The organism is Arthrobacter sp. 01T425 (assembly GCF_056398725.1).
Genome location: NZ_JBFTPY010000001.1, coordinates 224,680 through 280,996, shown reverse-complemented (window position 1 = coordinate 280,996; position 56,317 = coordinate 224,680). Strand labels below are relative to the sequence as shown.

53 protein-coding genes (2 of these 53 running past the window's edge) are annotated in these 56,317 nt (G+C 67.4%); 24 read left to right on the top strand and 29 right to left on the bottom strand.

The window, feature by feature from the left end; genetic code table 11:
* Positions 1 to 609, top strand: the 3' end of a protein-coding gene (locus AC1DNG_RS01365) for a DUF349 domain-containing protein (protein WP_476886457.1). It extends 1,068 nt beyond the left edge of the window; 609 of the gene's 1,677 nt are visible here — the last part of the coding sequence; the start codon falls outside the window, past its left edge; its stop codon occupies positions 607 to 609.
* 116 nt (positions 610 to 725) lie between these two features.
* Positions 726 to 1,418, top strand: coding sequence for a hypothetical protein (locus AC1DNG_RS01360; RefSeq protein ID WP_476886456.1), 693 nt, complete (start codon positions 726 to 728; stop codon positions 1,416 to 1,418).
* Positions 1,419 to 1,445: 27 nt separating this feature from the next.
* Here the strand turns inward: AC1DNG_RS01360 and AC1DNG_RS01355 are convergent, their stop codons facing one another.
* From AC1DNG_RS01355 to pdxT, 9 genes are all read right to left on the bottom strand, one after another.
* Entirely contained in the window at positions 1,446 to 3,764 is a 2,319-nt protein-coding gene (locus AC1DNG_RS01355) for a RelA/SpoT family protein (protein WP_476849343.1), read from the bottom strand.
* A 215-nt stretch (positions 3,765 to 3,979) separates the two neighbouring features.
* On the bottom strand, positions 3,980 to 4,999 hold the full coding sequence (secF, locus tag AC1DNG_RS01350; protein WP_476886455.1) for a protein translocase subunit SecF: 1,020 nt from the start codon (positions 4,997 to 4,999) through the stop codon (positions 3,980 to 3,982).
* Positions 5,000 to 6,775 carry a protein translocase subunit SecD gene (gene secD / locus AC1DNG_RS01345; protein ID WP_476849316.1) on the bottom strand — a complete coding sequence of 592 codons (1,776 nt, stop codon included), beginning with the start codon at positions 6,773 to 6,775 and terminating at the stop codon, positions 5,000 to 5,002. It abuts the gene before it with no gap.
* Between the two features lie 104 nt (positions 6,776 to 6,879).
* Positions 6,880 to 7,302: a preprotein translocase subunit YajC gene (gene yajC, locus AC1DNG_RS01340; protein WP_476849317.1), complete on the bottom strand. Its 423-nt coding sequence runs from the start codon at positions 7,300 to 7,302 to the stop codon at positions 6,880 to 6,882.
* 214 nt (positions 7,303 to 7,516) lie between these two features.
* The gene (ruvB, locus tag AC1DNG_RS01335) at positions 7,517 to 8,641 is read right to left on the bottom strand and encodes a Holliday junction branch migration DNA helicase RuvB (RefSeq protein ID WP_476849318.1); all 1,125 of its coding nucleotides are present in this window, start codon (positions 8,639 to 8,641) and stop codon (positions 7,517 to 7,519) included.
* A complete protein-coding gene (gene ruvA / locus AC1DNG_RS01330) occupies positions 8,634 to 9,278 on the bottom strand; it encodes a Holliday junction branch migration protein RuvA (protein ID WP_018773177.1) in 645 nt (214 codons plus the stop codon). The genes ruvB and ruvA overlap by 8 nt, the downstream gene beginning before the upstream one ends.
* A 125-nt stretch (positions 9,279 to 9,403) precedes the next feature.
* Positions 9,404 to 9,982, bottom strand: coding sequence for a crossover junction endodeoxyribonuclease RuvC (ruvC, locus tag AC1DNG_RS01325; RefSeq protein ID WP_079554348.1), 579 nt, complete (start codon positions 9,980 to 9,982; stop codon positions 9,404 to 9,406).
* Positions 9,983 to 10,031: 49 nt separating this feature from the next.
* Entirely contained in the window at positions 10,032 to 10,787 is a 756-nt protein-coding gene (locus AC1DNG_RS01320) for a YebC/PmpR family DNA-binding transcriptional regulator (RefSeq protein WP_223916716.1), read from the bottom strand.
* A 3-nt stretch (positions 10,788 to 10,790) separates the two neighbouring features.
* Positions 10,791 to 11,492 (bottom strand): pyridoxal 5'-phosphate synthase glutaminase subunit PdxT, encoded by a 702-nt coding sequence (pdxT, locus tag AC1DNG_RS01315; RefSeq protein WP_476856804.1) that lies wholly within the window; start codon positions 11,490 to 11,492, stop codon positions 10,791 to 10,793.
* Between the two features lie 103 nt (positions 11,493 to 11,595).
* Here pdxT and AC1DNG_RS01310 point away from each other — a divergent pair, with 103 nt between their 5' ends.
* From AC1DNG_RS01310 to AC1DNG_RS01300, 3 genes are read left to right on the top strand one after another with little or no spacing between them, the layout of a single operon-like run.
* The gene (locus AC1DNG_RS01310) at positions 11,596 to 12,885 is read left to right on the top strand and encodes a MurT ligase domain-containing protein (protein WP_476856805.1); all 1,290 of its coding nucleotides are present in this window, start codon (positions 11,596 to 11,598) and stop codon (positions 12,883 to 12,885) included.
* Positions 12,882 to 13,688: a type 1 glutamine amidotransferase gene (locus AC1DNG_RS01305; RefSeq protein WP_476858407.1), complete on the top strand. Its 807-nt coding sequence runs from the start codon at positions 12,882 to 12,884 to the stop codon at positions 13,686 to 13,688. The genes AC1DNG_RS01310 and AC1DNG_RS01305 overlap by 4 nt, the downstream gene beginning before the upstream one ends.
* 5 nt (positions 13,689 to 13,693) lie before the next feature.
* Positions 13,694 to 14,182, top strand: a complete 489-nt coding sequence (locus AC1DNG_RS01300; protein WP_476871607.1) for a GNAT family N-acetyltransferase — start codon at positions 13,694 to 13,696, stop codon at positions 14,180 to 14,182.
* 34 nt (positions 14,183 to 14,216) lie between these two features.
* Here AC1DNG_RS01300 and AC1DNG_RS01295 read toward each other — a convergent pair whose 3' ends face one another.
* Genes AC1DNG_RS01295 through AC1DNG_RS01285 form a run of 3 tightly spaced genes read right to left on the bottom strand, consistent with a single transcriptional unit; the run spans position 14,217 to position 17,230 of the window.
* Entirely contained in the window at positions 14,217 to 15,053 is an 837-nt protein-coding gene (locus tag AC1DNG_RS01295; RefSeq protein WP_476886454.1) for an alpha/beta fold hydrolase, read from the bottom strand.
* Positions 15,054 to 15,062: 9 nt separating this feature from the next.
* The gene (locus AC1DNG_RS01290) at positions 15,063 to 15,926 is read right to left on the bottom strand and encodes an alpha/beta fold hydrolase (RefSeq protein WP_476874405.1); all 864 of its coding nucleotides are present in this window, start codon (positions 15,924 to 15,926) and stop codon (positions 15,063 to 15,065) included.
* Between the two features lie 11 nt (positions 15,927 to 15,937).
* Positions 15,938 to 17,230: a CapA family protein gene (locus AC1DNG_RS01285; RefSeq protein WP_476886453.1), complete on the bottom strand. Its 1,293-nt coding sequence runs from the start codon at positions 17,228 to 17,230 to the stop codon at positions 15,938 to 15,940.
* Positions 17,231 to 17,312: 82 nt separating this feature from the next.
* On the opposite strand from AC1DNG_RS01285, the gene AC1DNG_RS01280 reads away from it, so the two are divergent.
* Positions 17,313 to 19,325, top strand: coding sequence for a M3 family metallopeptidase (locus tag AC1DNG_RS01280; RefSeq protein ID WP_476886452.1), 2,013 nt, complete (start codon positions 17,313 to 17,315; stop codon positions 19,323 to 19,325).
* 213 nt (positions 19,326 to 19,538) lie between these two features.
* Here the strand turns inward: AC1DNG_RS01280 and pdxS are convergent, their stop codons facing one another.
* From pdxS to AC1DNG_RS01250, 6 genes are all read right to left on the bottom strand, one after another.
* Positions 19,539 to 20,465, bottom strand: coding sequence for a pyridoxal 5'-phosphate synthase lyase subunit PdxS (pdxS, locus tag AC1DNG_RS01275; protein ID WP_026266390.1), 927 nt, complete (start codon positions 20,463 to 20,465; stop codon positions 19,539 to 19,541).
* Between the two features lie 208 nt (positions 20,466 to 20,673).
* Positions 20,674 to 21,312 carry a phosphatidylinositol phosphate synthase gene (pgsA, locus tag AC1DNG_RS01270; RefSeq protein WP_223916731.1) on the bottom strand — a complete coding sequence of 213 codons (639 nt, stop codon included), beginning with the start codon at positions 21,310 to 21,312 and terminating at the stop codon, positions 20,674 to 20,676.
* The gene (locus tag AC1DNG_RS01265; RefSeq protein WP_476849327.1) at positions 21,305 to 21,925 is read right to left on the bottom strand and encodes an HIT family protein; all 621 of its coding nucleotides are present in this window, start codon (positions 21,923 to 21,925) and stop codon (positions 21,305 to 21,307) included. The genes pgsA and AC1DNG_RS01265 overlap by 8 nt, the downstream gene beginning before the upstream one ends.
* Positions 21,926 to 21,944: 19 nt before the next feature.
* On the bottom strand, positions 21,945 to 23,954 hold the full coding sequence (gene thrS, locus AC1DNG_RS01260) for a threonine--tRNA ligase (RefSeq protein ID WP_476871611.1): 2,010 nt from the start codon (positions 23,952 to 23,954) through the stop codon (positions 21,945 to 21,947).
* Between the two features lie 129 nt (positions 23,955 to 24,083).
* Positions 24,084 to 27,596 (bottom strand): DNA polymerase III subunit alpha, encoded by a 3,513-nt coding sequence (locus AC1DNG_RS01255; RefSeq protein WP_476886451.1) that lies wholly within the window; start codon positions 27,594 to 27,596, stop codon positions 24,084 to 24,086.
* Positions 27,593 to 27,928, bottom strand: a complete 336-nt coding sequence (locus tag AC1DNG_RS01250; RefSeq protein WP_476886450.1) for a DUF6504 family protein — start codon at positions 27,926 to 27,928, stop codon at positions 27,593 to 27,595. The genes AC1DNG_RS01255 and AC1DNG_RS01250 overlap by 4 nt, the downstream gene beginning before the upstream one ends.
* A gap of 202 nt (positions 27,929 to 28,130) precedes the next feature.
* Here AC1DNG_RS01250 and AC1DNG_RS01245 point away from each other — a divergent pair, with 202 nt between their 5' ends.
* Entirely contained in the window at positions 28,131 to 28,517 is a 387-nt protein-coding gene (locus tag AC1DNG_RS01245; protein WP_476849331.1) for a hypothetical protein, read from the top strand.
* A 7-nt stretch (positions 28,518 to 28,524) separates the two neighbouring features.
* Here the strand turns inward: AC1DNG_RS01245 and AC1DNG_RS01240 are convergent, their stop codons facing one another.
* Entirely contained in the window at positions 28,525 to 28,851 is a 327-nt protein-coding gene (locus AC1DNG_RS01240) for a chorismate mutase (RefSeq protein WP_028277548.1), read from the bottom strand.
* A 14-nt stretch (positions 28,852 to 28,865) separates the two neighbouring features.
* On the opposite strand from AC1DNG_RS01240, the gene AC1DNG_RS01235 reads away from it, so the two are divergent.
* Positions 28,866 to 29,288, top strand: coding sequence for a VOC family protein (locus tag AC1DNG_RS01235; protein ID WP_476871613.1), 423 nt, complete (start codon positions 28,866 to 28,868; stop codon positions 29,286 to 29,288).
* Positions 29,289 to 29,345: 57 nt separating this feature from the next.
* Here the strand turns inward: AC1DNG_RS01235 and AC1DNG_RS01230 are convergent, their stop codons facing one another.
* Complete coding sequence (locus AC1DNG_RS01230) at positions 29,346 to 30,092, bottom strand: SOS response-associated peptidase (protein WP_476849333.1); 747 nt, start codon at positions 30,090 to 30,092, stop codon at positions 29,346 to 29,348.
* Positions 30,093 to 30,352: 260 nt separating this feature from the next.
* On the opposite strand from AC1DNG_RS01230, the gene AC1DNG_RS01225 reads away from it, so the two are divergent.
* The 4 genes from AC1DNG_RS01225 (at position 30,353) to AC1DNG_RS01210 (ending at position 33,055) form a co-directional block, all read left to right on the top strand.
* On the top strand, positions 30,353 to 30,610 hold the full coding sequence (locus AC1DNG_RS01225) for a mycoredoxin (protein ID WP_011692168.1): 258 nt from the start codon (positions 30,353 to 30,355) through the stop codon (positions 30,608 to 30,610).
* A gap of 132 nt (positions 30,611 to 30,742) precedes the next feature.
* Positions 30,743 to 31,828, top strand: coding sequence for an S-(hydroxymethyl)mycothiol dehydrogenase (locus AC1DNG_RS01220; protein ID WP_476849334.1), 1,086 nt, complete (start codon positions 30,743 to 30,745; stop codon positions 31,826 to 31,828).
* Positions 31,829 to 31,839: 11 nt separating this feature from the next.
* Positions 31,840 to 32,487, top strand: a complete 648-nt coding sequence (locus AC1DNG_RS01215; RefSeq protein WP_476886449.1) for an MBL fold metallo-hydrolase — start codon at positions 31,840 to 31,842, stop codon at positions 32,485 to 32,487.
* Between the two features lie 67 nt (positions 32,488 to 32,554).
* Positions 32,555 to 33,055 carry a DinB family protein gene (locus AC1DNG_RS01210; RefSeq protein ID WP_476886448.1) on the top strand — a complete coding sequence of 167 codons (501 nt, stop codon included), beginning with the start codon at positions 32,555 to 32,557 and terminating at the stop codon, positions 33,053 to 33,055.
* Positions 33,056 to 33,539: 484 nt separating this feature from the next.
* Here the strand turns inward: AC1DNG_RS01210 and AC1DNG_RS01205 are convergent, their stop codons facing one another.
* Complete coding sequence (locus AC1DNG_RS01205) at positions 33,540 to 33,872, bottom strand: hypothetical protein (RefSeq protein WP_476873890.1); 333 nt, start codon at positions 33,870 to 33,872, stop codon at positions 33,540 to 33,542.
* 205 nt (positions 33,873 to 34,077) lie between these two features.
* Between AC1DNG_RS01205 and AC1DNG_RS01200 the strand changes: the two genes are divergently transcribed.
* Together AC1DNG_RS01200 and AC1DNG_RS01195 are read left to right on the top strand one after the other, a co-directional pair.
* A complete protein-coding gene (locus AC1DNG_RS01200) occupies positions 34,078 to 34,836 on the top strand; it encodes a VOC family protein (protein WP_476873891.1) in 759 nt (252 codons plus the stop codon).
* A gap of 56 nt (positions 34,837 to 34,892) precedes the next feature.
* Entirely contained in the window at positions 34,893 to 36,305 is a 1,413-nt protein-coding gene (locus AC1DNG_RS01195) for an AAA family ATPase (protein ID WP_476886447.1), read from the top strand.
* 58 nt (positions 36,306 to 36,363) lie between these two features.
* On the opposite strand, the gene AC1DNG_RS01190 is transcribed toward AC1DNG_RS01195, so the two are convergent.
* On the bottom strand, positions 36,364 to 37,152 hold the full coding sequence (locus tag AC1DNG_RS01190) for a GNAT family N-acetyltransferase (RefSeq protein ID WP_476886446.1): 789 nt from the start codon (positions 37,150 to 37,152) through the stop codon (positions 36,364 to 36,366).
* 291 nt (positions 37,153 to 37,443) lie between these two features.
* Here AC1DNG_RS01190 and AC1DNG_RS01185 point away from each other — a divergent pair, with 291 nt between their 5' ends.
* On the top strand, positions 37,444 to 39,075 hold the full coding sequence (locus AC1DNG_RS01185; RefSeq protein ID WP_476886445.1) for an FAD-dependent oxidoreductase: 1,632 nt from the start codon (positions 37,444 to 37,446) through the stop codon (positions 39,073 to 39,075).
* A 54-nt stretch (positions 39,076 to 39,129) separates the two neighbouring features.
* Entirely contained in the window at positions 39,130 to 40,419 is a 1,290-nt protein-coding gene (locus AC1DNG_RS01180; RefSeq protein WP_476886444.1) for a cytochrome P450, read from the top strand.
* Here the strand turns inward: AC1DNG_RS01180 and AC1DNG_RS01175 are convergent.
* Positions 40,409 to 40,897 (bottom strand): hypothetical protein, encoded by a 489-nt coding sequence (locus AC1DNG_RS01175; protein ID WP_476886443.1) that lies wholly within the window; start codon positions 40,895 to 40,897, stop codon positions 40,409 to 40,411. The genes AC1DNG_RS01180 and AC1DNG_RS01175 overlap by 11 nt on opposite strands.
* A 32-nt stretch (positions 40,898 to 40,929) precedes the next feature.
* Entirely contained in the window at positions 40,930 to 43,488 is a 2,559-nt protein-coding gene (locus tag AC1DNG_RS01170; RefSeq protein WP_476886442.1) for an AMP-binding protein, read from the bottom strand.
* A 224-nt stretch (positions 43,489 to 43,712) separates the two neighbouring features.
* Here AC1DNG_RS01170 and efeO point away from each other — a divergent pair, with 224 nt between their 5' ends.
* Together efeO and efeB are read left to right on the top strand one after the other, a co-directional pair.
* Positions 43,713 to 44,633 carry an iron uptake system protein EfeO gene (efeO, locus tag AC1DNG_RS01165; protein WP_476850017.1) on the top strand — a complete coding sequence of 307 codons (921 nt, stop codon included), beginning with the start codon at positions 43,713 to 43,715 and terminating at the stop codon, positions 44,631 to 44,633.
* Positions 44,630 to 46,042, top strand: a complete 1,413-nt coding sequence (gene efeB / locus AC1DNG_RS01160; protein ID WP_476886441.1) for an iron uptake transporter deferrochelatase/peroxidase subunit — start codon at positions 44,630 to 44,632, stop codon at positions 46,040 to 46,042. The genes efeO and efeB overlap by 4 nt, the downstream gene beginning before the upstream one ends.
* Before the next feature lie 45 nt (positions 46,043 to 46,087).
* Here the strand turns inward: efeB and AC1DNG_RS01155 are convergent, their stop codons facing one another.
* Entirely contained in the window at positions 46,088 to 46,639 is a 552-nt protein-coding gene (locus AC1DNG_RS01155; RefSeq protein ID WP_476850019.1) for an N-acetyltransferase family protein, read from the bottom strand.
* 109 nt (positions 46,640 to 46,748) lie between these two features.
* A complete protein-coding gene (locus AC1DNG_RS01150) occupies positions 46,749 to 47,648 on the bottom strand; it encodes a GNAT family N-acetyltransferase (RefSeq protein ID WP_476886440.1) in 900 nt (299 codons plus the stop codon).
* 234 nt (positions 47,649 to 47,882) lie between these two features.
* Between AC1DNG_RS01150 and AC1DNG_RS01145 the strand changes: the two genes are divergently transcribed.
* The 3 genes from AC1DNG_RS01145 to AC1DNG_RS01135 all read left to right on the top strand — a co-directional run bounded on the left by AC1DNG_RS01145 (position 47,883) and on the right by AC1DNG_RS01135 (position 49,488).
* Entirely contained in the window at positions 47,883 to 48,140 is a 258-nt protein-coding gene (locus tag AC1DNG_RS01145; protein ID WP_476886439.1) for a hypothetical protein, read from the top strand.
* Between the two features lie 155 nt (positions 48,141 to 48,295).
* Entirely contained in the window at positions 48,296 to 48,829 is a 534-nt protein-coding gene (locus AC1DNG_RS01140) for an N-acetyltransferase family protein (protein WP_476886438.1), read from the top strand.
* Positions 48,830 to 49,008: 179 nt separating this feature from the next.
* The gene (locus tag AC1DNG_RS01135; protein WP_476856829.1) at positions 49,009 to 49,488 is read left to right on the top strand and encodes a hypothetical protein; all 480 of its coding nucleotides are present in this window, start codon (positions 49,009 to 49,011) and stop codon (positions 49,486 to 49,488) included.
* A 28-nt stretch (positions 49,489 to 49,516) separates the two neighbouring features.
* Here AC1DNG_RS01135 and AC1DNG_RS01130 read toward each other — a convergent pair whose 3' ends face one another.
* Positions 49,517 to 50,842, bottom strand: coding sequence for a carboxylesterase family protein (locus tag AC1DNG_RS01130; protein WP_476886437.1), 1,326 nt, complete (start codon positions 50,840 to 50,842; stop codon positions 49,517 to 49,519).
* Between the two features lie 6 nt (positions 50,843 to 50,848).
* Positions 50,849 to 51,556, bottom strand: a complete 708-nt coding sequence (locus tag AC1DNG_RS01125) for a FadR/GntR family transcriptional regulator (RefSeq protein ID WP_476850025.1) — start codon at positions 51,554 to 51,556, stop codon at positions 50,849 to 50,851.
* A 123-nt stretch (positions 51,557 to 51,679) separates the two neighbouring features.
* Between AC1DNG_RS01125 and AC1DNG_RS01120 the strand changes: the two genes are divergently transcribed.
* The 3 genes from AC1DNG_RS01120 (at position 51,680) to AC1DNG_RS01110 (ending at position 56,032) form a co-directional block, all read left to right on the top strand.
* The gene (locus AC1DNG_RS01120) at positions 51,680 to 53,089 is read left to right on the top strand and encodes an SLC13 family permease (protein ID WP_476871628.1); all 1,410 of its coding nucleotides are present in this window, start codon (positions 51,680 to 51,682) and stop codon (positions 53,087 to 53,089) included.
* A gap of 82 nt (positions 53,090 to 53,171) precedes the next feature.
* Positions 53,172 to 54,425, top strand: a complete 1,254-nt coding sequence (locus AC1DNG_RS01115) for a CaiB/BaiF CoA transferase family protein (RefSeq protein ID WP_476850027.1) — start codon at positions 53,172 to 53,174, stop codon at positions 54,423 to 54,425.
* On the top strand, positions 54,419 to 56,032 hold the full coding sequence (locus AC1DNG_RS01110; protein WP_476886436.1) for a carboxyl transferase domain-containing protein: 1,614 nt from the start codon (positions 54,419 to 54,421) through the stop codon (positions 56,030 to 56,032). Before AC1DNG_RS01115 ends, AC1DNG_RS01110 begins: the two co-directional genes overlap by 7 nt.
* Here the strand turns inward: AC1DNG_RS01110 and AC1DNG_RS01105 are convergent.
* On the bottom strand, positions 55,990 to 56,317 hold the 3' end of the coding sequence (locus tag AC1DNG_RS01105; RefSeq protein ID WP_476886435.1) for a lipoate--protein ligase family protein. The gene runs 419 nt beyond the window's last position; the window shows 328 of its 747 coding nt (coding positions 420-747); its start codon lies beyond the right edge, outside the window; its stop codon occupies positions 55,990 to 55,992. The two genes, AC1DNG_RS01110 and AC1DNG_RS01105, sit on opposite strands and share 43 nt — an antisense overlap.

Below are 56,317 nucleotides of genomic sequence, written 5' to 3'. Positions count from 1 at the left end.
ACCGAGGCCGAGGCCCTTTCCTCCTCGACCGACTGGGGTTTTGCCGCCGGCGAGTACCGCCGCCTGATGGATGAGTGGAAAGCCTCACCCCGCGCCAGCCGCAAGGACGACGACGCGCTGTGGGCCCGCTTCCGCGCCGCCCAGGACGTCTTCTTCACCAACCGCCAGGCAGCCAACGACGAGATCGACCAGGAGTACGGTGCGAACCTGGTGGTAAAGGAAGCGCTCCTGGTGGAAGCCAACGAGCTCCTGCCGATCAAGGATCTCGCGGCAGCCAAGAAGTCGCTGCAGTCCATCCGGGACCGCTGGGAAGAGGCCGGCAAGGTGCCGCGCGCCGACATGGGCCGCATCGAAGCCGGTCTGCGGAAGGTGGAGGACGCTGTCCGCCACGCCGAGGACGAAAACTGGAAGCGTTCCAACCCGGAGACGAAGGCGCGCACCAACAGCGCCCTCACCCAGCTGGAGGCCGCTATTGCCGGCCTCAAGGAAGATCTGGCCAAGGCGGAGAAGGCCGGCGACGAGCGCAAGATCAGGGCCGCCCGGGAAGCCCTCGAGGCACGCCAGGCCTGGCTGGAGCAGCTCGAGCGCTCAGCGAGCGAACTCTCCTAGGCACACGGCACCCCAGTACGAAGTACACCAGCAGGTCAGTCCAGGCCCCGTTTCGGTTATCCACATGACCGGTACGGGGCCTGTTCTATGTCCGGGGAACCGGGAACGATGGCGGAATGGTAATCATGCCCCGCGCTCCCACCGCTCCGCCGGATCCGGGCCGGCACGCCCTGGTGCCGGGAGCTCCGGTGCCGGGGACTCCAAGTCCAGGTCCGGGGCCGGAACACTGCGAGCTCTACTCCCCCGGCGCGCTGTTCTCCTGGCCGGAGCTGCAGGCCATGGCCGCCGACGGCGTGCTGACGCAGCTGTATCAGCGCGGCTACCTGCCGCCCGGATCCCATGCCAGTCCCCAGCTTCGCGCGCGGGCCGCGGCCCTGGTGGTGGCGCCGGCGATCCGGCAGCGGGTCGTGGCTGGCCGGATGACCGCGGCATGGATCTATGGGTGTGCCACGGAACCGGACCGCCTGGCGCTGCTGGTTGACGCCAACCGGCGGATTTCCAGTCTGCGGTCCGTGCGCGGCTGCACCTTCCACGAAGTTCGGCTGGGGCCGTTCGACGTCGTGAGCATGGGAGGCCTGATGGTGTCCAGCCCGCTGCGCACGGCGGTGGACGTGGCGATGCACGTGGACGCGGAGCGGGCCGTGCCGGCCCTCAGGGCGCTGTTGGCTCGTGCCGAGCTGGGCGTCCGCCTGCGGCTGCTCAGGCTCGCCGTGGAGGCGAGTCCGCGCGTTCCGCATAAGCGGGCGGCCCTGGCGAAGCTCGCCGCCCTCGCGGCAGAGCCGGAGGCGCCAGAAGATCCCGTCCAGTAAGCCTGGACCGAGGCCTGAACTGCCGGGTCAGCTGCGGCGGCGGTTTCCGGTGGTGCGGTACACGTCGAAGACGCCGTCGATCCTGCGGACCGCGCTGAGCACGTGGCTAAGGTACTTCGGGTCGCCCATCTCGAAGGCAAACTTGGAGATTGCCACCCGGTCCGTGGACGTGTGCACGCTCGCCGCCAGGATGTTGACGTGGTTTTCCGAGAGCACCCGGGTGACGTCGGAGAGCAACGATTTGCGGTCCAGCGCCTCGACCTGGATCTCCACCAGGAACACGCTGGACTGTGTGGGGGCCCAGTCCACCTCCACGATCCTGTCCGGCTGGTCCATCAGGCCGCTCACGTTGGTGCAGTCGGTCCGGTGCACGGAGACCCCGGAGCCACGGGTGACGAAGCCCAGGATCGGATCCGGCGGGACCGGCGTGCAGCACCGGGCGAGCTTGACCCAGACGTCGTCCACGCCGCGGACAACGACGCCGGAATCGGAGAACCGGGCCTTGCTGACCTGGGTGGGGATGGAGACCTCGGTGAGGGCATCGTCCGGGTGCTCATTCCCGCCCAGGCTCTCCACCAGGCGTTCCATCACGGACTGGGCGGAGGTATGGCCGTCGCCCACGCCGGCGTAGAGCCCGGAGATGTCAGCGTATTTGAAGTCCTCTGCGATCGCAGCGAGGGCGTCGTGGGTCATGAGCCGCTGCAGTGGAAGGTTTTGCTTCCGCATCGCTTTGGTCAGGAGGTCCTTGCCGCGGTCAATCGCTTCCTCGCGGCGTTCCTTGCTGAACCATTGCCTGATCTTGTTCCGGGCCCGGGCACTCTTGACGAAGTGCTGCCAGTCCTGGCTGGGGCCGGCGCCTTCGGCCTTCGAGGTGAAGATCTCGACCCAGTCGCCGTGGTTCAGTTCGCTGTTGAGCGGAACGAGCTTGCCGTTGACGCGTGCGCCGATAGTCCGGTGGCCCACCTCGGTGTGCACGGCGTACGCGAAGTCGACGGGCGTGGACCCGGCGGGGAGTGCCATGACCTCGCCCTTGGGGGTGAAGACGAACACTTCCCGGGCGTTGATTTCAAAGCGCAGGGAGTCAAGGAATTCGCCGGGGTCCGACGTTTCCTGCTGCCAGTCCACGAGGGAACGCAGCCAGCCCATGTCGCCGTCGCGCGGGCTGCCGGGGCCGGCCGCCGTCCGGTTCGGCTGGTCCTTGTACTTCCAGTGCGCGGCGACGCCGTACTCGGCCCGCCGGTGCATCTCGTGGGTGCGGATCTGGATTTCCACCGGCTTGCCGCCGGGACCGATCACCGTGGTGTGCAGCGACTGGTACATGTTGAACTTGGGCATCGCGATGTAGTCCTTGAACCGCCCGGGCAGGGGGTTCCAGCGCGAGTGCATCGCGCCCAGGGCCGCGTAACAGTCCCGGACAGAATCGACCAGGACGCGCACGCCCATGAGGTCGTTGATGTCGTCGAAGTCTTTGTCGCGGACGATCATCTTCTGATAGATCGAGTAGTAGTGCTTTGGCCGCCCGGTGATCGTGGCCTTGATCTTCGCGGCCCTGAGGTCCTCGGTGATCTGGTTGCGGATGACCGCCAGGTTCTTTTCGCGTTCCGGGGTCCGGTCCCCCACCATGCGCACGATTTCCTCGTACACCTTGGGGTAGAGGGCAGCGAAGGACAGATCCTCCAGCTCCCACTTGATGGTATTCATGCCAAGCCGGTGGGCCAGCGGCGCGAAGATTTCCAGCGTTTCCCGGGCCTTGCGGGCCGAGGACTCAGCCGAGACAAAACGCCACGTGCGGGCATTGTGGAGCCGGTCGGCGAGTTTGATCATCAGGACGCGGATGTCCTTGGCCATCGCGACGACCATCTTGCGCACGGTCTCGGACTGGGCCGCCTCACCGAAGCTGACCTTGTCCAGCTTCGTGACGCCGTCCACCAGCATGGCCACTTCCGGACCGAACTCGGTCTTGAGGTCGGCGAGGGTGTAGGACGTGTCTTCGACGGTGTCGTGCAGCAGGGCCGCGGCCAGCGTGGTGCCGCTGAGGCCGAGTTCGGCGAGGATGGTGGCCACCGCGACGGGGTGGGTGATGTACGGGTCGCCGCTCTTGCGCTTCTGGCCCCGGTGGCAGCGCTCGGCGACCACGAAGGCACGCTGGATGAGATCGAAATCCTCTTTGGGGTTGTTGGCGCGCACAGTGCGCAGCAACGGCTCCAAAATCGGCGAGTAGGCCGGAGTGCCACGGCCCGTCAGCCGGGCAAGGCGGGACCTCGTGCGCTCGCGCCGGCCGGGAAAAGTGGGCCGGGCACCGGAGTTGTCCACCGGCACGGGAACATCGGGGCGTCCGGGAACCACCAGGCCAGTCTGTGAACCCTGGCCTTGGCCCTTGTCCGCAGGTGCCTCCGGCACCGGCGTCGAACGTTCTTCCAATGGAGCACCTCTCGCGACCGGTTAATTATTCAAGTGTATTCCCGCAGCAGGATACTTCGATAACCGGCGGGGATACGGCGACGGGCCGGAGGCCGTCGAAAACGACGGTCTCCGGCCCGTTTGTGGCCGCTGGGGACGGTTCAGGCCGTGGCGGGCGACGCCGGCGACTCGGCCTTGGCTGCCGCGTCAGCACGCCTCTGTTCCACCCGTTTGGCCTGCTTGACCAGGTCGGGTTCGCCCTGCCGCAGCGCGGCGTAAAGCGGAGCCGCGATGAAGATCGTGGCGGCAGTGCCCACCAGGATGCCCACGAACAGCGCCAGGGACAGGTCCCGCAGCGTTCCGGCACCGAGCAGCCCGGCCCCGATGAAGAGGATCGCACCGACCGGCAGGATGGCCACCACCATGGTGTTGATGGACCGGACCAGGGTCTGGTTGATGGCGAGGTTGACCTCTTCGGCGAAGGTCCGCCGGGTGGAGGCCTGCATGTCCGAGGTGTTCTCCCGGATCTTGTCGAACACCACCACGGTGTCGTACAGCGAGTAGCTGAGCACCGTGAGGAAGCCGATGATGGCCGACGGCGTTACTTCGAAGTCGCTGAGGCCGTAAACACCGGCGGTCACGAACATCGTGACGGCCATGCCGACAAGTGCCGAGAGCGACATCTTCCAGGTCCGGAAGTAGAGCGCCATCAGGACGGCGGCCAGGCCCACAAAGATTGCCAGGCCCATCAGCGCCTGCTTCGTGACGTCCGCACCCCAGGTGGGGCCGACGAAGGTCGAGGTGACTTCGTTATCGGTCACGCCGTAGGCCTTGGTGAGGCCTTCCTTAATCTGCAGCGTCTCGTCGTCGGAGAGCTTGTCCGTCTGGATGCGCATGGTGGTACCCGCGACGTTAGCCACGCGCGGCACGGATCCCGACACGACGTCCTTGACGGCCTTCTCGCCGAGGGAGGCCTCGGTGGTCGTGACGTTGGAGACCGTGAACTCGGAGCCGCCGCGGAACTCGATGCCGAGGTTGAACCCACCCTTGGCGACCGGGATCAGGATGGAGAGGGCGACGGCGATCCCGGCAATCAGGAACCACAGCTTCCTGTAGCCGACGAAGTCATACGAGCGCTTGCCCGTGTACAGCTCATTGCCGAATGTTGAGAAGTTGACCATTTACTTGCCCTCCTTGGACGCGCTCTTGGAGGTACCGGCGAGCTGTGCCTGTTGTGCCTGATCCTGCTTTTCGGCGAGGCGGCGTTCTGCAATGGTCATCCGGCGTTCTGCCTCGGCGGCGGCGCCGGTGTTCTTCGCGCGCACCACTGCCACGGGCTTGTCCTCCGGGGTACGGACCCGGCCGGCACCGCGGTACAGCGGGACGGCGCCGAGGCGCTTCGGGTCCAGGCCCGAGAACCGGTGGCCTTCGCCGAAGAACTTGGTCCGCGCCAGCAGCTGCAGGGTGGGGTGGGTGAACATGAAGACGACGATGAGGTCGGCGATCGCGGTGAGGCCGAGGGTGAACGCGAAGCCGCGGACGTTGCCCACTGCCACGAAGAACAGCACGACGGCGGCGAGAAGGTTCACGGCCTTGGACGCGAGGATGGTGCGCTTGGCCCGCTTCCAGCCGTTTTCGACGGCCGAGACCAGGCCGCGGCCTTCGCGGAGCTCATCGCGGATGCGTTCGAAGTAGACGATGAACGAGTCGGCTGTCTGGCCGATGGCCACGATCAGGCCCGCGACGCCGGCGAGCGAAAGCCGGTAGTTTTCGGTCCAGCCGAGGATGGCGATGGCCAGGAACGTCAGCACCCCGGCGATCACGAGGGATGCCACGGTCACGAGGCCAAGGGCCCGGTACTGGAACAGCGAGTAGACAAACACCAACAGGAGGCCGATCACGCCGGCGAGCATACCCATGCGGAGCTGCTCACCGCCGAGGGTTGCCGAGATCTGCTGTTCGCTCTGGATTTCGAAGCTGATCGGCAGGGCACCGAAGCGGAGCTGGTCGGAGAGGGCCTTGGCCGACTCCTCGGTGAATCCGCCGGTGATCTGCGGCCGGCCGTCGGTGATGACGGCGAGGGAGCGCGGGGCGGAGATGACCTGGTCGTCCAGGACGATTGCGAACTGGGATTTCGGATCCGAGCCGGTCTGGCCGCCGCCGGCGGCGTAGAACTGGTACAGGCGCTCGGTGATTTCCTTGAACTTGGTGGTGCCCGCGTCATCGAACTGGATGTTGACGGCCCATTCATTGGTCACGGCACCCTGGGCGCCGCGCTGCAGCTGGAACGAGGAGGACTTGATGTTCGAGCCCTTCACCTCCACCGGACCGAGGATGTACTTGATGGCCGGCGACTTGGCCGAGGCCGGCTCGCAGGTCACCAGCGGCTTGGTCGGGTCGGAGCGCTGCTGCTTGTCCTGGGAGGGGTTGTCGCAGTCGAGGGCCTCGAACTGCTTGTAGACCTCGGGGGTAATCCAGTTCTCGTCGCTGCTGTTGGCGGGCGCGGCTGTCGGCTTCGGCAGCTGGGCATCCGGGGTCCTGGAGGCGGCGGGGACCGCTGCGCCGGGGCCGGTCTGGATGACCGGGCGGAAGTTCATGTCGGCGGAAGCCTGGATCAGCGCACGGGTTTCCTTGGCAGGGGTTCCCGGGAGGCTGACGACGACGTTGCGGCCGGACTGCGTGCTGATTTCCGCTTCCGCGACGCCCGAGCCGTCCACGCGCTGGCGAATGATCGCCACGGCCTGGTTGAGCTGGTCTTCGGTGATACCCGAACCGCCCTCAACCTTGGGCGCCAGGATCATCTGGGTGCCACCTTCAAGGTCCAGTGCGAGCTTTGGAGCCCAGCCCGCCTGGCCGGCCATCGTGCCGCCCGCCAGGACAGCCGTCATGGCGGCGATGATTACGCCAAGCCAGACCAGCATCCTGATGGCTGAGTTTTTGGGGCCAGTTCGTGCCATTGTCGATCTTTCTATTATTTACGGCGGATCCGCCGGCGCGGGCTCTGGGCCCCGCCGACGGATGCCCGCAACCGTTGCTTCGCGGGATAGCTCAGGTAGGCAGACTAGCTGTCTTTTTTGCCTTCGTCGTTGAGGCGGCGCAGGGTTTCCTCGGGCGTTTCGGTGCGCGGCGCGTCGTGGACGGGGGCGCTGGCGTCGGTCCCCTCAGCACCCAGCTTCTCGGTGGTCAGCGAGGACGCGTCGTCGGGAACGACCGTGGGCTCCTCGGCGGCGACAACCGGCTCCACAATTTTGGTGACGGCCTGGCGGTGCACCGTGGCCGTGTTGCCCGGGGAAAGCTCAAGCGTGACCTTGTTCTCCGCTTCGTCAATGTCGACGATCCGGCCGAACAGCCCGAAACTCGTCATGACCTCGACGCCCGGGCCGAACTTCGACTGGAGCTGCGCCTGCTGCTGCTGCGTTTTCTTGTTGCGGCGGAACATCATGAAGACGAACACGCCAAGCATCACGAACAGGAGAATTGTCATTAGATCCAAGGGGAAAGTTCCGTTCTGTACTTGCATAGCTGTTTTTCAGCAACGTCCGTTTGCTCCTGACGGCGCGGGCAGGGGTCTGCGCAGCAAACTGGCCGCGAGACCGTCCCCCAGACCGCCGGCGGCTACCTGCTCTCCGCCCACGGAAACAAAACCCGGACGTGCCGAGCGTCATACCAGTCTAAAGGGAAAAGCTGAAAGAACGGTGCTAGCGGCTGTTTCGGATCCACTGAGGATCGGTTTCTTCGCCGAGATCCCCACCGGACCCGCCGATCGGGCTCTCGCCCGGCTCGTCGGCCTGGAACAGTTCCAGCGGGTCCTGGCCGAAGGCGCCGGCCGGAATGGCGAAGCCCAGGTGCGTCCATGCCGGCGCCAGGGCTATCCGGCCGCGCGGCGTCCGGCCCAGGAGTCCTTCGCGCACCAGATAGGGCTCGGCGACCGTTTCCACGGTCTCCGTTTCCTCGCCGACGGCGATCGCGAGCGTGGACAGGCCTACCGGGCCGCCGCCGAACTTGGTGATGAGGGCCTCGAGAACGGCACGGTCCAGCCGGTCCAGGCCCCGCTTGTCCACCTCATACATGTCCAGGGCCGCGGAGGCCGCCCGCGCGTCGATTTGCTCGATGCCGTGCACAAGCGCCCAGTCCCGGACCCGGCGCAGGAGCCGGTTGGCGATGCGCGGCGTGCCCCGGGACCGGCCGGCAATCTCGCTGAATCCGGCGGAGTTGACCTTCAGGTCCAGCAGGCCGGCGGAGCGGCGCAGGACCAGTTCCAGCTCCTCGACGGAGTAAAACTCGAGGTGGCCGGTGAAACCGAACCGGTCCCGCAGCGGGCCGGGAAGGAGGCCGGCCCGCGTGGTGGCGCCGACGAGCGTGAAGGGCGGCAGCTCCAGCGGAATGGCCGTGGCGCCGGCGCCCTTGCCGACGACGATATCGACGCGGAAATCTTCCATCGCCATGTACAGCATTTCCTCGGCCGGCCGGGACATGCGGTGGATTTCATCCAGGAACAGGACCTCGCCCTCAGAGAGTGAGGACAGGATGGCCGCAAGGTCGCCCGCGTGTTGGATGGCCGGGCCGCTGCTGATCCGCAGCGGAACGTTCATTTCGGCGGCGATGATCATGGACAGTGTGGTCTTGCCCAGGCCGGGAGGGCCCGAGAGCAGCACGTGGTCCGCGCTGCGCCCACGCATGCGCGAGGCCTCCAACACGAGGGAGAGCTGCTTGCGGACCCGGTGCTGGCCCACGAAGTCGTGCAGGTTCTTGGGCCGCAGGGCGGCTTCGATGACCCGCTCCTCCGGTTCCTCTCCCCCGGCGACGATCGACGGCTCAGCCACGCGCGCCTACCCGGTTCCCGGCGCGGGCGCCGTCCTGGCCCAGCCAGCGCAGCGTCGCGCGGAGAATCTCCGCCACATTGCCGTTCGCCGCGAGGTCCGGGGAATCGGCAAGGGACTTGTCGATGCTGGCCGTGGCATCCTTTTCGGACCAGCCCAGGCTGGTCATCGCGGCCACCACCTGCGGCTTCCAGACGGATTCGGCGGACACGGCCGCGACAGGCGCGCCGGCGGTGCCGTGCGGCACAAGCTTGCCGGCTAGTTCGAGCACGATCCGGCCGGCCACCTTCGGTCCGATGCCGGGGACCTTCGTGAAGGCCTTGCCGTCGCCGGAGTGGGCGGCCACCCGGATGGCTTCGGGCTCGTGGACGGCCAGCACCGCCAGTGCGAGGCGGGGACCGACTCCGCTGACGCTGAGGAGCACATCAAACACCTCGCGTTCGTCATCGCTGGCGAAGCCGAACAGGGTCAGCGAGTCTTCCCGCACGATCAGGGACGTGAATAGCTTTCCCTCCTCACCCACCCGGAGGCCGCTGAGGGTCTGCGGTGTGGCGTTGACGCTCATGCCGGCGCCGTTGAGGTCGATCACGGCGGAGGACAGGCCAACATGCGCAACGGTTCCACGAAGAAAACTGATCAAGGCCGGGCTCCTGGTCTAACTGGCGTCTACAACTGGGTGATGAAAGAACGTACAGCCGGGCACGCCGGCTATCCGAACATATCTACGAATACCCTACCAAGCCCCGCGGCGTCACAGCCGGACATTCAGCGCGCACGGCGCGCTTTTGCCTCCGCGTCCGCCCACGCCCGCTGCGCCGGAGTGAGGGACTGGCTGCCCGGCCCAGTCGTGGCTACGGCGGCCCCGCTGCCGGCCCGCCAAGCGTGGGTGATGGCCAACGCTAGGGCGTCGGCGGCGTCGGCAGGGCGCGGAGGCGCGTCCAGCCGGAGGATCTTGGTCACCAGCTTGGTGACCGCATCCTTGTTCGAGGTCCCGCTTCCCGTCACGGCTGCCTTGACCTCGGACGGGGTGTGCAGAGCCACCGGGATGCCACGGCGCGCGGCGGCCGCAATGACCACACCGGAGGCCTGCGCCACCCCCATGACCGTGCTGACGTTGAGCTGGGAAAAGACCCGCTCCACGGCGAGGACCTGGGGTTCGTAGCGGTCCAGCCACTCGTCGATGGACGTGGCGATGACCAGCAGCCGCTGGTCCAGGCTCTCCTCGGGTGAGGTGCCCACAACGCCGAAGGCCACCAAAGTGGCCCGCCGGTTCCGCTCGACGTCGACAACGCCGATCCCGCAACGGGTGAGGCCCGGGTCGACCCCCAACACGCGCAGCGTCACGGTTGGGCCGTCAAGACCGGGCCCCAAAAGTCACGTTTGGGTGAGCGGGTCACTCGGCTTCCAGTGCGGCCTGCACTTCGTCGCTGAGGTCGGCGTTGCTGTACACGTTCTGGACGTCGTCGAGCTCTTCCAGGGCGTCCACCAGCTTCATGAACTTCTTGGCGGCATCAAGGTCCAGCGGCACCTGCATGGACGGCACAAACTCGGCCTCGTCGGTGTCGTACTCAATGCCGGCTTCCGTGAGGGCATCGCGGATGGCCTGGAGGTCGGTCGGCTCGGAGTGGATCTCGAAGCTGTCGCCGTTGTCCTTGACTTCCTCGGCCCCGGCATCCAGCACGGCCATCAGGACGTCGTCCTCGGCCAGGCCGTTCTTCGGCAGCGAGACGACGCCCTTGCGGGAGAAGAGGTAGCTGACGGAGCCGGGATCGGCGATCGTGCCGCCGTTGCGGGAGATGGCGAGCCGGACCTCGGAGGCGGCACGGTTCTTGTTGTCCGTGAGGCACTCGATCAGCAGCGCGGAACCCTGCGGGCCGCGGCACTCGTACATGATTTCGGTGTAATCGACGACCTCGCCGGTGAGCCCGGCGCCGCGCTTGATGGCGCGGTCGATATTGTCAGCGGGCACCGACGTCTTTTTCGCCTTGGTGACGGCCAGTTCCAGGCTGGGGTTGCCGGAGAGGTCGGGGCCGCCCATGCGCGCGGCGACTTCGATGTTCTTGATCAGCTTGGCGAACGACTTGGCCCGGCGGCTGTCAAGGATGGCCTTCTTATGCTTGGTCGTCGCCCATTTGGAGTGGCCTGACATGCTTTACGCTTCTCCTCTGATCATTCGAATAAACAGTTCATGCACGCGCTTCTCCCCCGTCACTTCCGGGTGGAAGGAGGTGGCCAGCAGCTTGCCGGAACGCACTGCAACAATTCTAGCCGTCCCGTCCAGGGATTCGGGGTGGCCGGCTTTGGACGGTTCCACCTGAGCAAGGACTTCGACGCCGTCGCCGACGCGCTCCACCCAGGGCCCGCGGATAAAGACGGCGTGGACCGGGGCCACTGCCCCGCCCGCGGCGCTGAACCCTAACCCCATGAAGTCCAGGTCCGTCTCGAAGGACTCGCGCTGCCGGCCGAAGGCGTTGCGGCGCACGGTGATGTCGAGTCCGCCGAACGTCTGCTGCGGGTTTCCGGCCAGGTCCTTCGCCGGGTCCGCGATCTCGTCCGCCAGCAGGATCATCCCGGCGCACGAGCCGTAAACGGGCAGGCCGGCCTGGATGCGTTCGCGCAGCGGATCCCGGAGCCCGAAGATCCGGGAGAGCTTGTCGATCGTGGTCGATTCGCCGCCGGGGATGATGAGCCCGTCCAGGCCGTCGAGTTCGGCGGGACGCCGGATCCCGACGCCGGCGGCGCCGGCGGCTTCCACGGCATGCAGATGCTCCCGGAAATCGCCCTGCAGCGCCAGGACGCCGATCCGGAGCCCCGTTCCCACGCGGGATTCAGGGGAAAAAGAGGGGGTGGTCATCCCCACAGCATAATGCTCTGCGCCTGCACGGCACGCATGGAAGACGCATGCAACGGCACCGGGCGTCCGGGTTCCATGCCGCTGCTGGGATATATTACAGAGCATGCTTTACTTCAGCGTTCCGCTCGGCAAGTTCGTCCGCCGGGTCTCCCGGCTCAGGGGCGGAGGCTCGGCCCTCCCCGGGCTTGTGGTCGAAAAAATCGACCCCGATTTCATGCGGCGGACGCTGTCCACGCTGCCGCTGGGGGTCGCCGTCGTCAGTGGCACGAACGGGAAGACCACCACCACCAAGATGGTCGTGGAACTGCTCGAAAGCCAGGGACTGAAAGTCTTCACCAACCGCACCGGCAGCAACTTCACCCGCGGCGTGGCCGCGGCCCTCCTGGGCGAGGTCGACTGGCGGGGCCGGCTCGATGCCGACGTCGCGGTCCTGGAACTGGATGAGGCGCATGCCGTCCACTTCGTCAACAAGGTCCCGCCGCAGTACAGCCTCCTGCTCAATGTCCTCCGCGACCAGCTGGACCGGTTCGGCGAGATCGACAAGACCGCCGAACTGCTCCAGCACATCGCGTCCAAGACCACCGGGACCGTGGTCCTGAACCGGGAAGACCCGCGCGTCGCCCGGATCGCCCAGACCCTGGACGGGCCGGAGGTGCTCTACTTCGGGCTCGACGATTCGCTGCTGAGCACCTTCCCCAACGACGACGACATGCGCGCCGCCCCGGGCAGCCCGGTGCCGGCCGCCCCCGCCCGGCCCGCCGCCGACGTCGTGTTGCGCCGCGTGGGCGCCGACGACGCCGATTTCGAGTACGACGGCGCGACGGTCACCACGGGGATGAAACTGCGCGGCGTCTACAACATCTTCAATGCCGCCGCCGCGCTGACCCTGGCCCGCGGCGTCTCCGGCGCCCGCGGCACCGGGACCGACCAGGCCGGCCTGCTCACGGCGCTGTCCAAGGTGGCGCCGGCGTTCGGCCGCGGCGAAAGCCTCGTGGTCGATGGCCTGCCGCTGGAACTGGTCCTGGTCAAGAACCCCAGCGGTTTCCGGCTCGGCCTCAAATCGTTCCCCGCCGCCGGGTACGCCACGATGATCGCGATCAACGACAACTACGCCGACGGCCGGGACATGTCCTGGCTGTGGGACGTCGAATTCGACACGCTCCGCGACGGCGGCGTGGACCAGCTCACGGGCTCCCGCGCGTATGACATGGCGCTGCGGCTGCAGTACGACGACGTCGCGATCGGCGCCGTCGACACGGACATTGCGCCGGCACTGGCAGCGTTCATCCGCGGCGGCGAGGGCAAGCCGAAGAGGATCTTCTGCACCTACACGGCCATGCTGGCCATCCGCCGCGAGCTGTCCAAAATCACCACAGTGGAGGTGGTCTCATGACCCCCGCGTCCCCCGAATCCCCCGAAACCCCGCACGAGCTGTCCTTCGGGCACGAACTTCCGCCCGAAGATTCCGCGGCCCCCAGCAAGGGAACCATCCGGGTCCTGCAGCTCTACCCGCGGGACATGAACATTTACGGCGACTGGGGCAACGCCCTGGTCCTCGCGCAGCGCCTGCGCTGGCACGGCTACACGCCGGAACTGCTCGAGTACAACGTTGGTGACCCGTTCCCGGCAGATGTGGACCTGATTGTCGGTGGCGGCGGACAGGACAGCGGACAGCTCGTCATCCAGGACGACCTCCTCTCGCGCGAGTCCACCCTGAAGCAGATGGCCGACGAGGGCACCCCGATGCTCGTGATCTGCGGGCTGTACCAGCTCTTCGGGAAATTCTTCAAGACCCGGCTCGGGTCGGTCCTTCCGGGCATCGGCATCCTGGACGTGGAAACCCACGGCACCGACGAGCGCCTGATCGGCAACGTCACGGTCTCCTCCCCCGAATTCGGCAACATCCTCGGCTACGAAAACCACAGCGGCCAGACCACACTGGGACCGGGCGTCGAACCGCTCGGGACGACGGCCAAAGGTACCGGCAACAACAGCACGGACGGCCAGGAGGGAGCCCGCTACCGCAACATCGTGGCGAGCTACCTGCACGGCTCGCTGCTGCCCAAGAACCCGGCTCTCGCGGATTTCCTGATCCGGACCGCCGTCGAACGCAAATACGGCAGCTTCACCCCGGGCACGCCGGATGACTCCTACGCGGTGCTGGCGCGGGAACACGCCGCCCGCCGGCCCCGCTGACCCAGGTGGCAGGCGCCGAGGGCGGCACGGTCCGGATTGGGCGCGACACCCCGGAACGCGAGGACGTCCTGCGGCTCCTGGGCGAACACCTCGCCGACATGTACGCGACCTCCCCGCCGGAAAGCGTCCACGCCCTTGATCCTGCCGCCCTGGCCGGACCCGGCATCAGCTTCTGGACCGCCCGGCAGGACTCCCGGCTCCTGGGCTGCGCGGCGCTGAAACACCTGGCTCCCGGCGACGCCGAGATCAAGTCAATGCGCACCGCGAATGCAGCCCGCGGGCGCGGCGTTGCGTCGGCGCTGCTCCGCCACCTCCTGGCCGAGGCCCGGCACAGCGGCTACGAACGCTTGTTCCTGGAGACGGGGAGCCAGGAGTTCTTCGCCCCCGCGCGGCGGCTGTACGAGAGGCACGGCTTCACGGACTGCCCGCCGTTTGCCGGCTACGAAGCCGACCCCAACAGCGTCTTCATGTCTCTGCTCCTGGACGCCGGGTAGCTGCCCGGCAGCCTTCCATGGGCCCCGCCTGCCGTCATCGGGTCCGGACGAAGGCCAGGACATCGCGCGGCACCCGCCGGCTCGATCCTGCCCGGATATGGCCCCATCGCTCGTAGACGATCAGGGTGCAGTCTGGAATCAATTGCGCGGTCTCCTCCGCAACCGTCCTCGGGAAGAACGCGTCCCGGCCGCCGCAGAGCAGCAGGACGGGCGGACGAATGAGCGGCAGTACCGCCCGCGCATCGAACGCGAACTCGGCCCGCGCCTCCGTCAGGACGTCCGCGGCGGGGCATCCGGAGGGGTCCAGTACGCGCCGGCCGACGACAGGTCCCAGCAGTTCCCGCAGCCAGCGGGTCCGCGGCCCCGGTAAGAGGTACTCGGCCAGGACCGTCCCGGCGCGGCCTGGGTCTCCGGCAGCGACGGCGGCGGCCATCCGCTCGTCCACGTCTTTGCCCCACGCGCTCAGTTCGGCCGCCGTGACCACCATCGCGATGTGCCCGAAGGACTCGGGATGGCGGGCGGCCAGGTACTGCCCGATCATCCCGCCGAATGACTCGGCCACCACCAGGCCGACCCGGCCGCCGAACTCCTCGGCGATCAGCTGGGCGTAGTCGTCCGCCATGTCGGCGCTGGTGTGCGACGCCGGCATGTTCCGCCGGCGGGTGACAATCCAGATGGCGTACCCGGCCTCCTGATAGGCGGCAAACTCCCGCCGGAACAGTCCGCGCAGCACCCCCTGGGGCACGAAGCTCCCCGGTCCGCCCTGGACGAACAAGAGCGTCTTCGGGCCCCGGCCCCACGTCAGGTATTCCATCCCGTTGCTGAACGTCCCGCTCCGGGATTCCCGATCCCGCCGGTTTGCCCGGGCCATGGCGCCGTCCTACGGTGTTATCGGCGTCGTCGGCTGCGGCTGCCGCAGCAGCTCCGCGAACTCCGCCGGCCGGGATGCCGGCCACCAGTGGCCGCTGTCCACCCGGATCACCGTGAGGTCATCCACCCAGGAATCCAGTCCGTCCACGAGGCCCGGCGACAGGAAGGAATCCTTCAGCGGCACCACCACCTGGACGGGCAGCGTCACGCGGCCGCCGGCCGGCCAGTTCACCGCCGAGAAGAAATTTGCGCGGTAAAGAGCCAAGCCGCGGATGGGATCATCGCCGACGTCGCGCTTGGCCATCTGCCCGTAGCGTTTCGTGAGGAAGAGGCGCCAGGCGGCCTCCGGCAGCTTCGGCACAAGGAACGCGGCGATGTACCAGCTGCGGGCCAATTGTCCGGCCAGCTGCGGCCACGCCCGGGGACGTGCATACCGGCTCCGCACCCAGCGGGCGAAGTGCCGCAGGTCCGGGCCCGAGATGGACGTGTACCGGCCGATCAGGCCCGCGGCCCTGGGGTCCTGGACGGCGGCCCAGCCCTGGATCGAGCCCCAGTCATGGCCCACAAGATGGACGTCCGTGGCGCCGACGGCGGCCAGCACGGCGAACATGTCATCCACGAGCGTCTTCAGGGTGAAGTCCCCGGGGAGGCCGACGACGGCGGACGCGCCCGCGTTCCGGGTGTCGTAGGCGACCACGTGGTGGCTTCGGGCCAGATCACGGATGGCCGGCAGGAAGACCTGATGATCGTCCGGATAGCCGTGTACCAGCAGCAGCGTCGGCACTTCCGGTCCCGGCTCCCTGCCATACTCGAACACTGCAAGCTCAGCCCCGCTGGACGCGACGGTGCTCCGCCGTTCGTTGATCATCTCCATGCTGCCCAAGCTTAGGACCCCGGGGTGAGAATAAGCTCATGGGCGCCCGCCGCCGCGGCGCCCATCGACTCCAGCACGGCCGCGGTGCGCCGGCGCGTGGCTGCGTCCGCCGCCGTTCCGGCGCAACGGCCCTGCGGCGCGTCGGCCGCCACCGAACACCAGCGGTAGGGTCCGCGGACCATCACCGACGGCGCCCAGGCCAGGTCCGAGGCGGCCCAGAACCCGGACGCGTCCTGGCTGAACTGCACCCGGACCAACAGGCCCTCGTTGTTGACCACGAACGACGGCGAGAGCTCGGTGATGCCGTTGCCGAGCCCGTACACAATCCAGGTTCCCTTGTACTTTTCGATCGGCAGCACCGAATGGCTGTGGTGGCCGTAGATCAGGCTGAACAGGCCGCTGTCCACGAGCGCATGGGCGACGTCGCGCTGCTGGGTGTTGGGCTCGGCTGAGTACTCTTCCCCGGCGTGCATGACCCCCAGCACGATGTCCGCGCCCAAAGTCCTGGCCTTGCGTGCTTTGGAAATCATGGCGTCGGGATCGAGCAGGTCGACCTGCCAGGGCTGCTCGGCGCGCAGCCCGTTGAGGCCATATGCGGCATCAATGACGGCGATTTTGGCCGCGGCGGTCTGCAGGATCAGGATGCCCTGGGACTCTGCCTCGGTCCGGTACGAGCCCGTGTGCCGGAGTCCGGCGGCGTCGAGGGCGTCCAGGGTACGGACGAGTCCCGCGGTGCCGCGGTCAACGGTGTGATTGCTGGCGGTCGTGCAGGCCTGATAGCCCACGCCGCGCACGGCGGTGATGATCTGCGGCGGAACGTTGAAGGAGGGATACCCGGAGAATGGTCCGTCCGGGCCTGCCACCGGGGTCTCCAGATGGCAAATCGCCACGTCGCTCTGCTCGATGTAGCGCCGCTGGCCCTCCAGCAGCGGCCCGAAGTCCAGCCCCGCGGCGCCGGCGGCGCGGGCGTCCTCGCGGGCCTGCTGCCAGAGCTGGGGATGGACCAGCATGTCCCCGGTGACGAGGACGGAGGCGCACCGGGCGGCCGCACAGCCTGGCCCCTTCCCGGGCGTCGGCGTCGGCGTCGGCGTCGGGGTCGGAGTCGGAGTCGGGGTCGGAGTCGGAGTCGGGGTGCCCGACGGCGGCTGGGTAACGCCGGACGTTCCCCCGGTACCGCCGGCCGTGGGACCCGGGGGGTTATCCGGCCCGGCGAGGAGTCCGCAGGATGCCAGCATCGACCCGAGAACAACGGCCGTTGCTGCGGTCAGGATCCGGCCCCGCGGCCTCGCCGTCGTGTTCGCCATGCCGCTCATCCTATGGTGGGCGGCATCACAACACACGGAGCCGATCGTTGAGAAGCGGCCGCCTGCATGAAAGAGTCATTTCATGACCAATCCCCTCCTGAGCCCCAGCACCCTGCCCTATGGACTGCCGCCGTTTGCGGACATCGACGACGCGCACTACGCCGAGGCCGTCGAGGCCGGCCTGGCCGAGCACCTTGCCGAAATCCAGGCCATCGTGGACACCCCGGCGGCCCCGACCTTCGAAAACACGGCCCTCGCCATGGAACGCTCCGGGCGGCTCCTGGACCGGGCCGCCGCGTCCTTTTTCACGCTGGTGTCCGCAGACGCCTCGGACACCATCCGCGACCTCGAGACCCGCCTGTCCCCGCTCTTCGCCGCCCACCAGGACGCCGTCTACCTCAACCGCGGGCTCTACGAACGCTTCGCGGCGCTGGACGAAACGGTCCTGGACGCGGAGTCCGCCCGGCTCGTGGAGGAATACCTCAAGGAGTTCCGGGCCTCCGGCATCCAGCTCGACGACGCCGGCCAGGAGCGCCTCAAGGAGGTCAACGCCGAGCTGTCCCGGCTCGGCACCGAGTTCGGCCAGCGCGTCAAGGAGGGCATGAAGTCCGCTGCCCTGCTGCTGGATGACGCCGCCGACCTCGCGGGCCTGCCCGCCGACGACGTCGCCAGCGCCGCCGAGGCCGCCCGGACCGCCGGGCACGAGGGAAAGTTCCTGCTGACCCTGATCCAGCCGAGCAACCAGCCTGCCATGGCCGCGCTGGCGAACCGGGAAATCCGCCGTCGCCTCTACGAGGCCTCCATCGGCCGCGGCAGCGACGGCGGAAGCTTCGATGTGCTCGACCTGGTCAAGGACATGGTCCGGCTCCGCGCCGAGAAGGCCAGCCTTCTCGGGTTCGCGAACTTCGCCGAACTCAGCGTGGACCGGCAGACTGCACCGGACTTCCAGGCCGTCCAGGCAATGATGAGCCGGCTGGCCCCCGCAGCCGTCCGCAATGCCGACGCAGAGGCCGAGGCGCTGGCCGGGGCCGCCGGCCACCCCCTCGAGGCCTGGGACTGGGCGTATTACTCGGCCAAGGTCAAACGGGAGCGGTATGCCGTGGACGAACAGGCCCTGCGCCCCTACTTCGAGCTGGACCGGGTTTTGAATGATGGCGTGTTCTTCGCGGCAAACGCCCTGTACGGCGTCACCTTCCACGAACGCGCCGACCTCGCCGGCTACCACCCGGACGTGCGCGTCTGGGAGGTTAAGAATTCCGACGGCACGGACCTGGGCCTTTTCCTGGGCGACTACTACACACGGGAGACGAAGCGCGGGGGCGCGTGGATGAATTCCCTCGTGGAGCAGTCAGGGCTCTTGAACACCCGACCCGTGGTGATCAACAACCTCAACATCTCCAAGCCGCCGGCCGGCGAGCCCACCCTGCTGACGCTGGACGAGCTCCGCACCACCTTCCACGAGTTCGGCCACGCCCTGCACGGCCTGTTTTCCGCCGTCACCTATCCTCGGTTCTCCGGCACGAACGTGCCGCGGGACTTCGTGGAATACCCTTCGCAGGTCAACGAAATGTGGATCATGTGGCCCGAAGTCCTGGCCAACTATGCCCGGCACCACGCCACCGGCGAACCCCTGCCGCAGGAGACCGTGGACAAGCTCAATGCCGCCCAGCTTTGGGGCGAAGGCTTCGGCACCACGGAATACCTCGGCGCTGCCCTGCTGGACCTGGCGTGGCATGTCCTGGACGGCTCTGACATCCCGGATGACGCCGTCGAGTTTGAAGCGAAGGCGCTGGCCGCGGCCGGCGTGGCGCACAGCCTGATCCCGCCGCGCTACCGGACCGGCTACTTCCAGCACATCTTCGCGGGAGGCTGGTACGCCGCCGGCTACTACTCCTACATCTGGAGCGAGGTCCTGGACGCTGACACCGTGGAATGGTTCAAGGAAAACGGCGGCCTCAGCCGCGCGAACGGCAATTTCTTCCGCGCCGAACTGCTTTCCCGCGGCAACAGCCGGGACCCGCTGGAGTCCTTCCGCGCCTTCCGCGGCCGGGACTCGGATCTCGGGCCGCTGCTGAAGCGCCGCGGCCTCGACTAACCCCCGCAGAACGCAAACGACGCCGGGCGGTCACCTAAGAAGGTGACCGCCCGGCGTCGTCGTTCAATCAGAAGCGCAAGGCGAAGGGCGGCGTGATCCGGCAGCGTGCGTAAAAGGGGCCCCGCGCCCCGGGCAGCCGCTCAGCTGCCAACAGGGCGCGGGGAATAGCACGCAGAGGATCAGCGCCGTCCGGCGCCGCCAAAGGCGCGAACGCTACCAGCCGCGCTCGGCGAGGCGGTGCGGCTGCGGGATCTCGTCGACGTTGATGCCGACCATGGCCTCGCCCAGGCCGCGGGAGGCCTTGGCGATCTCGTCCGGGTCGTCGTAGAACGTGGTGGCCTTCACGACGGCGGCGGCACGCTGGGCCGGGTTGCCGGACTTGAAGATGCCGGAGCCGACGAACACGCCGTCGGCGCCGAGCTGCATCATCATCGCGGCGTCGGCCGGGGTGGCGATGCCGCCGGCGGTGAACAGCACCACCGGGAGCTTGCCGGTCGCGGCAACTTCCTTGACCAGTTCGTACGGGGCCTGCAGCTCCTTGGCCGCGACGTAGAGCTCGTCCTCGGCCATGCCGGCGAGCTTCTTGATCTCGGCACGGATCTGGCGCATGTGCGTGGTGGCGTTGGAGACGTCCCCGGTGCCGGCCTCGCCCTTGGACCGGATCATCGCCGCGCCCTCGTTGATCCGGCGCAGGGCCTCGCCCAGGTTGGTCGCACCGCAGACGAACGGAACGGTGAAGTTCCACTTGTCGATGTGGTTGGTGTAGTCCGCCGGGGTCAGGACCTCGGACTCGTCAATGTAGTCCACGCCGAGGGACTGCAGTACCTGCGCCTCGACGAAGTGCCCGATCCGGGCCTTGGCCATAACGGGCACGGACACGGCCGCAATGATCTTGTCGATCATGTCGGGATCGGACATGCGGGACACGCCGCCCTGGGCGCGGATATCGGCCGGAACGCGTTCCAGCGCCATCACGGCCACGGCACCGGCGTCTTCGGCGATGCGGGCCTGCTCGGCGTTGACGACGTCCATGATGACGCCGCCCTTGAGCATCTCAGCCATGCCGCGCTTGACGCGGCTGCTGCCCGTGACGTTCTTCGCGGACGCGCCGGCTTCGCTGCTTACATCAGGTGTAGACACAAAAACCCCTATGGGTAGATAGATGACCTCGCCGGGGCGCGAACGGCACGTTCATGCCGTGTCCCGCACACACCGGATTACCGGATCCATTGGCCGGTAAAGCTAATACTATCCCCCGGCCGGGGCGCGGCAGAATTCGGGTTACAGCAGTCGAATCTCGCGCGGGGACAGGGATTCGGCGCGGCCGCCGGGGTGCCGCCTGGCGCCGTCAGGCGGGACGTTCCGTGGCGGTACCTTCGGGTTCCGCCAGCGACTGGCGGTGCACTGTCACGATGCGCTGGATCACCGTCACCAGGCTCGCTGTCGCGAGAAGGCACAGCGTCACGAAGAGCACCACAGGGGTCAGGCCCAGTCCGGTGAGCCCCGTGACCACCAGCACGGACACGAGGCGCTCGGCGCGCTCGGCGATGCCCACGTTGGCGTGGAAGCCCAGGGCCTCGGCCTTGGCCCGCGCATAGGAGACCACCATGCCGAGCACCAGGCAGAGAATCGCGGCGACGGCGACGGCCGGGTTGGCGCCGCCGGTGAAGAACCAGACGGCGACGCCGGCGAACAGGGCGCCGTCGGCCACGCGGTCAAGGGTGGAGTCCAGGAAATTGCCCCACCGGCCGCCGCGGTGCTGCATCCGGGCCATGATGCCGTCAATAACGTCGGAGAAAATGAACGCCGTGATGAACACGGTCCCCCAGAAGAGCTGCCCGAGCGGGTAGAACACGAGAGCGCCGATCACGACGCCGAGCGTGCCGACCACGGTCACGGCGTCGGGAGAGACCCCGATCCTCAGCAGCCAGCGGGCAACCGGGGAAAACAGGGCGGTGAAGAAGCCCCGGGCGTGCCTGTTAAGCATCCTTCTCCCCCGCTGTGTCCTGCGGCGCGGGCATTTCCTGCGGCCACGCGTCGGCGACCTGCTGACGGACCTCACCGAGGGTCTGCGTGACCGCCTTTGTCTGGGCAATGATGGGGAAGAAATTTCCATCACCGCCCCAGCGCGGCACCACGTGCTGGTGCAGATGGCCGGCGATGCCCGCCCCGCCGGTGACGCCCTGGTTCATGCCCAGGTTGAAACCGGAAGGGTTGGCGACTTTGCGCAGCACCCGCATGGCCGTCTGGGTCAGTTCGGCGAATTCCGCCGTTTCCTCGACCGTGAGGTCCGTGTAGTCCGGGATGTGCCGGTAGGGGCAGACCAGCAGGTGGCCCGGGTTGTACGGAAAGAGGTTCAGCACCACGTAGCTCGTCCTTCCCCGGTAGACGATCAGGGAGTCCTCATCGCCCCGCTCGGGCGCGGCGCAGAACGGGCAGTCGTCCGGGTTCTTGAACTGATGCTGGCCGCCCTTGATGTACGCCATCCGGTGCGGCGTCCACAGGCGCTGGAAAGCGTCCGGGACCCCGGCCAGGCTGAAGTCGTCCGTCACGGCGTGGTCGCCCGGATACTCCGGCCCGGCCCCTGTGGTTTCCTGCACGCGCTGCCCTTCCGTCTGCCTAGCTGGTCCGGTTTCGGACAGCGTCGACGATCCGCTGTACGGCCTCGGACACGGGCACGCCGTTGTCCTGGCTGCCGTCGCGGAAGCGGAAGGACACGGCACCCGCCTCGGCATCGTCCCCGCCGGCGATCAGCACGAACGGGACCTTGTCCTTGCTGGCCGTGCGGATCTTCTTCGGGAAACGGTCCGAGGAGATGTCCACCTCGGCGCGGATGCCGGCCGCCTTGAGCTGGTCCACGACGTCGAACATGTAGTCGTTGAATGCCTCCGCCACCGGGATGCCCACCACCTGGACCGGTGCCAGCCAGGCGGGGAAGGCACCGGCGTAGTGCTCGGTGAGCACGCCCATGAAGCGCTCCACCGAGCCAAACAGGGCGCGGTGGATCATCACGGGCCGCTGCCGGGTGCCGTCGGCGGCCTGGAACTCGAGTTCGAAGCGTTCGGGCAGGTTGAAGTCCAGCTGGATGGTGGACATCTGCCAGGTGCGGCCGAGCGCGTCCTTGGTCTGGACGGAAATCTTGGGGCCGTAGAATGCCGCTCCGCCCGGATCCGGGATGAGCTCGAGCCCGGAGGCTTCGGCCACCTCGGCGAGGGTGCGGGTGGCTTCGTCCCATGTGGCGTCGTCGCCGACAAACTTGTCCTCGTTCTTGGTGGAGAGCTCGAGGTAGAAGTCGTCCAGGCCATAGTCCTTGAGCAGGCCGAGGACGAAGTTCAGCGTGCTGGTGAGCTCGTCCTTCATCTGCTCGCGGGTGCAGTAGATGTGGGCGTCGTCCTGGGTCATGCCCCGGACGCGGGTCAGGCCGTGCACCACGCCGGACTTCTCGTAACGGTAGACCGAGCCGAACTCGAAGAGCCGCAGCGGCAGTTCGCGGTAGGAGCGGCCGCGGGACCGGAAGATCAGGTTGTGCATGGGGCAGTTCATCGGCTTGAGGTAGTAGTCCTGGCCGGGCTTGCGCACGGTGCCGTCCTCGTTCAGTTCCGCGTCGATGTGCATTGCCGGGAACATGCCCTCGCGGTACCAGTCCAGGTGGCCGGAGACTTCGTAGAGGTGGCCCTTGGTGATGTGCGGGGTGTAGACGAAGTCGTAGCCGGCATCGACGTGGCGCTGGCGGGAGTAGTCCTCCATGGCCTTGCGGATAATGCCGCCCTTGGGGTGGAAGACCGGCAGACCGGAGCCGAGCTCGTCCGGGAAGGAGAACAGGTCCAGTTCCGCGCCGAGCTTGCGGTGGTCGCGGCGCTCGGCCTCGGCAATGCGCTCCTGGTAGGCCTTGAGCGCGTCCTTGGTGGGCCAGGCGGTGCCGTAGATGCGCTGCAGCTGCTGGTTGTTCTGGTTGCCCAGCCAGTAGGCGGCCGAGGAGCGGGTCAGGGCAAAGGCGTTGGAGATCAGCTTGGTGTTCGGCAGGTGCGGGCCGCGGCACAGATCGCACCAGATGCTGTCGCCGCTCTTGCGGTCCACGTTGTCGTAAATGGTGATGTCGCCGGCGCCGACCTCGACGTTGACGCCCTCGCCGGCCTCGGCGGCGTCATTCTTCCTGCCCAGCAGTTCGAGCTTGTAGGGCTCGTCCTTCATCGCTTCGCGGGCCTCGTCCTCGGACACCACGCGGCGAACGAACTTCTGGTTCTGGTTGATGATCTTCTGCATCATCTTTTCGAGCTGGCGGAGGTCTTCCGGGGTGAACGGTTCCGCGACGTCGAAGTCGAAGTAGAAGCCGTCCGTGATGTAGGGGCCGATGCCGAGCTTGGCGTCGGGGCGCAGCTGCTGCACGGCCTGGGCCATGACGTGGGCCGTGGAGTGGCGCAGGACGTTGAGCCCGTCCGGGGAATCAATGGTGACGGCCTCGACATTGGCGTCCTCGGGAAGGGGCTGGTCCAGGTCCTTCAACTCGCCGTTAACGCGGGCCACAACGACGTCGCGGCGCTCAAAGAAGAGTTCCGCGCCGGTGGTCCCGGTAGTCACCTTGGTCTCTTCGCCGTCGACGAGAAGGGTGATCTGCTGGGCATCTGACACGGGTGTCTCCTATTCAAAGTTAAGGCTTCGTAGCTTGTGGCGTACGGGGACCACAGCCAGCCTCGTCCATGCTATCGGTTTCTCCAGAGGCCAACCAACGCGCCACGAGCGAGCCGCACCGCCGGCCGGTCAGCCGCCCAGCCCGGTGATGGCGAGGTTCCTGCTGATCCCGTCCAGGGGGCTGGACAGGGGGCCGGACAGGTAAGGCTCCTTCCGGCCGGCGGCGCCGGGAGCCGATGCCGGAAACGGGAGGGTCTCCGGGCGGCTGAGGTCCCAGGCCATGGAGGCGCTGATGCTGATCCCCCGCGGCCCGGTCCGGCGGGTGGTGCCGCGGATCAGGAGCAGGCGGGTGCCGAACAGCAAGGGTCCGGACTGCTCCTGCGCCTCGTGGAAGAACACCGAATCCACACAGCCCGTGCCGTCGTCGACGCTGATGAACACCACACGCCGGCCGCCCCTCATGGGCGGGGTCTGGGTGGCCACCCGGACCCCGGCCACCAGCACCTCCGTGCCGTTGCGCAGTCCCAGCAGCTTGTCCGCGGTGGTGACGCCCAGCCGGTCCAGCAGCGGGCGGTGGCTGGTCATGAGGTGCTCGCTGACGTCCACAGCCATCAGGTCCAGTTCCGCGCGGACGTTATCCACCATGCTGGGTGCGGGCAGTGCCGCCTTGAGGTTCGTCAACTCCACGTCCCCCAGCGGCAACGCCAGCTGGCCCTCAATGACTTCCACGCCCTTCCGGAGGGGGCGGGCCTGTAGTTTTTGCAGGTGCTGAACCAGATCCGCCCGGTTGGCTTCTCCCCCGGACGCCCGGTGCAGCGAATCGAAGGCGCCCAGCTGGGCCAGTCGCTGGATGCTGGGCCGGCTGAGCCGCGACCTGGCCCGCAGGTCCGCCAGGGAGTCGTAGGGCTGGCCGGCCACAATCCGTTTCAGCTCGGCGCCGGAGAGCCCGAAGATACCGTTCAGGCTCAGCCGGATGCCCAGCCTGCCCCGGTCCGGCCCGGATTGCACCCGCTCCACCCGGTACTCGGCCTGGCTCCGGTTGATGTCGAGGGGAAGGATGGGGATCCCCAGCCGGCGGGCCTCGGCCACGAGCAGGCGTTTGGGGTACATTCCGGGGTCGTGTTCCCACAGCCCGGCGAGGAAGGCCTCCGGGTGGTGTGCCTTGAGCCAGGCCGACTGGTAGGTGGGCACGGCGAAGGCGGCTCCGTGGGCCTTGCAGAACCCGAAGCTGCCAAAGGCCTTCAGCGTGCCCCAGACCTTGTCCACCACCTCGGGACTGTAATTCCGGGCCCGCGCCTCCTTCCGGAAAAACTCCTCCACCCTGGCTTCCAACACGTCGTTGCCCAGCGCACGGCGGAACTCGTCGGCCCTCGCCAGCCCGCACCCGGTCATGACGTCGAAGGTCTTGAGGATTTGTTCGTGGAAGACCGTGACCCCGTGGGTTTCCTGAAGGACAGGTTTGAGGTCCGGGTGCGGGTAGACCTCGGGAGCGAATCCGTGCCGGTGCTCCAGGAAGGGCCGGACCATGTCGGATTTCATCGGACCCGGGCGGAACAGGGAAATGTCGATAATGAGGTCGTTGAACTCCCGGGGGGCCAACTTGCCGATCAGTTCGCGCTGGCCAGGGGACTCGATCTGGAAGCAGCCCAGGGTGTGGGTGCTGCGGATCAGCTCAAAGGTGGGTTCGTCGTCGAGCGGGACCGCATTGAGGTCGATGTGACCGTCCTCGGCGATGTAGTCCGGGCCCGTCCCGTCCGGCCCGGCCGGATGCGCGCCGGCGGCCACCACCTCGGCCTTGGACGGGTGGAGCCGGATCACTTCCCGGACGGCGAAGGCCATGGCGCTCTGCATCCGGACGCCAAGGACATCGAGTTTCAGCATGCCCATGGGGTCCATGTCGTGCTTGTCGAACTGGCTCATGGGCAGGCCCAGGCCGCTGGGCTGCACGGGGGTGCGGTCCAGCAGGGTGGCGTCGCCGAGGATGACGCCGCACGGGTGCATGGAGATGTGGCGGGGCAGCCGGTCCAGCCGCTCCGTGAGGTCCACCAGCAGGTCCAGCTGCTGGTTCTCGGAGAAGCCTCGCTGCTCCACCCGGTCCGCGAATTCCTTCAGCTCGGGTTTCTCCACGAGGGCTTCGCGGAAGTGCCGGGCCGAGAACCGCCACAGCTGCTTGGCGATTTCCCCGACCTCGCTGTCGTCCATGCCCAGGGCCAGGCCGGCATCGCGCACGGCACCGCGAGCGCGGTACCCGTTCTGCATGCTCATCAGCGTGACGCGTTCGGCGCCGAAGCGCTCAAAGATCTTCCGGTAGACGTTGTGCCGTTCGGCGCTTTCGACGTCGATGTCTATATCCGGCAGCGTGGCACGGTCGCGGGAGAGGAAGCGTTCAAAGATGAGGTCGTGCTCGAGCGGGTTCACCTGGCTGATGTCGATCAGGTAGTTGACCAGGCTGGAGGCGCCCGAACCGCGCGCGGCCGCCCGGATGCCCAGGGCCAGGATCATCCGGGAGACCTCTGCGACGGTCAGGAAGTACGAGGCGAAACCCAGCGAGTCGATGATCCGGAGCTCATGCTCCAGCCTGGCCCGCAGCTGCTGTTCCCGCTGCCCGGAAATGCCCGGGAAGCGGCGGCCGATGCCGGCCTCACACCGCAGGGTCAGTTCGGCGAGCGCGTCGCCGTCGATCCCGATCACGGATGCCTCCGGGACCACGGGCTGTTTCCAGCCCATGTCGGCTTCCGGATCCATGCGGCAGCGGTCCGCGAGCGCCTCGGTCTGGGCCAGGAGCCGTTTGAGGTCCGCCGTGCCGTAGCCGGCGGCGTGGATGATCTCCTTGCCCAGCTGCAGCATCCGGGCCGCCGATTTGAGCCAGCCCTGCCCGTTGGGCTGCAGCAGCGGGGCAGCCGAGAGCTCGGGGAGGGATTTCAGTGTCCGGGCCGAGTCCAGCACATCGGCGGTGGCCGCGCCGTCCTCAGCCACGTACCGCACAGCGTTGCTCAGCACGGCGGGCACCCCGTGTTCTGCGGCGAGTTTGAGCATGCGCACCGCGTGGGCGGTGCTCAGCGGTTCCCCGGGCGGGCTGAGCTGGGACACAACCTCTGCCGCCAGCGTTCCGGGGGGCATGGCGTCCAGCCATCGTTTGAACAGGGTGCGGGGCCGCAGGTAGCGCCGGCCGCCCATGGCCCGGCCGACGTCGGAGTCCGGGCCGATCAGCACTGTCAGGACCGGCTTCAGGGTTTCCGGGTGCAGGGTGCGGGAGGCCAGTTCCGCCCGGGTGACGGCCACCGGCACTATTCCCCCGGCCTTGCCCGTGGTGCGGGCGTGGGCGTCGGAGATCAGCCGGCACAGCGCCCGGTAGCCGGCACCGTTGTTGTGTCCGTGCGCCAGCACGACGACGCGTCCCCCGAGCTGGGTGCGGTGGTCGCCGTCGTCGTCAAAGACTGCAAGGTCCACCCCGACGATTGCATCCAGCCCGGCTGCCATGCACGCCTTCAGGTGCTTGACGGTTCCGTACAGGCCGTCGCGGTCCGTGCAGCCCAGCGCGGTGGCGCCGTCAGCGGCGGCCGCGGCGGCAAGTTCCTCCGGCCAGGAGACGCCATAGTGGGCGCTGAACGCGGTGGAGACGTGCAGATGGGTGAAACTCATGCTGATTCGGGCTTCCGGAGGGGCTGCAGGGCGTCGTGGATCTTCAGGAGCCGCCACCGGCCGCTGCCGACATGCCGGGTCAGGTCAAGGGTGAGGGTGGAATCCGCGGCGTGATCCCCGGCCGCACGCACCTGGATCCGCCAGATCTCATGGTCCACCAGGCCCGGCCCGCTTCCGAGTGGCGCCCGGCGTTCCTCGGCCCACCATTGGCGGCGTTCGTACCAGCGGACGGGGTCCGCGCAGACCGTGTAGCGCCGGCCGGCCCAGTCGAGGCGCAGGGGCTGGCCCGAGGGCGTGCAGACGACATCCACGGACTCGCTGAAAATACCCACGTTGCCTCCCGACCCAGTCCGGGCTGGAGCCGGCCCAGTCCCCGCTTCGACTTCCTACGTCCATTCCGCTTCCGGCGCCCTCAGTTCCAGGCGCCATGATTTTATTCGAACATATCTTCGAATAAATTCAGTCTACGTCGGAGAGGCGACAAAACCCAGATCGGGGGTGGACTCACGCAGGCACAGGTAGCAGGATTGAGCCATGAGCTCCCATAACGCACTCCTGAAGCACGTAAGCATCGCCGCCAAGGATCCAACCTTGGTGGCGACTTTTGATATAGACGGAAACATCCCCGGCCAGGGCGCCTACGTGGTGGGGCTCTTGGCAGCCACCCCGGACTATTCCCACCAGCGCAGGATGGGGATCGAGTTCATGAACGGCGAAGCCGTGTCCTTCTACTGCTTCAGCCACGACGGCACCGAGGAAAATTTCGACCTCAAGGGGGTCGAACACTCCGGCAACACCATTACCGGCCATTTCCCGCTTACGACTGTGCTTGGCCTGCCCAAGGGCCATCTCATGACGGCCTTCAGCGATTGTGACGGCCGGGACTACCAGGCCAACGTGCCTGTCGAAGAAGCCCTCTAGACAACTTCTAGGAGCTGGACTTGTACACTTCCAGCTCGAGCGTGATGAAGGCATCGATCATCGCCCGGTAGGTCTTCTCGACAAGTTCGACGTCGATGTCCTTCTTTTCCGCCGTGGCGCGGACGTGTTCGATGACCCGCTCCACACGCCCGGGCGCACGGACCTCGGCGCTGTCCGCCTTGAGGGTCCCGGCGATCCGGATCAGCCGTTCCCGGCGCCCGATCAAGGACACGATCTGCTCGTCCACCTCGTCAACAGCCACCCGCACGGCGGCGAGCTGTTCGCGGTCGGCCTGGGCGGCCTTGTCGTCTGCGTGATTTGTGGGCATGTGCATGACAGTATCGAAAGATGCAGCCACGAGTCGACTTCATATCGCTAGGTGTCCGCAGTGTTGACGCCTCACGCCGCTTCTACGTCGATGGCCTCGGATGGCCGGTCCACCGGGAAGTCCCCGGGCAGGTGCTCTTCATCCAGGTCAACCACGGCCTCATCCTCTCGCTCTGGGACGCGGGTCAAATGCAGACCGAGGCGGCCACCGATGCCCCTGCCGGCATTGCGTGCATCACGCTCAGCCACAACCTGGCCGGCACGGCGGACGTCGACCGGGTGATGGCCGAAGCCGGGACCGCGGGGGCCCGCATCGTTGCGGCACCGAAGACCCAGCCCTGGGGCGGCTACACCGGCTACTTCGCCGATCCCGACGGCTACCGCTGGGAGGTCGCCTTCAACCCCGACTGGTCGGTCAACGGCGGCGGCAAAGTAACGCTCTGACTCAGGTAACCAGTGCCGCCCCGTGCCTTGACAGCCGCCAGACAGGCCGGCGTACCGCTAGAACAGGCTCCCCACCGGCTGGATGAGTTCCGGTGAGTCATTCCTGACGTTCCCGACGGCGGTGCCGACGGCGTCGATCGTCCAGCCTTCCGCGACGTCGTGCGCCCCGGCCCGGACCAGATCCACGAGCCCGGCCGCATCATCGGCCTGCGGGTCCAGCCACGTCTGCATGGTCTCGCGGTTCATGGGCAGCGGAACCCTGTCATGCAGCGCGGTCAGCTCGGCCAGCATTCCCCCGGCGTAGCCCTCCGGCGGCGAGTCGGTGGTCATGATCGAGGTCGAGAGCATCCAGCGCTCCGGGTCACCCTCTGCCTTGGACGGGTCCCGCCACCATTCATAGAGTCCCGCGAAGACAATGGGGCGTCCGTCCTTGGGATGGACGTAGTAGGGCTGCTTGGTGCGGCCCTCGCCCTTCCACTCGTAGTAGCCATCCGCCGGGACGGCGCAGCGACGGGCGCGGGTCGCTTTCCGGAAGGCGGGCTTCTCCAGCACGGTCTCGCTGCGGGCATTGATCATCTTGGACCCGATGCCCGGGTCCTTGGCCCAGGACGGCACCAGGCCCCAGCGCGCAATGTGCAGTTGGCGGACCGGTTCTCCCTCCACAAGCCGTTCGAGCAGGATCGGCACATCAGCCGTCGGGGCCACGTTCCACGACGGCGGAATCGCGATCTCATCCTCCAGCCCGGCATCGAATTCGGCCAGCAGGTCTCCGACGGCCCGGGCCATCACGTAGCGTCCACACATGGCATCAGCATGCCACCGCACCCATCCCATGTCATCCGCCGAGCCGCCTGAGCCCGCCGAGGTCGCCGGAAACGTACGAAGTCGCCGGAACTTTCCGGCGACTTCGCATCTTTACCGCGAATTCGCGTCGGACGGCGTAGGGGCCAGCGCTCTCTGCGGGAATAGCGGGCTGCAGGGTACGGTTGTTGGCAGTGACGTACGACTTCAGTGGGCGCCCGGCCCGATACGCCGGCCCCATCCACTTACTTGAGGAGAACTTCGTGGACTTCACCCCCGAATCCGGCACCATCACTATGTTTTCGACCACGTGGTGCGGCTACTGCAACCGGCTGAAGAAGCAGCTGGACGCACAGGGCATCGGGTACACCGAGATCAACATCGAGGAAGTCGAAGGCACGGCCGATCTCGTCGAGCAGCTCAACGGAGGCAACCGCACCGTCCCCACCGTGCTGTTCCCCGACGGCACCGCCGCCACCAACCCCTCCGCAGCTGAGGTCAAGAGCCGGCTCGCCGCCTAGGCCCTTCCTGCATCCAAGGACACCACCAAACCACGACGGCGCGGCCTCCCAAGGGCCGCGCCGCCGCCCGTTGTGCCAGTAACCAGTAAGTTGTGCCAGCAATCCGCGTTCCAGAACAGAGGAGCTTGTTTCATGGTCCATAAAGTCAAAGCCGCAGTTGTCCGTTCCAAGAATGCCGACGTCACCCTGGAGACGATCCTGGTGCCGGACCCGGGCCCCGGCGAGGCCCTCGTGGACATCCTCACCTGCGGTGTCTGCCACACCGATCTGCACTACAAGCAGGGCGCCATCAACGACGACTTCCCCTTCCTGCTCGGCCACGAGGCCACCGGCGTTGTCAGTGCCGTGGGACCGGACGTCACCGAGGTCGCCCCCGGGGACCGCGTGGTGCTGAACTGGCGGGCCGTCTGCGGCGAGTGCCGCGCCTGCCGCCGGGGCCAGCCGCAGTACTGCTTCAATACCCACAACGCCACCCAGAAAATGACGCTGGAGGACGGCACCGAGCTGACGGCCGCGCTGGGCATCGGTGCCTTCGCCGAAAAGACCCTCGTAGCGGCCGGCCAGTGCACCAAGGTGGACGACGACGCCGATCCCGCCGCCGTCGGCCTGCTCGGCTGCGGCGTCATGGCAGGCATCGGCGCGGCGATCAACACCGGAAACGTCCAGCGCGGCGATTCGGTCGCCGTGATCGGCTGCGGCGGAGTCGGCACGGCGGCCGTCGCCGGCGCGGCGCTCGCCGGCGCCACCACCGTGATCGCCGTCGACATCGACGCCAAAAAGCTCCAGCGCGCCAAGGACCTCGGCGCCACCCACACGGTGGACTCCTCCGCCGTCGACCCCGTCGAAGCGATCCGCGAACTGACCGGCGGTTTCGGCGCCGATGTGGTGATCGACGCCGTCGGCCGCCCGGAAACATACAAGCAGGCCTTCTACGCCCGGGACCTCGCCGGCACGGTGGTCCTGGTGGGTGTGCCGAGCCCCGAGATGACCCTGGAACTGCCGCTGCTGGATGTGTTCGGGCGCGGCGGCTCCCTGAAGTCCTCCTGGTACGGCGACTGCCTGCCTTCGCGCGACTTCCCCACGCTCATCAGCCTCTACCGGCAGGGCAAGCTGGACCTGGACGCCTTCGTGACGGAGCGGATCACGATCGACCAGATCGAGGAGGCCTTCACGAAGATGCACGCCGGCGCTGTGCTGCGCTCGGTGGTGGAGCTGTGAACGCCGGCCCTGTGAGCATCCGGATCGACCGGCTGGTCACCTCCGGGACGTTTTCCCTCGACGGCGGCACCTGGGATGTTGAGAACAACGTCTGGATCCTCGGGGACGACGCCGAATGCGTCATCATCGACCCGGCCCACGATCCCGCTGCCGTGGCCGCGGCCGTCTCGGGCCGGAAGGTCACCGCAATCCTGCTCACGCACGGCCACGATGACCACATCAGCGCCGTGGGCGAGGTCCGGACGCTCGTGAACGCGCCCGTGTACCTGCACCGGGACGACTGGATGCTGTGGGAGCGGGTGTTCCCCGGCACCGAGCCGGACCACGCCATTGCCGACGGCGACACGTTCGACGTCGCAGGGGCAAAACTCGTGGCACGGCACACCCCCGGCCACTCGCCCGGGTCAGTGTGCTTCCTTCTCGAAAGCGAAGGCACCGTGCTTGGCGAAAATACAGTGTTCAGCGGGGACACGCTGTTCCAGGGTGGCCCCGGGGCGACGGGCCGATCCTTCAGCGATTTCCCGACCATCATCGAGTCCATCCGGACCCGGCTCCTGCCGCTCCCGGCCGACACGACGGTCCGGACCGGCCACGGGGAACCCACAACGATCGGCACCGAAGCGCCGCACCTTGAGGAATGGATCGCCCGCGGCCACTGACCGCGGGTGCGGAAAGGCCCGGTCCACTGCTTCCGGACCGGGCTTTTCCGCCATAGGATGTGGGGCCATGAGCTCTCACCCCAGCATGGATCCGGCAACACTGGCCGCGGACCTGCGTACCCAGTTCGATGCATTCCTCGACGAGCATCGTTCGGACCTGCACGCCTGCCTGGACGGACTCACCGAAGAGGAGGCCCGGGCCTCGCTGGTGCCGTCGCGGACCACCCTTCTGGGGCTGGTCAAGCACGCCGCCTTCGTGGAGAAGGTCTGGTTTGACGAGGCCATCACGTGCCGGCCCCGGGCGGTGATCGGCATTCCGGCCACCCCCGACGAATCGTTCATCCTGGCGGACGACGACACCATCGCGGGCCTCCAGGCCGCCTACCTCCAGGCCTGCGGGGACTCACGGCGTCGGGCCGCTTCGCTCGGCCTTGACGACCTTGTCAGAGGCAACCGGCGCGGCCCGCTGCCGCTGCGGTGGGTCTACCTGCACATGCTCAGGGAACTCGCCCAGCACTGCGGCCACGCGGATATTCTGCGCGAGCAGATCCTCGCTGCGCGCACCTGACGGCACCGGCCGCCCGGGTCAAGGTTCTAAACCAGAAGACCCGCATTGCACCATGGGTGCGGGTGAGCGCGGATGCGGCCACCCCCGATTGGTTTTCACAGGGCCGCATCCGCGCTGGTCTAGGGAAGGCCGGGTTCCGGCTCTGGTTCCGCGTGCCGGCGGCGTAATCGCGCCCCGGCCAGCTCAGACAGCACAGCGGGGGCGCGCAAGGAACCGGGCCGGCCGGATGTCGTGTCCGATCTCAAGGCGAACGCCGTGAACGGGGCGACGGCACTGCCGGCGACAACGACTTTGGTGGCCATGAGATAGGAACTCCCGCAACGAAGTTAGCAGCCTCTGCATGACCAAAATCAGAATATCAATTGCATTTGCCGCACAAAAGGAAAAAAGAGTAACAATTAACCTGCGGCTTTTTGGGCCGGCATCCCCGTAATCCGCGGCTCACCGTCTCTACAGTCCGGAAAGATGTGGGATGCGGATGAGGTCAACCGGCCGATGCGCTGGCCCATTTCGTGGACGGGGCGTATTCCGGGTAGTAACGCTGGATCTCTTGAACGGTCTTGCCTGCCCTCACCATTCGCTCAACGGACACCATGCTCCGGACTTCCTCGTCCGAGGACCGGGTGCTGTTCCACGGTCCCATCGTTCGGTAGCAGAAGTCATTCGGATCGTTCAGCCTGGCCTCGTTGTAGCACTCGGGATGATCCGAGGCATCAACTGCCGTGCCAGCAGGACCGGATTTCGATGCTCCGAATGCGGCGGACAGCCCCAGCGCGAGAAGTGGCGTGAGCGCCACGGCTGCAATTCCAGTTTTCATTCCTTTATTCATGGTTCCCCCAATTGGCCAGAAATATGTTGGCGAGCCTACCGCACAGGTGCCAGGTTTCCCGAGCGACGGTGTTTCCCCTCGGTCATGGAGGATTCGGCAGTTTGCCTCGCCGGAATCGCAGTTGGGTCTTGATCCACTCGCGGTCTTGGGAAACAATGTTCGCGGCGTAACGGGCCCCGGAGAAAGGGTTTCAATGACAGCGCGGGATACCTCCTCAGTCGGCGCTCCGTGCTGGGTCGACACCTGGCAGCCCGACCCCCAGGCGGCCAAGGACTTCTACGGTCCGCTCTTCTGCTGGACTTTCGACGACCCCATTCCGATGCCGCCCGGGCTCGACGGCTTCTACTACGCCGCCCGCCTCCGCGGTCAGCTGGTTGCCGGAATCGGACAGGCGCCGCCGCAATCGCCGCCGGGGTGGATCACCCACGTGCGTGTCGTAAACGTCGGGGAAGCCTTGGCTCGTGCCGAGCGGGCGGGGGGCAAGCGCCTGGCGCCGTTTGGTGCCGGCCCGGATGACCGTATTGCTGTGCTCGCCGATGCCACCGGCGTCCCGTTCTGCCTGCGGCAGGCAGGAGGGAACGACGGCGCCCAGCTGGCCAATGAGCCGAATTCCTGGGCCATGAGCTCGCTGCACACCACAGATGTCGGGCGGGCCCAGGCGTTCTACGGTGCAATGTTCGACTGGGAACTCGAACCCGTCCCGGACGCCCCCTTCTCGCGGTGGCTCCGCTCCGGCCGGGTAGTGGCGGTGGTGGCAGCCACGGACGGCGTCGCGGTCCCGCCGCATTGGAGCGTCAATTTCGCCGTCCGCGACGCGGACGCCATTGCCCGGCAGGCCGTAACACTGGGTGGCAGCATCTTGATGGCGCCCATGGACACTCCGGGATTTCGCAGCGCCGTGATCAGGGACCCCCAGGGCGGCACCATCGCGGTCAGCGCAACCACCGGCTGACGCTTGCTGGAGAGCATGAGCGCCACACCGATTGGCGGCGCTGGTAGGGTCAGCCCATGGATGAAATTTTGGGGAAGTTCATCGACGATTTCGCGCGGCTCGTGGAGCTCGCGCAGTCCGGGCAGCGTCGGGGGCAACCGGGAACCCAGCTGCTGACTACGCTCACCGAGCATTTGGCGGTCCGGGCCGAATCAGTGTCGGTAGTGGTTGAGGAGATTCCGCCGCACCGATTCGTGGACGCAGACATCCTCATGGAAGAGCTCGCCGCCGAGGATCCTGAGTTCCGGCTCGTGGGCATCGGCGGCGGCGACCAACGCCACCATCACTCGCTGAGCGACATGCTGCAGCAGTCCCAGCTATATCCGCAGTTCCCCCTGTCCCAGCCGGACTACGCCAACTTAGCTGTCGGGCCGAACGAACAACGGCAGGCCGTGGCACTGGGGCTCTGGCTGTTCAGCCATGGAGGCAGTCCCATCGCCGTGCTGCAGCGGGACGCCAACCCCCGGTATGGCCGGCAGTCAGCGTCCCTTGAGGTTTTGGCCGGCGCTACAGATAAGGCCGCACGCTTCCTCTCGGAGTTCCGCCGTCGGATGCAGCACCGCAGCGTGCTCAAGGGACAGGTCATTTCCCTGGTGATGGGTGAGTATGGTCCCAGCGCGGCCGGGGTGACGTTCCATGCACGGCCAGTCCTTGCCGCGTCGGATGTCATCCTGCCGGATGGCCTGCTGGAGAAAGTGTCGGACCACGCCTTAGGTATCGCCGAGCACCGCGAGTCTCTGATCAGGTACGGCCAGCACCTCAAACGCGGCGTCCTGCTCTACGGCAGGCCGGGGACGGGCAAGACCCATACGGTGCGGTATTTGTTGAGCCGGAGCGAAGGTGTCACAGCAATCCTTCTTTCGGGAGGATCGCTCGCCAGGATCTCAGAAGCCGCCACCATGGCCAGGGCGCTGCAGCCCTCCATCGTGGTCCTCGAGGACTGCGACCTCATCGCCGAGGACCGCAGCTTCGGGCACGGACCCCAGCCGCTGCTATTCGAGGTGCTGGACGCCATGGACGGTTTGGCCAGCGATGCCGACGTGGCGTTCGTCCTCACCACCAACCGCGTGGACATGCTGGAACGCGCCCTGGCACAGCGTCCCGGCCGTGTGGACCTGGCGGTGGAAATTCCCATGCCAGCCCAGGCGGAGCGGGTTGCACTGATCAAACTGTATGCCCGCGGTATTCCCCTCAGTCCGAACTCGATTGAAGACGCCGCCGCCCGCACCGAAGGAACCACCGCTTCGTTCGCACGCGAACTCGTCCGCCGTGCGGTCGTTGCCGGCGCATTGGACGGCGTGCCGGTGGCGGACCATCATCTTCAGAAGGCTGTGGATGACCTGATGGCCGACAGCGCCGCGCTCACCCGAAGCCTTCTCGGCAGCGGCACCGGAGACGGCTCTGAGGGCATGGGTGGACCGTTCCCCTGACCGCCGGCGGCCTTCCATCCCGGGGGTTAGGACGTACCGCGCCAGTGCGCTTGGGCCCTCAGCGCCGCCAGCGGTACGGGGTGGTCGTTGAGACTCGCAGCAATCCATAGCGTTCCAGGATCGGTCGCGAATATTCAGTCGAGTCACTGTGAATGAGTCTCTTGCCGAGCGTCAGCGCGGCCCGGGCCCGGGCGGCGGTAAGGGCCCGGTAGATACCCTGACCACGCCATTCTTGTCGCGTCGCCCCGCCCCAGATGCCCGCGAATTCCGTATCCGGCACCGGCTCGAGGCGGCCAGCGCTCACGATCAGTCCTTCGTGTTCGGCTACCCACAGTTCCATGCCGTCGTCGCGCGCCATGCGTTTCAGGATTGCGTCGGCGTTGCCGTCGGAGACGTCAACGCCGAAAACCTCGTCCTGCATCGCGCTCATGGCGCGGATGTCCCGTTCTGCGCTCACCGGCCGCAGGCTGACGCCGGGCGGGAGCTGGACGTCCACCGTCAAGGCGTTTGCCGGTCCGATCATGATCGACTCGGTCTCATCAGGCTCAAATCCGTTGTCGAGCAGTGCCCCGTGGAGTCCGGGCGCATGATCGTGACCACGGGTTTTCCACTCGACCCGCACGATTGCGGGATCGCTGCGGTAAAACGCGAGCGCTTCGGCTACCCACTGCGCGATCGTCAGGGCGTTGGCCCCATCGAGGTTCTGATAGGTCACGAAGCCCCTGCCGCCTGCGAAGGTCACCAGCCGCAGCGGACCCAGCCGTTCCACGCCGCTGGCACCGGGCGTCTCTGCAGCTGTCCGGAGTTGCTGGTCGTACGCCACAAGAAGTTCTTCAGAAAGAGTCATCGGCGTCCACCCTACAGCCACGCCGGACGCCGGATACAGGACATAGGACACCCGGCGCTCAAGTTCCCTCACTGAGGGCAACCCGGCCGGAGCGATGGCTAGGTGTCACCTGCACTCCTGCCGCCGCCCCCAGCGCGGCCACGTGGCGAAGGTCCGCCCCCGCCGCAAGATCCCCCACGCTCCGCTCTGGAGGGCCTCCGCAGCCTCGTCGTACCCGGCCGCAGGCCTCTTCCGCGGCCAGCCCGCGAGGCTTAGACTCGATTGGCTTGAGCAAACAGGGAGAAGTTCGGCATGAGGCTCGTCGTCGATCTCACTAAGTGTCAGGGTTACGCACAATGCGCCTTCCTCGCCCCGGAGGTCTTCACGATCCAGGGGGACGAGGCACTTACCTACGACCCGGACCCTGACGAGGCGCAGCGCACGAGGATCCGGCGGGCAGCCGCGGCCTGCCCCGTCCAGGCCATCCGGCTCGACCAGCTTGAGGAGCCGCACAGGCCGCGGCCTCCCGAAGAAGCCCCGGGAACGGCCGCTGCCGCCGGGGGCAACGGGGGCACGTTCCTTCGATCCGGCAGGATTGTCATCGTGGGCACGTCACTGACCGGGCTCCGTGCGGCGGAGCGGCTGCGCGAGGAAGGGTTCACGGGCTCGCTGACTCTCATTGGTGAGGAAGCGCACGAGCCGTATGACCGGCCGCCGCTGTCGAAACAGGTCCTGGCCGGGTCGGTGCCGTCCGATGACACGTCGCTGCCGCGCCGCCGGGCAATCGACGCCGACTGGCGTCTGGGCGTCGCGGCCACGGGTCTGGATCTCGCCGCCAGGCAGGTGCATCTCGCCGACGGTGGCCGGATCGGATTCGACAAGTTGTTGATCGCCACTGGGGTGCGGGCCCGGTCCTGGCCAAACGCGGCGGAGGCGGCGCTGGCAGGCGTGCTGACCTTGCGGACCCGCGAGGACGCGGCAACGCTTCGGCAGCTCCTGGCCGCGCGCCCTCGCCGGGTCCTGGTCATTGGCGCCGGGTTCATCGGCTGCGAAGTCGCTTCGGTGTGCCGCGAACTAGGCCTGCCGGTCACCGTGGCCGAGGCGGGCCCGGCACCGCTCGGCGCGGCGCTCGGCAGCGTGATCGGTGCAATTGCCGGAGAGCTTCAGATCGAGAACGGCGTGGATCTGCGCTGCGGCGTCAGGGTCGTTGCACTGGAAGGCGATGCCGGCGGACAGCTGCGCCGCGCCCGCCTCTCCGATGGCACAACACTTGACGTGGACATCGCGGTCGCCGCGCTGGGGACCGTTCGTAACGGTGATTGGCTCGCAGGCTCCGGATTGGCGAGCGGCGTGTGGGGTGTCGCGTGCGACGCCGGCTGCCGGGCTTTCGACGTCAACGGGCTGGTCACCGATGACGTCTTCGTCGCCGGCGACGTATCCCGCGCCCCGCAGCCGATGTTCGGCTACCAGTTCCTCGCCGTCGAACACTGGGGCAACGCAATCTCCCAGGCCGAGGTTGCAGCGCACAATATGGTCAGCGGCGAAACCGAACGGTGGCCGCACCTGGCTGTGCCCAAATTCTGGTCCGTCCAGTTCGGCACCGAAATCAAGAGCGTGGGCGTGCCCTCGGTCGCCGATGAGGTCGCCATCGTGCAAGGATCGGTCGGATCTCGGCGGTTCCTGGCCGTTTACGGCTACAAGGGCCGGATCGTGGCTGCAGTGGCGTTCAACCAGAACAAATGGCTTGACTTCTATGAACCGCTGATTGACGAGGCGGCGCCCTTCCCGCCGTCGTTCCACCATATTGACGAGCCCGAGGATGCGCAGCCCGTGCCGGCCGGGTTCCAGCCCGCCGCCAGCCCCACCCAGGATGCGACCGTCGTCGTGACCGGTCACTATCCCAATGAGCGGCGCGCCAGATTGACTGACCGCCGCCTCCCGTAAAGCGCCGCACCGGAGGCCGGCAGCCACCGGCCCACGACCCAAGGAGCCTTCGCCATGGCCGAGCCCAGCACCTGGGAGCAGATCCTCGACTACACCAACCGGGCTAACCCCTACCCGTTCTACGACGAACTCCGCAAAACCCCCGTGAGACGACTTCCGGACGGCAGCTATCTCGTGAGCACCTACGCGGAGATCGCCGCCCTGTTGCACGATCCACGGGTCAGCTCCGACATAACCCGCAACCCGGCTGCCGCCGCGGCGGGCGCCGCCGTCGGTGAGGACGGGGACGGGGACGGCGCCGGCATGACGCCGACTTTCCTCAGCATGGATCCCCCTGATCACGACAAGTTCCGGCGGATCACCATGCGGCATTTCGGGCCGCCCACGACGCCTGGCAGGGTGGCCGGGATGGAGGCGCGGATGGCGGAAATTGTCACCGATCTGGTCGACAATATGGCAGACCGCGGCCGGATCGACGTCGTCGATGATCTGGCGTATCCCCTGCCCGTCACGGTGATCTGCGAACTTCTCGGTGTGCCCCCGGGAGATGAACAGCGCTTCCGGGTCTGGGTGGACCTGGCCCTGCAATCGACCGATCCCGGACTCGATCCCGAAACCCAGCAAAAGAAGAGGGTTGAAGCCGGCACGGAACTGCGCGCGTTCATGCAAGAGCTGGTCGACGCCCACCGGCAGGCCCCGGGGACTGACCTGCTTTCAGCGATGGCCACCGATGATGGCCCGGAGGGCCGCATGCCGGACGAACAACTGGTGAGCACCGGGCTTCTGCTGCTCATCGCCGGACATGAAACCACCGTGAACCTCATCTCCAACGGCGTACTGACGTTGCTCCGCCACCCGGCCGAGCTCCAGAGGCTGCGCGCTGACCCCGGCCTGGCAATCCCGATGGTCGAGGAACTGCTCCGCTACGAGCCGCCCGTGCATTTCGTCCCGTTCCGCACCGCCCTCGACGACATCGACATCGCCGGCACCACCATCCCGGCCGGCGCCTCCCTCACTTTGGTCCTTGCTGCGGGCAACCGCGACCCCGCCCACGTCACTGACCCCGGGCTCTTTATCCCTGACCGGGCCAACAACCAGCACCTCGGTTTTGGGGGCGGGGTTCATCTGTGCTTCGGGGCGCCCCTGGCCCGGCTGGAAGCGCAGATCGCACTCACTGAATTCGCCACCAGGCTGGAGAACCCGCGGCTGGTCTCGGACCCACCGCCGTACCGGCCGAGCCCGTTCCTGCGCGGCCCCTCCCACCTCCCGGTAGACATCGACGGCGTCCTCGCCCCGGGTAAGCCCCTGCCGACTGTCGCCCGGAGAATGCACTTCAGCGGGTGACGGTTAGAGGTTTCATGGGCAACACACAGGACACCCGTTCCAGTCGTAGGTCGCCAGCGCCCGCCACGCGGTTGTTCCTGCCGGTGTCATCGCACCAGTCAATGTTGTAGGGCACCGCGGTTACGGCGGCATCCCCCACAGCTGTCCGGGCGGGAACGACAAACGTATGGGTGAACCCCCCGGCGTCGTTCATGGCGCTGGTGGTATTCACGACTTCCACCCCGGTTGCGTCGGTGACGCTTACCTGGATGCGCGCGTTGTTGCCGTAGCGGGGGTTGCAGCCAGCGTCCGGGGCTGCCACCGTCACGCTTTGCCCCGGTGCGGCCGTCGTCGGGGTCAGCGAATAGGCGGGCGGGAAGCATGGCGGCTCCCCGCCGGTGGAGGACGAGCACCCCGAGATCGAGGCAGTCAGTACCAATGCGCCAACCGTGGCACGGATCGCGGAGCGCCGCCCGCTGTCTTTCAGACAGAAAACCATGCCGTCAGTGTCGCTGGTACAGCAGTCGGCGCCTACTGTTGTGCTGAATTCGTGCCCGGATCGTTGCCTGCGCCTGCCCGCCGGCGGTTGACCGCCCCCATCAAGCGCAGGCAGAGCGCCCAGTAGGCTACCCCCGCGGCCAGCGAGCCTGCCACGGCCAGGGCGGGGCTGATCCCGGCCAGCGGCGGATAGACCACCCAGTGGAGAAGGTACGCGTAGAGGGAGGCGCTGGCGAGTACCACCATGAGGCGGCGGAGGACCTGCGGCACCGGAATGCTGGGCAGCCAGATGAGAAACAGGATCCCGGCGAGCAGCGTGGCCTCCCGGCCCGGATTCTCGAAGAATCCCGGAACGGTCACTGCTGCAACGACAGAGACCAGGCAACGCTGGGCGATGGTCCGGGACCGTGCGATAGCCCAACCCAGCGCGAAGAGCCACAGCGCAGGCGCCGTGTGCGGCACTCCCGGGTTGACCAGCTCATACCGGGTCAGGAGCCCCACGCCGGTCAGCGCCAGCGGAAAGAGCAGTGGGAAGCGCCGCTCGGCGCGGTCCGCCCACGGAACGGCAAGCAGAGCCACGGACCCCACAAGCAGGTAAACAAGAACTTCGATGAACCAGAAATGCCACTGGGTGCTCACCCCCTCCGGCCCGAGGACGGCATTGAGCAGCACGATATTGGCGGGTGAGTAGTTGTCGGTGATCAGGTACGCCACCGCGATGAACGCCATGCTCGGCACGATTATTCTTGCCACGCTGGACAGCTGCCTCCGCAGCCGCGGGATCCGCTTCCCGGAGAGCTGGAAGCGTGCGAAGTTGTAGCCTGCCACCGCCATGAGCACGTGGGCCGCACCCTGCCAGCTGAACAGCCCAACGTGCGTGCTGACGATCAGGACGATCCCGACGGCCCGCAGCACGATGCTCGTTTCCACCGGCGCAAAGAAGCGACGACGCGTCCGGCCCGGTGCAGAGCGCGGCCGGGGCTCCAGATCCCGGACCGGCGTCACGTGCCAGTCCGGCGGGAGATGGCCCAACGCCTGTTCCAGCCGCACCGACGCGGCCACGTAGGACAGTGAGTCCCCGCCCAGGGACACGAACGTGTCGCTGGGCGCGATGTCGGCGCACTCCAGGACGTCCTGGAAAATCTTCCGGACGCTGTCCGGAGCATTGTTGTCCGGCGCGCCGGTTTCCGCTGCAGGGGCGGGTGCTTGCCCTGGTTTCGGCCCGCGCAGGGCAAGGACGCCCGGGTAGTCGAGCTTGCCCGTTGCCAGGCGCGGGAGATGTTCGACGGCGTGCACCTCAAGGGTGGCTCGCGGCAGCCCCATGCCCTGGGCGAGGACCTTGCCCAGCAGGTGCGCGTCGTGGTCGCCTTCAACAGCGACGACGACGCCGTCGTCCGTCCCGGCGCTGGCAGCCCGCACACCGAGATCCGCCAGGAGCTGCTCCACCTGTCCCAGATCCACGCGCAGCCCCACGATCTTGACGAACCGGCTGCGCCGGCCCACTACTTCGTAGACGCCCGCCGGGTGCAGCCTGGCGAGGTCGCCGGTGCGGAGCTCCGCAACGGTCCGGCCCGCGGCAAGGTCCGCCGGGCATTCGGCGTAGCCAAGCATGACGTTGGCGCCGCTGTAGACAAGTTCGCCGTGTTCCAGCCCCGGCACGGGGTCGATCCGGAACGAGCCGCCGGGCACCGGGACGCCCACCGCGCCCGGAACGTCGGCCGCCAGCTCCGGAGGCAGGTATGCCATCCGGGCCGTCGCCTCGGTCTGGCCGTACATCACGAAAAATTCCCAGCCATTTCGGCGGCCCAGTTCGGCGTAGTTCCGCACCGAATCCGGCGCCAGCCGGCCCCCGGCCTGGGTGACGCAGCGCAGGCCGGGCAGATCCATGTCCGCAAACCCGGTCCGTTCCAGCAGTTCAAAGGTGTACGGAACGGCCGCGAAAGACGTCGCCCCGCGGCCTCGGAAGAGGTCCCAGAAGCACGGATCGACCACGGAAAGATCAGTCAGGACCAGTCCGGCGCCGCGGAGCAGGTGGCTGTTGATCACGGACAGCCCATAGCAGTAGGACATGGGCAGCGTCGTGGCCGCGCGGTCGTCGGGCCCGATGTTCAGGTACTCGGAAATCGACTCGGCGTTGGACTGCAGGTTCGCATGCGAGAGCCGCACGAGCTTGGGCGAGCCGGTGGATCCGGAGGTGCTGAGCAGGAGCGCGAGGTCCGGGTGAAGCTCGTGGCGGGTGCCGGTCCGGCGTTCGTCCAGCAGGAGCTGCCCGTTGCCGGGTTGGACAACGACGTCGGGGTCGTAGGCCGCGACGAGGGATTCCAGGGCGGCCGGCTTGTCCTCCGGCAGGAGGATCAGCGGGTGGCCGCCGGCCAGGGCCGCCAGATAGACCACCAGAGAGTCGAGGTCGTTGGCTGCGGCGAGCGCCACGAGGCGCCGTGTGGTGCCAAGCCGGAGGGCGAAGGCATCGACCCGCTCCGCCAGCTCCCGGTACGTCATTGCCAGGGTGTCGGTAAGGATGGCTGGGCTGTCCCCGTAGCTCGCAAGATCGGCGGCAAAGGGCACCCGCATGAAGTCAAGCTGCGTGGTCACCCGGACGATGTTATTAGATTAGGCTTACCTAATCCAAATTAGGGTACGAAAGGTTTGCGTAATCGCCGCGAATCGGTATCCTCCTTACTTAGGTGTACCTAAGTCGGGATTGCATCGGCAATGTTGCCGGGGAAGCCCACTCGGTCCCGTACCCCTGCCTCCACTCCCCCGCACCGCACCGCACCGCACCGCACTGCTCCACCCCACCGATCCAAGGAAACACCATGCCCAGCATCCCCCTGCCCAAAAATGCCCCCCGGTTCCGGAAGACGCTTGCCCTGTTGGCCGCGGCAACCGCAGTTCCGTTGGCCCTGGCCGGCTGTATGGGCAACCCAAAGGACCCGGGCGCCGCCGGACCCATCCAGGTCACGAGCAGTACCGGCGTCGACGCCCATCTTCAGGGCCTGTTGGACACCGGCACCCGGCAATACTCCGCTTTCGTCGTGGATCAGACCGATCAGCTGGTTACCGGCACGAGGTCATTCGCGGCGGCTTACGCCGCCGGGGATGCGACGAAGGCCCGCGGACTCTATGCCGCCACGCGCATGCACTGGGAGCGTATCGAGCCGGTCGCCGAGTCGTTCGGGGACCTGGACCCCAAGCTCGATGCCCGTGAAGCCGACCTCGCACCCGGCCAGGAATGGACCGGCTGGCACCGGGCCGAGAAGGACTTGTTCCCGCCGGCCGGCTACACTCCCCTCGCACCGGCGGAGCGTGCCGCCATCGCCACGCAGCTTGTTGCCGACACCGAGGACCTGGCCCAGCGGACCCGCACCGTGGAACTCTCCGCGGACAAGATCGGCAACGGCGCCAAGGAACTCCTGGACGAGGTGGCCACCGGCAAAGTTACCGGGGAGGAAGAAATCTGGTCCCACACCGATCTCTGGGACTTCCAGGCCAACGTTGACGGAGCCCGGACCGCCTTCGAGAGCCTGTTGCCTGCGCTGCAGCAGAAGGACCCGGCCCTGGCCGAAGCGCTCGAGGCCAAGTTCGCCGCCTTGCAGGCCGGGCTCAAGCAGCATTCCACCGGCGCAGGCTTCGTCTACTACAACGACCTCAGCCAGGCCCAGGTGCAGCAACTCGCCTCCCTGGTTGATGCCCTGGGCGAGCCCCTGGCCAAGCTCGCTTCGGCAATAGCCCCGTGACCGGCTGCCCCTTCGGCGGCAGCCCCCGCCAGACCCCCGACGGCGGCGCCCCCGAATCAGCTAGCGCACCGGAACCAGCCAAGCCACCGGGAGCCGCCGCCATGCCCGCGCCGCCCGCAGCCCCCGGTTCGGGAAAGGGCCGGCTGTCCCGCCGCGGGCTCCTGTCCCTGGCAGGAGCCGGCGGCGCGGGCGCCGTCGCCGGCCTGGCGGTTGGCTTCCTCAGTCACGACGCCGTCGAGGCCGCGGCCGCCCCCGTGGCAGAGCCCGGCGACATCATCGCCTTCCACGGTGACCGGCAGGCCGGCATCGTCACGCCGGCCCAGGACCGCCTTCACATTGCAGCCTTCGACCTCGTCACGGAGGACCGTGCAGAGCTCATCCGGCTTCTGAAAAACTGGACGGCCGCCGCCGTGGCGATGACCGAGGGGCGCAGCACGGGCAGCAGCGGGGCCGTCGATGGCCCCTACGACGCCCCGCCCGAGGACACGGGTGAGGCCCTGGACCTCGGCGCCGGCAGACTCACCCTCACCTTCGGGTTCGGCCCCGGCCTGTTCGAGAAGGACGGCAAGGCCCGCTTCGGACTCGAGGGGCGCCGCCCGGACGCACTGATCGACCTGCCGCACTTCCCAGGCGACGACCTCCAGCCGGGACGCACCGGCGGCGACATCGTGGTGCAGGCCTGCGCCAACGACCCCCAGGTGGCCGTCCACGCGATCCGCAACCTTGCCCGCATCGGCTTCGGGCAGTCGCGCGTCCGCTGGTCCCAACTCGGCTTCGGGCGGACGTCCTCCACGTCGAGGTCACAGGCCACCCCGCGGAACCTCTTCGGCTTCAAGGACGGCACCAACAACCTCAAAGCCGAGGACACCGCCCTGCTTGGGGAGCACGTGTGGGCAGGCCAGGGAACGCGCCCGGAAGAGGGCTGGATGGCCGGCGGCACGTACCTCGTGGCGCGCCGGATCCGGATGCACATCGAAATCTGGGACCGCACGTCGCTGCGGGAACAGGAAGCGCTGATCGGGCGCACCAAGGGCGCCGGGGCCCCGCTCTCCGGCGGCGAGGAATTCACCGTCCCCGACTTCGAGCTCCAGGGGCGCGGCGGGGAACCACTGATCCCGCTGGACGCCCACGTCAGGCTCGCGCACTCGAGCCAGAACGACGGCGTCAAGATGCTCCGGCGCGGCTACAACTACACCGACGGCTCGGACGGCCTGGGGCACCTCGACGCCGGACTGTTCTTCATCGCGTTCGTCACGGACCCCAGGACCCACTATGTGCCCATGCAGCTGGCCATGGCGAAGGAGGACACACTGGCCCTGGAATACCTCAAGCACACCGGCTCGGGCCTGTTCGCGGTTCCGCCGGGCATCCGGGCGGGAGGCTTCATCGGCGAAGGTCTCTTCGCATGATGGCGGCAGTCACCGCTGCGGGCAGCCGCCCGGGAGCCGAAGAGCTCACTGCGTGGCAGACGGGACCGTTCCGGGCGGGAGGACCCGGCTGTGGCGCTTCTCGGCCACAGCCGGATCGAATCTCGTATCTTCCAGGGTCCCTCCGTCGTCGAGCCAACGGCGGTTGGTGTAGAAGCTGATAGCCCGATCGTTGCCTTTCTCAACCCAGAGAAATGCCCGGTCATAGCCGAGTTCGATCAGCTGTTGTTCCGCGGCCGCGAACAGGACGGAACCTACGCCCTGCGCCCAGCAGTCCGGATGCACGTTGATCGCGTGGAGCTGACCGGTTCCCGGGTCCGGGTCGCCGGCAGCAGGGCCGAGGATGGCGAACCCGGCAACCGCATCGGCGCTTTGGACGACGAGGTGAATGGTCCCTTGCCTGGGTTCAAGGATGTTTCGGCGCCAGGCGGATGCCGCGCGGTCGACGTCGAGACCGTCCAGGTACTCATCGGTCATGACGCCGCGGTAAGTGGCCCGCCAGGCCGCGATGTGGATCTCGGCCAGCCGTGCGGCGTCGTGCACGGTTGCTGCCCTGACACTGATGTCCGGAGTGGTCATGGTCCAGAATCTATCAACTGCGGTCACCGGTGCCGGGCGGCGCGCGCGAGGCGGCGGGCAAGGTAGCCGATGACGAGGACGCTGGCTGCGGCGAGGAGCCACGCAGACATCACAGCACGAACGACTCCTGCGGCGAGACCCGATTCCTTGGAATTTCGAGGAGTTCCAGAGCCCGGCCCGAAACACCCGGAATTAGTTGGAGAATCGGAAAGAAGTGTGGGTCGGTGATGTGTCCGTCAAACAGGACTGGGGTACCGCCGGCGCTCACCAGAACTTCTGCCATGCAGGCGGCGACGTCGAGACGCGCCAAGCGGTTGGCCTGGTCCAGGGATTCGCATATTGCCTCCACTTCCGGATCCCGGTCAGTGCCGAAGACAAAGCACGCCGCAGCAATCCGGTCATTCCTGACGACGAATACGCTTCGGGACCGGTCCAGTTCTTTCTGGATCATGGGGCGGAATTCAGCGAGGAGTGTCGCGCGCGACCCAGTAGGTGACCATGGCGCGTGCACGATTTCATACATTTCCGTCCATGCTTCATTCAGTTGATCCAGAGCTATTCGATCTCCTGTGAGGATGCCGCCACAGCGGTTTTCGTTTGCCCATCGGAGCACTTCAATACTCGCGGTATCGATCTGCTCGGGCGGACACATTTGATAGCGCACAGCTCCCAGCGATCTGTAAAACTCGTGCGCAACCGTGCCCGGATGGGCTTTGACCGACAGTGGCATCCAACGACGCCCTTGAATAGATTTCACCAGTGCCGAACCGATACCCTGCCGCCGGAATTGCTCACGCACGAAAACGTTGACCGTGTCCCGTGTTGGATGGACGCGGTTGGTGGCTGAGACAGCGATCCCCACTGGCTCTGCACCGAACTTTGCCACCAGCGATGATCCCCCGGGACGCCATTCATCGGCTCTGGCCCATGGCGCGTCGGCTGCGAAGTGATCCGCATCAGCGGCTGTCGCCGGATTGATCACCAGATTTTTTGCTTGTCCGGTCAGCATCCTGGCAGTCTATTCGTTTCAAAGCTGCGGCTTCCGGACGGCATCTTCTAACAAGGAAACAGGTGTTATCCCACCCAGCGACCGGTTGGAAACAGGAACAGAGGCTTTCGGCCGATTCCTTTGGCGCGGTAGCCTGCACTCACACCCTGTAGGCCTCTCCCCCGATCGCGGCGAGGTCAAATCCCTCCGGCCCAGTAGAGTCCAGCAGAACCGTTTTCTGGAAAGGTCCACGCCATGTCAGAATCTGAACTTTCCATTCTCCGTGAGCGGGCTGCCCGCGGTGACAACGACGCCATCGGCGAGCTCATCGAGCTGGCCGCGGAGCGGGAAGATTTCGAGGAGCTGCGCCAACTTGCCGACGGCGGCAGCCGCGACGCTGAGGATCAGCTGGTTGAACTCGCCGCTGAGAAGGAAGATCTGGACGAGCTTCGGCGTCTGGCATCCGCCGGCAATACGGACGCGGCCGAAGTTCTGGCCGAGCTCACTGAGTAAGCACTCCCGTATTTCGGCCGGGTCACCGCAGCTGAAATTGACTATGTCAATAGTCGCTGCAGCATCTATGCTGCGCTGAGCCGCAAACGCGGCATCAACTATTCCGTCCACAGGATTGATCGAATGTCGGCGATGATTCAAGGGAAAGTGCCCACGTGACGCCGAAAGAGCTCGTGGTGCGCGCAGCGAGGCCGGAAGACGCGGCGGAGGTGCGCCGGTTGTCCATCGCCTTCACTCCAGCCGCACAGGAGGTTCCGCCCGAGGTTTTCCATAGCCGTTTCGCCCGGTTCCTTGCCGACGCCTCATGGTGCCTCCCTGTGGCTCCGGCACGCACCAGGCTGCTCGGCTACGGCCTCGCTCAGGATTTCGGGCCGGGCCTGCGGGCTGACTTCACGACGGGCCGGGTCCATGACGTCTTTGTAGACCCCGACACGCGTCTGGCCGGCACCGGCCGGGCCCTTATGAACTTCATCTTCGATTGGTCACGGGCCAGGCCACAGCCAATGATCCTGGACTGGCAGGCAAGTCCCTCCGCCATCGGCTTTTACGGGGCACTCGGCTTCACCCCCGATCGTGTGGGCGACTTTCCCGAGTATCCGGGCTTCACCCTTGACCACCGATCCGGACACGGCGTGCGATACATTGCTCTCAACCCGGCGACGGCCCGGGCGATGGAGGGGGACCATTGAAAGCGTCAAAAGAGAACGTGCACCTGCCGCGGACGGACTGCCCAGCATCCACTCAGCGGTCCGCGCGGCGAGCCCGGACGCACCGTTCGGCGTCGGGCCGGCCCGTTGCCGCAACCGTATGGGCCGGTGCTGCCGGCACACTGTACTGGCTGGCGGCCAGCGGAGAACCCAGTGCCGCGATGGACGCCGCACCCTGGCTGGTTCTGGTGTCCTGGTTCGTCTATGCAGTCCAGTGGCGCCCGTGCCTCCGGGTTGAGAGCGGCGGGTTTGTGTTGATCAACGGACTGCGCGACCACCGGATACCGTTCGATACGGTTGAGGACGTCGAGGTCCGCTATGCCGTCACCGTCAGGGCCGCGGGCAAGAAGTACGTCAGCTGGGGCGCTCCGACCCCGCCGGGCTCGTTCGACTCCGGCTTTCAGCATGTCAGCGATCTGAAGAGCCGGCCACACAGCATGCTCCCCGGCAATGAGCGCATCCGGCAGCCGGAGGTAGTCACCGGCCGTGACAGGATCGCCCAGGCGTGGCACGACGCCCGCGCCGCTGGACTCCACTCCTCCGGCGGAACAGTGACCACGACGTGGAACCGCCCGGTTCTCGCCACGGGCGGCGCGGCGCTCCTCTGGGTGATCGCTGCGGTCCTGATCCAGCGGGGGTGAAGCGCACGCCGGGCAAGGCCTCGGGAGTTCAGACCGAGCGGTACCGAAGCGAGCCGGGAATCTCTCCCCGGGACCCGAGGCCTTCCCCGTAGGCGAACTGTGCCCACAGCGCCCGCATCGCCCGGCCATGGGCATTGATCTCGTCCCACGTCGCCCCCGCCAGGAGTCCGGCACCTTCCCACGTGCGCTGGTGGCCGAAGAGCAGGGGCAGGTCGACTGTGTGCGCGGCGCCATAGAGATTTCCAGGTGCGCGCCAGGACAGCACGTAGCTGTGGGCCCGGCCGCCCGCACGTACATGCCGCCTGGCAAACTGCCTGGCCGCTTTGCCGTACACCAATTCCGTAACCACCCAGGTGACTGCCTTGAGCACTGCGCTGCCGACCACGGGAATCCTCGCCAGCCGGCCCAGGCGCGGGCTTCGCGGCAGAAACAGCCGGGCTTCCTCCGCCGTGTAGCCGATCAGGATGTCGATCGCCGGGGCAGCGGCATTCCAGGCCCGGTCAAGCCCGGATTCCTCGGGCAGGGGTGAATGCCCGTACTGGATCCCGAACGGCATGGCAGCCATCAGACCGAACTTCCTCGCCGCCCGCGCCACGTCCTCTTCAATAGCGACGACGTCCATCGCCGGAGTCGCGGCGGTAACCGCCTCCGCGGCCACCCCCATGGCGGCGGTCATCCTTTCCCGCCCCCGGGTAATGCCCAGCGGCGCACTTTGAATGATGGCGCGCTGGAAGAGCGACGCCGCGTCAGGGGTCGCCATGAGGTGCGCGACGGCGTCGCCCCCTGCGGATTGCCCGAACGCGGTGACGCGGCCAGGATCGCCGCCGAAGGATGCGATGTTGCGCTGCACCCACCGGAACGCCTCGATCTGGTCGAGCAGGCCCAGATTGGCGGGACGGCCGGTGCTGGTGGACAAATATCCGAAGAGGCCCAGCCGGTAGGTCACCGAAACGACGATCACCCGGGTTTCGGCAACCAGCGCTGCGGGGTCGAAGATCGCCAGATCCCCGGAACCGGACGTGTAGGACCCGCCGTGCAGCCACACCATTACCGGCAGCCGTTCACCGTCGTGGAGATCGGCAGGCAGGGTGATGGTCAGGCGCTGGCAATCCTCGCTGCCCGGAAGTTCGCCGTAGCGGGTGCCGAGCACGTCATCCAGGAAGGGCACCGGCGCCTGCGGGCACGCCGGAGACAGGGATGTCGCCTCGAGCGTCTCGGCCCAGTCGGGTGCCGGCGCGGGCGGCTGAAAGCGTTCCGCGGTGGCGTAGGGAATGCCGGCGGCACGCACGACGGCGCCGTCGCGCCATCCGGTGATCGGGCCACACGGCGGATCGAAGGAAAGGTTCACGTTCATTCCGGTCTAGCTGTTCTTCAGGAGGGCAACGTCGGAGACAAGATCAATGTGCTCCAGCATCGCCGCCGCGGCGGCCGCCGAGTCCCGGGACCTGATCGCGTCGGCGATCTTGCGGTGGGAGGCGAGCGACTGCTCCGGCCGGCCGGGCTGTGCGAGCGATTCGAGGCGCGTTTCCAGGACCATGCCGGCAATGAAGGTCATGAGCTGGGCGAGGACTGCCGAGTGGGCCGCGGCGGTGACGGCCTGGTGGAACAGCTCGTCGCCGCGTGCGCCGCGGTCTCCCGAGGCGACCTCTAACGCCATGGCTTCGAGGGCGTGATCGATCGCGTCCATGTCCTGCTCCGTGCGGCGGGCCGCGGCCAGTTCGGCCAGCTTGACCTCCAGCGTGCTCCGCGCCTCAACGATCTCGGGCAGACGGCTCCGGTGTTCGCGGAGGCCTTTGATCACGGAGGGAACGTTCGGCCGGTAGACCAGCACCGCTCCGGTGCCGTGCTGGACGTCGATCACGCCAAGCACCTCGAGGGCCACCAGGGCCTGCGCCAGGGTGGCACGGGAAACCCCCAACCGCTCGGCAAGTTCCCGCTCGGCCGGCAACGTGTCCCCGGGGCCCAGCTCGGCGGTCTCGATGAAGTCCATGATCTGCTCCACCAGCTGCTCGTAAAGCCGGGGCCGCGAAACGCGGGAAATCTGATGCGTTGCCGCCTGCTTTGCCATGCGCGTCCTTCCAGCCTGTCCTGACCCCTAAGACTACCGGAGAACTATTGACAAAGACACCTAGTGTCTAGGAGGCTAGGCCACTAAGCCAGTCACGAACCACTTCGATCCGGAGGAACAACGATGTCCGCTCCCGTCCTGTCCATCATCATCCTGGCGGTGATGTTCCTTCTGGCCACGGTGCTGCCGCTCAACATGGGTGCCTTGGCCTTCGTCGGCGCCTTCCTGCTGGGCTCCGTCGTGCTGGGGATGTCCACCAACGAGATCCTTGCCAACTTCCCCGGCGGCCTGTTCCTGACCATCGTCGGGGTTACCTACCTGTTCGCCATCGCGCAAAACAACGGCACCATCGACCTGCTGGTCCGGGGCGCCGTTCGGCTGGTCGGCAGCAAGGTTGCCCTGATCCCGTGGGTCATGTTCGCCATCACCGCGGTGATTACCGCCGTCGGCGCCCTCTCCCCGGCCGCCGTGGCCATCATCGCGCCGATCGCCCTCAGCTTCGCCGCCAAACACAAAATCAATCCGCTCATGATGGGCATGATGGTGATCCACGGCGCGCAGGCCGGCGGCTTCTCCCCCATCGCCGTTTATGGCGTCACCGTCAACAGCATCATTGCCAGGACGGAGCTGGACGCCAACCCGATGGCGATTTTCCTGGCGAGTTTCCTCTTCAACCTGGCCATCGCGCTGGTGCTGTTTGTCGTCCTCGGCGGCGGCAAACTGCTGTCCACCCCGGGCGGGCGGCTGGTGGAACAGGCCGCAGAAAAGCGCCTGTCCGTCAGCGTGGGTGCGCGCGCGGCCGGCGTCACGCTGCAGGGGTCCGGATCCGACATCTCCGCCGCCGGCGTCTCGGCCAAGGGCACCTCAGGCTCCGGCACATCCTCGGCTGCCGGTCCCGCCCCGGCCGTCGCACCTCCGGCCGGCGGCGCCCGTGCATCCATGCCCCAGCTCATCACCATCCTTGGCCTGATCGCCCTGGCCGTCATCTCGCTCGGATTCAAGGTGGACGTCGGCTTTGTTTCAATCACCATCGCGATCGTCCTCGCCCTCGTGTCTCCCGCCGCGCAGAAGGGCGCCGTCAACAAGATCAGCTGGTCCACGGTCCTGCTCATCTGCGGCATGCTCACGTTCGTGGGCGTCCTCGAAGAAGCCGGCACCATCGCATTCGTGTCCGGCGGAGTGGCGGATCTCGGCATGCCCCTGCTCGCCGCGCTGCTGATCTGCTACATCGGTGCAATCGTCTCGGCCTTCGCCTCCTCCACTGCCATCCTCGCGGCCCTCATTCCCCTGGCGGTGCCGTTCCTGGCCACCGGCGAGGTCGGCGCCGTAGGCGTGATCGCCGCCCTGGCCGTGGCCTCCACGATCGTGGATGTGTCCCCGTTCTCCACCAACGGCGCCCTGGTCCTGGCCAACGCGCCCGAGGACGTGGACAAGGACAGGTTCTACAAGCAGATCCTGGCCTACAGCGGCATCGTCGTCGCCGTCGGACCGGCCGTCGCCTGGCTGGTCATGGTAGTCCCGGGCTGGATGTGACCGCTGGATGCAGCCGACAAATCAACCAACCGCGCAAGCCCACCGCGCGCCCGCCACGACCGACCAAAGAAGGAACACGTCCATGAGCACCGAACCCATGCCCGACGCCGAAGGCCCCCTCACCGGCTATCTCGTAGTGGACCTGAGCCGCGCGCTCGCCGGCCCGCATGCCGGGATGATGCTGGCTGACCTCGGCGCGCGGGTGATCAAGGTGGAGAACCCCGGTACCGGCGACGACACCCGCGGCTGGGGACCGCCGTTCGTGGGCCCCGAGGATGATCCGCAGGCCACGTATTTCCTCTCCTGCAACCGCAACAAGGAATCGATTGCCCTGGACTTGAAGAGCGACGACGGGCGGGCAGTGCTGCGTGAGCTGCTGGAACGCGCCGACGTGGTCATCGAGAACTTCCGTCCCGGCGTCCTGGACCGGCTCGGATTCTCCGCCGCGCAGATGCACGCCCTGAATCCGGCGCTGGTGGTCCTCTCCATCACAGGATTCGGGCACGACGGGCCCGAATCCCAGCGCAGCGGCTACGACCAGATCCTCCAGGGCGAGGCCGGGCTGATGTCCCTGACCGGATCCGGGCCGGACGATCCGCAGCGGGTCGGGGTTCCCATCGCCGACCTCCTCTCCGGCATGTACGGGGCGTTCGGGACCCTCGCGGCGCTGCTCCAGCGTGAGCGGACCGGCCAGGGCCAGATCGTCCGCACCTCATTGCTCGCGGCCCTGATCGGGGTCCATGCCTTCCAGGGCACCCGGGCCACGGTTGCGGGCGAAGTGCCGAAGGCCCAGGGCAACCAGCACCCGTCCATTGCCCCCTACGGACTGTTCCACTGCCGGCAGGGCAGGGTGCAGATCAGCGTGGGAAGCGAAAAGCTCTGGAAAACGTTCGCCTCGACGTTCGGGATCGACGCCGCGCGGCCGGAGTTCGCCACCAATGCGGACCGCGTGCGCAACCGCGAGAAAGTCATCGAAGAAGTGGAGCGGGTGTTCTCCGATTTCGAGGCGGAGCCGCTGCTCACCAAACTCAACGACGCCGGCATTCCGGCCGGCAAGGTCAGAACCCTGGACGAAGTCTACGAATGGGAACAGGTCCACTCGCAGGGTCTGGTGGTCGACGTCGAGCACAAAATCCTCGGCACCGTGAGCCTGCCCGGCCCGCCGCTGCGGTTCTTCAGCGCCGCCGGCACCACCGAAACCACGTTGAAATCCCACACCGCGCCGCCGCTGCTGGACCAGGACGGGGAGCAGATCCGGCGGTGGCTGGGGCTGACACCCGGCACCCCAGCGGGCGCGGCCACAGTCACCGGCCAGGAAGGCCCCCGGGCATGCTGACCCGGCAGAAGGTCCGGCACCTGGACGCCACCGAACTCATCACCGCGGTCCTCGATCCCGGGTCCTACCGCAGCTGGGACGCGCCCGTGCTGGACCCCGATCCCGGCCCCGAGTACCGGCAGGAACTGGCCGCCGCCCGGGCCAGGACCGGCGTGGACGAATCCGTCCTTACCGGCGAAGGCCTGATCCGCGGCCGCCGGGTGGCCGTGATCGTCAGCGAGTTCCGGTTCCTCGCCGGCTCCATCGGCCAGGCCGCCGCGGAACGGATCGTCACCGCCGTCGAACGGGCCACCCGCGAGGGCCTGCCCCTCCTGGCCGGTCCGGCGTCGGGCGGGACCCGCATGCAGGAAGGGACCGTCGCGTTCCTCTCCATGGTCAAGATCAGCGCCGCCGTCCGCACCCACCGCAAGGCCGGGCTGCCCTATCTGGTCTACCTGCGTCATCCCACTACGGGAGGCGTCATGGCCTCATGGGGGTCCCTCGGCCATATCACCGCCGCCGAGCCCGGCGCCCTGCTCGGCTTCCTCGGACCCCGGGTCTACGAGGCCCTCCACGCCACCCCGTTCCCGGAGAACGTCCAGACGGCGGAGAACCTCTTCGACAAAGGGCTGATTGACGCGGTGGTCCCGCCCTGGCAGCTGTCCGACGTCGTCGACCGCGCGTTGGGCATCCTGGTCACCGGCCGCCGCCCGCCGGTCGCCGCGCCCGCCACACTGTCCGTGAAGCCGTCCGGCGCCGGCGCCTGGGAGTCGATCGGTATTTCCCGCGACCCCCGCCGGCCGGATGTCCGGCAGCTGCTGGCGCACGGGGCCCGGGACGTGCTTCCGCTCAACGGCACCGGCCAGGGCGAAAAGGACCCCGGCCTCCAGCTGGCCCTGGCCAGTTTCGGCCGGGAATCCTGCGTCGTGATCGGCCACACCCGGCCCCGGGCCACGCGGCCGACGGGCATGGGACAGACGGCGATGGGGCCGGCGTCCCTCCGGGAGGCCCGGCGCGGCATGCGCCTAGCCGAGGAGCTCGGGCTGCCGCTGGTCACCATCATCGACACCGCCGGCGCCGCCCTGTCCCAGGAAGCCGAGGAAGGCGGCCTGGCCGGCGAGATCGCCCGCTCCCTGCACGACCTCATCGGGATTAATGCACCCACGGTGTCCGTGCTGCTCGGCCAGGGGGCCGGAGGCGGGGCACTGGCCCTCCTGCCCGCGGACCGCACCATCGCCGCGCAGCACGCCTGGCTGTCCCCGTTGCCGCCGGAAGGCGCGAGCGCGATCGTCCATCGGAGCACCGGCTTCGCCGCGGCCATGTCCGAGGCCCAGGGCGTCAACGTCGCGTCGCTGCACGCCAACGGACTTGTGGAACACATCGTGGACGAACGCCCCAACGCCGCCGACGAGGCCCTGGCCTTCTGCAGTCGCCTCGGCCGCGCCATTGAATACGAACTCGCCACGCTCTCCAAGGCAGGAGTCGACGAACTGCTCCCCCGGCGCCTGGCGAAGTACCGCAACCTGGGCAGCGTCCTTGCGCCGGCGGAGGGACGCCGCCCGGCGGGGTCACCGCTAGATGAGGCTCAGAGAAGGCTCGAGAACTCCGCGTGGCTGAGCGGGGCGTAGCGTCCGTAGGCGGCGATCACCGCGGCCTCGACCGCATCGACGTCCAGGCCCGGCACCAGGTCATCGGCCGCGCCCGCCGTCGCGGGGTCCCATTCGAGGCCGAGGGCGGCGTAGCTGGCCTCCAGGACCGCGCGGATCGGGGCGGAGTCCGCCACCACGATCACGGAGCTGAAGAGCCAGCCGCCGGCGACCACCCGCTGGGCGGTGCCGACCAGCTTGATCCGGTACTCGGGGACCTCCGGGTCGCTGCCGTGCACGCTGAACTCCCCGGGGCAGTACTCCCCC

Bases quoted from the DNA above. Each gene is read 5' to 3' on its own strand.
- AC1DNG_RS01145 (WP_476886439.1), top strand. From the start codon at position 47,883: ATGTCAGAATCTGAACTTTCCATTCTCCGTGAGCGGGCTGCCCGCGGT.
- AC1DNG_RS01230 (WP_476849333.1), bottom strand. From the start codon at position 30,092: ATGTGTGGACGCTACGTGATGGCCCGGGCCGTCGGAGACCTGCTGGCC.
- AC1DNG_RS01310 (WP_476856805.1), top strand. From the start codon at position 11,596: ATGCTTTACTTCAGCGTTCCGCTCGGCAAGTTCGTCCGCCGGGTCTCC.
- AC1DNG_RS01240 (WP_028277548.1), bottom strand. From the start codon at position 28,851: ATGCACATGCCCACAAATCACGCAGACGACAAGGCCGCCCAGGCCGAC.
- AC1DNG_RS01120 (WP_476871628.1), top strand. From the start codon at position 51,680: ATGTCCGCTCCCGTCCTGTCCATCATCATCCTGGCGGTGATGTTCCTT.
- AC1DNG_RS01290 (WP_476874405.1), bottom strand. From the start codon at position 15,926: ATGGAGATGATCAACGAACGGCGGAGCACCGTCGCGTCCAGCGGGGCT.
- AC1DNG_RS01210 (WP_476886448.1), top strand. From the start codon at position 32,555: ATGAGCTCTCACCCCAGCATGGATCCGGCAACACTGGCCGCGGACCTG.
- pdxT (WP_476856804.1), bottom strand. From the start codon at position 11,492: ATGACCACCCCCTCTTTTTCCCCTGAATCCCGCGTGGGAACGGGGCTC.
- AC1DNG_RS01190 (WP_476886446.1), bottom strand. From the start codon at position 37,152: ATGACTCTTTCTGAAGAACTTCTTGTGGCGTACGACCAGCAACTCCGG.
- secD (WP_476849316.1), bottom strand. From the start codon at position 6,775: ATGGCACGAACTGGCCCCAAAAACTCAGCCATCAGGATGCTGGTCTGG.
- AC1DNG_RS01135 (WP_476856829.1), top strand. From the start codon at position 49,009: ATGGACGCCGCACCCTGGCTGGTTCTGGTGTCCTGGTTCGTCTATGCA.
- AC1DNG_RS01220 (WP_476849334.1), top strand. From the start codon at position 30,743: ATGGTCCATAAAGTCAAAGCCGCAGTTGTCCGTTCCAAGAATGCCGAC.
- AC1DNG_RS01125 (WP_476850025.1), bottom strand. From the start codon at position 51,556: ATGGCAAAGCAGGCGGCAACGCATCAGATTTCCCGCGTTTCGCGGCCC.
- AC1DNG_RS01195 (WP_476886447.1), top strand. From the start codon at position 34,893: ATGGATGAAATTTTGGGGAAGTTCATCGACGATTTCGCGCGGCTCGTG.
- AC1DNG_RS01245 (WP_476849331.1), top strand. From the start codon at position 28,131: ATGAGCTCCCATAACGCACTCCTGAAGCACGTAAGCATCGCCGCCAAG.
- AC1DNG_RS01155 (WP_476850019.1), bottom strand. From the start codon at position 46,639: ATGACCACTCCGGACATCAGTGTCAGGGCAGCAACCGTGCACGACGCC.
- AC1DNG_RS01150 (WP_476886440.1), bottom strand. From the start codon at position 47,648: ATGCTGACCGGACAAGCAAAAAATCTGGTGATCAATCCGGCGACAGCC.
- yajC (WP_476849317.1), bottom strand. From the start codon at position 7,302: ATGACAATTCTCCTGTTCGTGATGCTTGGCGTGTTCGTCTTCATGATG.
- AC1DNG_RS01280 (WP_476886452.1), top strand. From the start codon at position 17,313: ATGACCAATCCCCTCCTGAGCCCCAGCACCCTGCCCTATGGACTGCCG.
- AC1DNG_RS01235 (WP_476871613.1), top strand. From the start codon at position 28,866: ATGCAGCCACGAGTCGACTTCATATCGCTAGGTGTCCGCAGTGTTGAC.
- AC1DNG_RS01200 (WP_476873891.1), top strand. From the start codon at position 34,078: ATGACAGCGCGGGATACCTCCTCAGTCGGCGCTCCGTGCTGGGTCGAC.
- AC1DNG_RS01110 (WP_476886436.1), top strand. From the start codon at position 54,419: ATGCTGACCCGGCAGAAGGTCCGGCACCTGGACGCCACCGAACTCATC.
- efeO (WP_476850017.1), top strand. From the start codon at position 43,713: ATGCCCAGCATCCCCCTGCCCAAAAATGCCCCCCGGTTCCGGAAGACG.
- AC1DNG_RS01320 (WP_223916716.1), bottom strand. From the start codon at position 10,787: ATGTCAGGCCACTCCAAATGGGCGACGACCAAGCATAAGAAGGCCATC.
- AC1DNG_RS01305 (WP_476858407.1), top strand. From the start codon at position 12,882: ATGACCCCCGCGTCCCCCGAATCCCCCGAAACCCCGCACGAGCTGTCC.
- AC1DNG_RS01205 (WP_476873890.1), bottom strand. From the start codon at position 33,872: ATGAAAACTGGAATTGCAGCCGTGGCGCTCACGCCACTTCTCGCGCTG.
- secF (WP_476886455.1), bottom strand. From the start codon at position 4,999: ATGGTCAACTTCTCAACATTCGGCAATGAGCTGTACACGGGCAAGCGC.
- AC1DNG_RS01295 (WP_476886454.1), bottom strand. From the start codon at position 15,053: ATGGCCCGGGCAAACCGGCGGGATCGGGAATCCCGGAGCGGGACGTTC.
- AC1DNG_RS01185 (WP_476886445.1), top strand. From the start codon at position 37,444: ATGAGGCTCGTCGTCGATCTCACTAAGTGTCAGGGTTACGCACAATGC.
- AC1DNG_RS01360 (WP_476886456.1), top strand. From the start codon at position 726: ATGGTAATCATGCCCCGCGCTCCCACCGCTCCGCCGGATCCGGGCCGG.
- AC1DNG_RS01130 (WP_476886437.1), bottom strand. From the start codon at position 50,842: ATGAACGTGAACCTTTCCTTCGATCCGCCGTGTGGCCCGATCACCGGA.
- pgsA (WP_223916731.1), bottom strand. From the start codon at position 21,312: ATGCTTAACAGGCACGCCCGGGGCTTCTTCACCGCCCTGTTTTCCCCG.
- AC1DNG_RS01175 (WP_476886443.1), bottom strand. From the start codon at position 40,897: ATGGTTTTCTGTCTGAAAGACAGCGGGCGGCGCTCCGCGATCCGTGCC.
- AC1DNG_RS01115 (WP_476850027.1), top strand. From the start codon at position 53,172: ATGAGCACCGAACCCATGCCCGACGCCGAAGGCCCCCTCACCGGCTAT.
- AC1DNG_RS01285 (WP_476886453.1), bottom strand. From the start codon at position 17,230: ATGGCGAACACGACGGCGAGGCCGCGGGGCCGGATCCTGACCGCAGCA.
- AC1DNG_RS01255 (WP_476886451.1), bottom strand. From the start codon at position 27,596: ATGAGTTTCACCCATCTGCACGTCTCCACCGCGTTCAGCGCCCACTAT.
- AC1DNG_RS01180 (WP_476886444.1), top strand. From the start codon at position 39,130: ATGGCCGAGCCCAGCACCTGGGAGCAGATCCTCGACTACACCAACCGG.